Raw genomic sequence first — 54,926 nt, forward strand, 5'->3', positions numbered from 1 at the left:
CCTGAGGGGTAGCGCGTGTGGCTGGGCGAGCCCGACGGGCTGCTGCCGCGGGCTGAGCGAACCCGAGGGGGAGAGCGGCGGCGAGCCCGAGCCAGCCCCACGGCAAGCAACGTCGGCCGTGCCACCCCACGCCGCGCCGGCGCGGCAAAGCGCGCCGGCGCGCCTACGCGAGCCGCAGCGGCAGCCCCAGGGCCTCGAACGCCCGGCCCCCGAACCCCTGCAGGAAGTGCTGGATGTGCTGGATACGGCCGTCCACGATCTCCAGCGACTGCACGGACCACGCGACGTACCCGCCCTCGGGATCGGCGCGGTACTGGGCGAAGCCCGGCGACCCGTTCACCACGATGGGGATGAGGCGCGACCCGGCGCAGCCGGAGCCGTGGCCGAGGTGCCAGGCGGCCACGTCGTCGACGCCCTGCAGCCAGAGGGTGAGCGGCGGCATGGACATCGTCGCGTCGGTGTGGAGCAGGTGGACGAGCCCCTCGATGTCGTACGACTCGAACGCCTTCACGTAGCGCCCGAGCAGCTCGCGCTCGCCGTCGCCGAGGTCGTACGCGCTGACCCCGGAGCTGGTGTCGAGCTGGCCCATGGTGGCGCGAGCGCGCTGCAGGGCGCTGTTGACCGACGCGACGGTCGTGTCCAGCAGCTCGGCGACGTCAGCCGCGGGCCAGCCGAGGACCTCGCGCAGCAGGAGCACGGCCCGCTGGCGCGGCGGCAGGTGCTGCAGGGCGGCGACGAACGCGAGCCGGATGCTGTCGTGCAGCACGGCTTGCTCGGCCGGGTCGCCGGCGAGCCCCGTCGCCTCGTCGGTGATGGGCCCGACCCACGTCGCCTCGGGCAGCGGCTCGCCGGGCACGGTCGTGGCGGGGACGGGGGACGAGAGGTCCATCGGCAGCGCGCGACGACCGCGCGACCGCATGCTGTCCAGGCACACGTTCGTGGCGATGCGGTAGAGCCAGGAGCGCACCGAGGACCGGCCCTCGAACGAGTCGTACGCCTGCCAGGCCTTGACCAGCGTCTCCTGCACCGCGTCGTCGGCGTCGAAGGGGGAGCCGAGCATCCGGTAGCAGTAGCCGGTGAGCTCGCGCCGGTACTCCTCCAGGGCCGCCGTGCCCTCGCGCTCGCGCAGTCCCGCGGTCATCTCCCGGTCCTCCTTGCAGACATCGCCCAGCCCCGTCGCCAACCGTAGCGGCGGCGGGGCCGGCCCGACAGGGGCGAGCAGCTAGTCGTAGTTGCGGATGGTCCGCACGTTGAGCGCCACCATCGCGGCGCAGATGACGGCCGCGACCGCGAAGCCGATGCCGACCTTCGCCCAGCCGTCGTCGAGGACGAGCGCGCGCATGCCCTCCATCACGTACGTGACGGGGTTCAGCGTTGCCGCGATCTCCATCGGCCGGGTGAGCAGGTCCCGCGGCACGAAGTTCGGCGTCAGGAAGAGCAGCGGGAAGAAGAGCATCGACCCCGACTGCGTCGCCGCCGCACTGCGGGTGCGCAGGGCGACGAGTTGCAGGAAGGCCGAGAACGCCACCGACCAGATCGCCGTGAGCACGATCAGGAGCAGGAACCCGCCGACGCCTGTCGCGACCCGCACGTCGAACGGCAGCGACAGCAGCACCACGAGGGCGGCGATCCCCGCGCCCTTCACGGCCTCGGCGTAGAGGCGCCCAAGGACGATCGAGGTGCGCGACACCGGAGCAGCGCGGAGCTTGTCGAAGTAGCCGCCCTCGATGTCCTCGACGAGGAACATCGCCGACCCGCCGAACGACGCGGCGAGCAGCAGCGTCGCGGGCAGCTGGAAGGCGGCGTACCCCTGGCCCTGCAGGAAGTCGGTCGAGTCGCTGGGGAAGATCTTCCCCGCCTGCCCCACGTTCACCACGAGGAAGAAGAGCGGGATGAACAGTGTGGGGAAGAGGGCTTCAGGTGTCCGCCATGCTTCGCGCAGCGCCCGCTGCCCGAGGGCTCCGGTCCCGACGAGAGTGCTCATGCCGACACCTCCTGGACGTCGCCTGCGGCCTTGGTACGCGTCCGCCCGGTCGCGTCGAGGAACACCTCGTCGAGGGTCGGGCCCGCGTCGAGGCCGAGCCGATCACGCAGCTCGTCCTTCAGCCGCTGTGGCGTCCCCTCGCGCACGATGAGCCCGCCGTCGATGATTGCCAGCCGGTCGCAGAGCTGGTCGGCTTCCTCGAGGTACTGCGTCGTGAGGAACACCGTCGTGCCGTTGCGGTTGATCCGCCGCACCTCGTCCCACACGGTCAGCCGGCTCGCCGGGTCGAGGCCGGTGGTCGGCTCGTCCAGGAAGAGCACTTCGGGCTCGTGGACGAGCGCGGACGCGAGGTCCAGCCGCCGCTTCATGCCTCCCGAGTAGCCCTTGATCCGGCGGTCGGCGGCGTCGTCGAGCCCCACGAGCGTCAGCAGCTCGGCGGCGCGGTCGGCGGCCGCCTTGGCCGCGAAGCCGAAGAGGCGGGCCTGCAGCACGAGCAGCTCCCGCCCGGTCTGGCGTACGTCGAGGCCGGCCTCCTGCAGCGCCACCCCCATGCTGCGGCGGGCGCGGTCCGGGTCGGCGGCGACGTCCACTCCGGCCACCCGGGCGGTGCCGGCGGTGATCGACAGCAGGGTCGTGAGCATCCGGACCGTGGTCGACTTGCCCGCGCCGTTCGGTCCGAGGAAGCCGAACACCTCCCCGGTCGCGACGCGCAGGTCCACCCCGCGTACGGCGTCCACCGTGCCGCTGCGGCTCTTGTACTGCTTGACGAGGCCCTCCGCCTCGACCGCGTAGGACGCTGTCGTGGATTCGCCGGGCCGGCGTTGCGCGACCAGGTGGTCGGACATGCGCGTTTCCTTCCCCTCGGGGTGTTCGCGGGGATGACGACGGCGGGCGGGCGAACTCATCGGTGGAAATCTGCTCGCGCTCAGGCTCAAGTGCGCGGAGGAGGCGCCGAGTATGTCCCCCGAACGGAGCAACGGGCGTACGCCCGTCCCCACCCGACAGGAGCCGCCGATGCCGCCCAGCACCGTCCCCGCCGTGAGCGGGCAAGCTGTGGCCGGCACGCCTGCCGCCGGTAGCCGTCGGTGCTGCCCGAGCGCCGCGGTCGCGGTCGAGAGGGGCACCCGTTGACCAGCCGTACCGTCGCCGTCGTCCCGGCCCGGGGCGGGTCGCGCGGCCTCCCTGGCAAGAACCTGCGCCACGTCGGCGGGCGCACGCTCGTGGAACGCGCGGTGGCCGCCGGCTTGGGCGCGCAGGGGGTCGACGAGGTCGTCGTCTCCAGCGACGACGAGGAGATCCTGGCCGCCGGGGAGCGCGCTGGCGCGACCGCGCTGCGCAGGCCCGCCGAGCTGGCCACCGACGAGGCCAGCACTGTCGACGTCGTGCGGGACGTCGCGGCCGAGCGGCCGGACGCGGAGGCGTTCGTCGTCCTGCAGCCGACCTCGCCGCTGCGCACGCCCGCCGACGTCGAGGCGTGCCTGCGGGCGATGGCGCGGGCCGGCTGCGCGATCACGGTCGTGGCGCAGGAGCACCCCTGGGAGTGGGGCCTGCGGTTGGACGAGGCCTCCGCGCTGACGCCCGTGACGGGGTGGGAGGACCTGCGCCGCCGGCGGCAGGAGCTCGCCCTGACGTACCGCCCGAACGGCGCCGTCTACGCGGTCACCCGCGCCTGGCTCTGCGAGCGCGGCACCCTGAGCGGCCCCGGGGCCGCGGGCGTGCCGATGCCGGCCGAGCGCTCGGTCGACATCGACACCGCGGCCGACCTCGCGCTGGCCGAAGCGCTCGCCACGGCGGACGGCCCCCCCGGCACGCGGAGCGCGGGGTGGCTGCTGCTCGGCAGCGGCGGCCACGCCGCCTCGGTCGAGGCGGTCCTCGTCGGGGCGGGCGCCCGGGTCGTGCTGCGCTCGGACCCTTCGCTGGCCTCCGACCCGGAAGCCGGCACGTTCGCCGACGACGCCGAGGCGCTCGCCGCCGCCGACGCACTGGGCCTGCCCGCCGTGGTCGCCGTGGGGGACGCGGCGGTCCGCGAGGCGCTGGCCGACCGGGCCCGCGCAATGGGCGTCCCCCTGCCGCCGGTCGTGGCCGCGAGCGCCACGGTCGCGGCCACCGCCGAGCTCGCACCGGGAGTCGTCGTGCTGGAGCATGGTCACGTTGGGCCCTTCGCCCGTGTGGGTACGGTCACCGTCGTGAACACGGGGGCCGTGGTGGAGCACGACGCGCGAGTCGGGGCGTACTCGCACGTCGCGCCGCGTGCCGCCGTCCTCGGCGCAGCGACGGTCGGGAACGGGTGCCTGATCGGCGCCGGCGCGGTGGTGCTCCCGGGTGTGGAAGTCGGCGACCGCAGCACGGTCGGGGCCGGAGCCACGGTCACCGCGGACGTCCCGGCGGGTGCCACGGTCGTCGGGACCCCGGCGCGGGTGCGGGGCGCGCGATGACCGGCCCGTATGTCATCGCCGAGGCGGGCGTCAACCACGACGGCGACCTCGGGGTCGCCCACGAGCTGATCGACGTGGCCGTCGCGGCCGGCGCCGACGCCGTGAAGTTCCAGACCTTCGACCCCGACGCGCTCGTCGCGGCGGGCGCGGACGTGACGCCGTACCAGCGCCGCTCCGGCGTGACGACCGGCCAGCGCGACATGCTGGCGGCCCTCGCCCTGCCCGCCACCGCGTGGTCCGAGCTCGCGAAGCACGCGGAGCAGGTGGGGATCTCCTTCCTGTCGAGCCCGTTCGACGCCGCCAGCGCCCGGCTCCTGGTCGACCTCGGCGTCGGCATGCTCAAGGTCGGCTCGGGAGAGCTGACGAACCTGCCCTTCCTCGCCGAGCTCGCGACGGCGGGCCTGCCGCTGCTGCTGTCGACGGGGATGGCGACGGAGGACGAGGTGGCGGACGCCCTGGCGGCGGTCGGCACGGCCGTGCCCGTCTCGCTGCTGCACTGCGTCTCGGCCTACCCCGCGCCGTTCGAGGACGCCAACCTGCGCGTGATCCCGCGGATGCAGGAGCGGTTCGGTGTCCCGGTCGGCTGGTCGGACCACACCGAGGGCACGGTCACGGCGGTCGCCGCCGTCGCGCTCGGCGCGAGCCTGCTCGAGAAGCACATCACGACCGACCGCACCCGCACCGGCCCGGACCACGCGGCAAGCATGGAGCCGGCGGTCTTCACGCAGTACGTCGCCGACGTCCGCGCCGCGGCCGGCAGCCTCGGCGACGGCCAGAAGCGGCGGATGCCCAGCGAGCAGGCCAACGCCCCGCTCGTGCGGCGCAGCTGGCACGCCGCCGTCGACCTCGCTCCCGGCGCGGTCCTCTCCGCCTCCGACGTGGTGGCGCTGCGCCCGGAGACCGGCATCCCGCCGACCATGAGCCTCGTGGGGCGGCAGGTCGCCCGTCCCGTCCCCGCCGGGCAGCCGGTGCGTCCCGAGGACCTGGCGTGACGGCACGCGTGGCGGTCTTCGTCGGGACTCGCGCCGACCTCGGGCCGCTCACCCCCGTCCTTGCCGAGCTGGCCGCGCGTCCGGGCCTCGAGGTGGAGGCGTGGACGGCCGTGGGCTTCGACGAGGCGGAGCTGCGGGACCGGCTGCGCGAGGTCGTCGACGCCGCCGTGCGCGTACGCCAGATCGGCCCGCGGTGCCTGCCGGGCAGCTGGGCGGAGGCCGCCGGGATCGGCGCCCGGCTCGCGGCTGGAGCGGGCGAGGCGGTGGCCGTGGACCGGCCGGACGCCCTGGTCGTGCTCGGGGACCGGTGGGAGCTGCTCTACGTCGTCCCGCCGGCCGTGCTGTCCGGTGTGCCACTGGTCCACCTGCACGGCGGCGAGGTCACCGAGGGCGCCATCGACAACCGCGTCCGCTACGCCGTCAGCGCGCTCGCCGACGCCCACTGCGTCGCGAACGCGGACGCCCGCGACCGGCTGACCGCCGCCGGCGTGCCCGCCGAGCGCGTGCACCTCACCGGCGCGCCCGGGCTCGACCGGCTGGTCGGTGCTGCCCCGTGGTCCGAGGCCGAGCTCGAGCAGCTGCTCGGCCGGCCCGTACGCCGCCCGCTCGCGCTGTGCACCGTGCACCCGGCCACCGCGTCCGCCCAGCCCGGGCCGGGCGAGCTCGCTCGCCTGGTCATCGGCGAGACCGCCGCGGCGGCCGGCACGACGCTCGTCACGCACCCCGGCGCCGACCCGGGGCGCGAGGAGGTGCTCGCCGTGATCGACGAGCTCGCGGCGCTGCCCGGGATCGAGGTCCGCCCGTCGCTCGGCGCGGCGTACGCCCGCACCCTCGCCGGTTGCGACGTGGTCGTCGGCAACTCCTCGAGCGGGATCCTCGAGGCCGCGTCGTTCGGCCTGCCCGCGGTCGACGTCGGCGACCGGCAGCAGGGGCGGGCCCGCGGGGAGAACGTCATCACCGTGCCCGCGGACCGGGACGAGCTGCGGGCGGCGCTTGCCCGCGCGCTGTCGCCGGAGTTCCGCGAGGTCGCCAAGCAGGCCGCGAACCCCTACGGCGACGGGACCGCGGCGCCGCGCATCGTCGACGTCGTGGCCCGGCTCGTGGCCGACACCCGACCGGGTGGCGCGACCGGCGCGACCCGCGCGACGGGCGCGGCCGGCGCCGCCGACGCCACCGACACCGACACCGACACCGACACCGACACCGACACCGCAGGGGAGGCGCTGTGACGCTGCCCCCGGGCCTGCGGGCCCTCTGCGTCGCCGAGGACGCGACCGTCCGCGCCGCCATGCTCGCCGTGGACTCCGGCGGCGCAACGATCTGCCTGGTGCTCACCGAGGACGGGCGCCTTGCCGGCGTCGTCACCGACGGCGACCTGCGCCGGGCACTGCTGCACGGGGCCGAGATGTCGTGCCCCGTGGCCCCCTTCGTGCAGCGCGCGCCGCACACGGTCGCGCCGGAGGCGTCGCGCAGCCACGTGCTCGACCTGATGCGCGCCCTGCAGGTCAACCACCTGCCCGTGGTCGAGCCGGACGGCACCGTCGTCGGCCTGCACACGCTGAACAGCCTGGTGGGCCGCGCGGAGCTGCCGAACGTCGCCGTGATCATGGCCGGCGGTCGCGGGACCCGGCTCGGCGACCTGACGCAGAACCGCCCGAAGCCGCTGATGACCGTCGCGGGCCGGCCGATCATCGAGTGGATGATGCTCGAGTTGATCGGCGCGGGCATCTCGACGATCTACGTGAGCGTCGGGCACCTCGCCGAGCAGATCGAGGGCCACCTCGGCGACGGCTCGGCGCTCGGCTGCGAGGTCCGTTACCTGCGGGAGGAGCCGCGCCGCCTGCTCGGCACCGCGGGCGCGCTGGCCATGCTCGCCGACGCTGAGCCCGGGCTCGCCCACCCCGTCCTCGTCGCGAACGCGGACCTCATGGTGCGGTTCGCGGCCGACGAGATGATCGCGCACCACGTCGCCACGGGCGCCTCGATCACCGTGGCCGCCCGGCCGTACGTCCACACCGTCCCGTTCGGGGTCCTGGACCTCGCACCGGACGGCCAGGTGCGCTCGGTCACCGAGAAGCCGGCCATGAGCGCCCAGGTGAGCGCCGGGATCTACGTCGTCAGCCCGGAGGTCGTGCGCTCCACGCCGCGCGGCGAGCCGGCGACGATGCCCCAGCTGATGCAGGCCTGCCTCGAGCGCGGCGCACGCGTGGGCACCTGGGCGCTGGAGTCGGACTGGATCGACGTCGGCACCCCCGTCGACCTCGCGCGAGCGAAAGGACAGTAGTGGGCACCCTGGCAGGGCAGCAGGTCCTGGTCACCGGCGCGGACGGCTTCATCGGCAGCCACCTCGTGCAGCGTCTCCTCGCCGACGGCGCGCGGGTGCGGGCGCTCTGCGTCTACACCTCCAGCGGGTCGCTCGGCTGGCTCGAGGAGCTCACCGAGGAGGAGCGCGACAACGTCGACGTCCGGCTGGGCGACGTCCGGGACGCCGAGCTGGTCGCCGATCTCGTACGCGGCTGCGACGTCGTCCTGCACCTGGCCGCCCTCATCGCGATCCCCTACAGCTACCAGGCCCCGCGCTCGTTCGTGGAGACCAACGTGACGGGCACGCTCAACGTCCTCGAGGCGGTCCGCCGCTCCGGGAGCGCGCGCCTCGTCCACACCTCGACCAGCGAGGTCTACGGGACGCCGGAGCAGGTGCCGATCCGCGAGACGCACCCGCTGCACGGGCAGTCGCCCTACAGCGCGAGCAAGATCGGCGCGGACATGCTGTGCGAGGCGTACGCGCGGTCCTTCGAGGTCCCCGTCACCGTGTTGCGCCCCTTCAACACGTTCGGCCCACGGCAGTCCGCTCGGGCGGTCATCCCGACCGTCCTGCAGCAGATGCTGGCCGGCGCGAAGACCATCCGGCTGGGCTCGCTGCGCCCGCGCCGTGACTTCACCTACGTCGCGGACACCTGCGACGGCTTCGTCCGCGCCGCGAGCGCCGAGCTGCCGGCCGGGTCACTCGTGCAGCTCGGCACGGGCCGCGACGTCTCGATCGGCGAGCTCGTGGAGATGTGCCGCGCCGTCACGCAGTCCGACGCGGTCGTGGAGACCGACGACGAGCGCGTACGCCCCGAGGGCAGCGAGGTCGAGCGGCTGTTGTCCGACCCCACCCGCGCCCGCGAGCTGCTCGGCTGGGAGCCGACCGTCGGGCTGGAGGAGGGGCTGGCGCGGACGGCGCAGTGGCTGGCCGCCCGCCCGCTCGACCCGCGCAGCGCCGCCAGATACCAGCGATGACGTCGACCGAGACGCCGAGCGCGAGTCCCGTCCCGCTGGCCGAGCCGCTGTTCGGCGCCCGCGAGCGCGAGCTGCTGCTCGAGGCGATGGACTCCGGCTTCGTCTCCTCGGCCGGCCCGCACATCGCCCGCTTCGAGCGCGCGTTCGCCGAGGCCGTCGGCGCCCGCCACGCGGTCGCCTGCTCGTCGGGCACGGCCGCCCTGCACGTGGCGCTCCGGCTCTGCGGGGTCGGGCCGGGCGACCTGGTCGCGGTCTCGGACTTCACCTTCATCGCCTCGGCCAACGCGGCGGCCTACCAGGGCGCCCGGCTGCTGCTGGTCGACTCCGACCGCGACACCTGGTGCATGGACCCGGCGCTGCTCGCCGTGACGCTGGACGCCCGTGCCCGTGCCGGCGAGCCGCTGCCCGCGGCCGTCGAGGCCGTTCACGTGCTGGGCCAGCCCGCCGACCTCGCCGGGATCGCGGAGGCGTGCGCGCGCCACGGGATCGCGCTGGTGGAGGACGCTGCCGAGTCGCTCGGCGCCGGCTGGTCCGGCGGCCCGCTCGCCGGGCGCGCCACCGGCACGGTCGGGCGGCTGGGGGCGTACTCCTTCAACGGCAACAAGATTATCACGACCGGTGGCGGCGGGATGATCGTCACCGACGACGAGGCGACGGCCGAGCGGGCGCGCCACCTCACGACGCAGGCGCGCGTCCCCGACCGGGGCTACCTGCACGACGAGGTCGGCTACAACTACCGGCTCACCAACCTGGCCGCCGCCCTCGGGCTGGCCCAGCTCGAGCGCCTCGACCAGGTCGTGGCGCGCAAGCGTGCGATCGCGGCCCGCTACGACGCGGCGCTCGCGAACACCGGTGCGACCCTGCCGCCGCGCCGGCCCGGGATGGACTCGACGTACTGGCTCTACTCGCTGCTCGTGCCGGAGGGCACGCCTGCAGACGAGGAGGCCGCCCGTGATGCCCTCCTCGACGCGCTCGCGGCCGCGCGGATCGGCGCCCGTGCCCTGTGGCGCCCGCTGCACCAGCAGCCCGCGCTGGCCGGCTCGGAGTACGTCGGCGGCGGGGTGGGGGAGTCGCTCTACCGCCGCGGGGTGTCGCTGCCGTGCTCGGGCGGGCTTCCGGACGAGCAGCAGGAGCGGGTGATCGAGGTCGTCCTCGAGCACGCGGCGCAGCGCTGGGGCTGACGGCGCCGACGGCCGCAGGCGGGAGCCCAGGCGGCGCCGGAGGCCTGAGCCAGCGGCTCAGGCCTCCGGAGGCCGATCGTCAGACGTCGTAGTCGACGACTGCCTCGGCCGACAGGCTGCTGTAGTTGCCTGCCGCATCCACGGCTCGGACGCGGTAGTAGTAGCGCGTCCCGTCGACGAGCCAGTCGCCGTCGACGTAGGTGGTCGACGAGGCCCAGTCGGTCACGTCCTCCCCGGAGGAGCCGGTGGAGCCGGGGCGGGTGGACCGCTGGACGACGTAGTCCACGTCCTCGCCCGGCACCGCGTTCCACGTGACGACCACGTCGCTGCCCGACTGGACCGCTCGCACGTTCGTGGGAGGCGGCGGCGGGAGGATGTCGTAGAGGACGCTCGCCGGCTCCGAGGGGGTGCTCCAGTTGCCGGCCGCGTCGATCGCGTAGACCCGGTAGAAGTAGCGGACGCCGTTGACCAGGAAGAAGTAGTCGGTGGCCCAGGGGTAGAAGCTGTTGAGCAGGCGCTTCTCGCCCGCGGAGCCCGTGCCGGTCGCCGTCGTCGTGCGCTCCACCACGTAGCGCACCGCGTCGGGAACGGCGGGCCAGCTCACCTCGACGCTGCTGCCGTACTGGTAGGCGTAGACCGGGCCGGGAGCAGCCGGCGGCGTGGTGTCCACCGGCGCCGGGACGGTGGGCGTGGGGGTCGGGGCAGGCGCTGGCGCCGGGGCAGGTGCGGGCGCCGGGGCAGGCGCGGGCGCGGGGGCGGGGGCAGGCGGCGGAGCAGGCGCGGGCGGGGGCGGCGGGGCAGGCGCCGGGACCGGCCCGACCAGGCGTGGCCCGCCGGTCACGACGTCACCGGCGCCGCGTACGGCGGTGTCCCGGCGGTCACCGACCACCCGGTCGCTGCCGGCGCCGCCGTCGAGCCGGTCCGCGCCCGCGTCGCCCGCCAGCCGGTCGTTGCCGACACCGCCGTTGAGCGTGTCGTTGCCGGCCGCGCCGCTCAATCGGTCCTTGCCCGCGCCGCCGCCGAGGGTGTCGTTGCCGGCCCCGCCGTTCAGCCCGTCGTCACCGGCGTCGCCCTCGAGGACGTCGACGCCCGCGCCCCCGGCAAGGGTGTCGTTGCCCGGGCCGCCGATGAGCCGGTCGTTGCCCCGCCCGCCGTTGACGCGGTCGTTGCCGGCCCCGCCGTCGAGGCGGTCCCTGCCGGCCGCGCCGATGAGGACGTCGTGCCCGTTGCCGCCGAGCGCGGTCCCGTTGACGCAGATGATGTCGTTGCCCGCGAGGCCGTGGACGGTCGAGCGCGCGGCCTTGGCGACGATGACGTCGCGGCGGGCCGTGCCGCGCACGACCGTGCCCGCCTTGGTCGAGACGATCGTGGCCGCGGCTCCGTTGCACCGCACGGTCGCCGCCTCCGCTGCCGTCGGCAGTGCGAGGGCTGTGGCGGTGGCGGACGTGACGGCCAGTGCCGTCAGCTGCAGCAGCATGCGTGTTCTCATGAGCGCTTTCCTTTCTGGCCGGCCGTCCGCCTGTCGGTGGAGTGCGGCCGGCCGGGGCAGGAGCTCCGGGTCCTGACCCGCGGCAGGGCGCCTCGGGTCGTCATCGAGTGGGCCTCTCGAGGAATGCCGCTGCCGCGGCAGCGGTGAGGCCGGGGCCTGTGATCAGTGTTGGCGTGCCGGTCAGCCGCACGGTCGCGCCGGGGTCGAGCGGCGTCTCCCGCCCGTCGAGCCCGGTGAGCGCGGCGGCCCCGGCCGGGGCGGGCAGGCCCACGGGGGTGGCCGTCGTCCAGACGATGAGCCTGAGCGACCCGTCGTCGCGATGCAGGACGCACGACCATTCGTCGTCACGGGTTCGGCAGCCCGCCAGCCGGCCGCCCTCCAGCCAGGCCCGCGTCGCCCGCCACGCCCGCATGGCACGGGTCGGGCCCGCGTCGTCGGTGAGGTTGATGCCGAGGCTCCGGTTGTGCCACCAGGCGTACCAGTAGACGCGGGAGACACCCGAAGCGCGGTTCACGATCAAGGTGCGCGCGAGGAAGCCGGCGGCCACGTCGTCGGGGATCGGGGGCGCGACGGCCTCGGGTTCCACGACCCCGTAGTTCACTTCGGTGTTCCAGACCGGCTTGTCGATGCCACGGGCACGCAGCGCCGTGATGACGGTGTCCAGCTGGACGGCCGCCGTCTCCGGCCCCTCCCCGGTCGGGGGATAGAGGTGCAACGCGATGACGTCGACCGCGGCCGGGTCCAGCTCGTCGAGGTAGCGGTACAGCCATCCACGCTGCCCGGGAGTTCGTGTGGCCAGGCCCGGGCTCACCACGAGCGCGTCGGGGTCGACCGCCTTGACCGCCGCGTACGCGGACTCGGTCAGTCGCGCCATGTCGGCCTCGCTGCCGTGGAAGTAGTCGCTCACGTAGTTCGGCTCGTTCCAGACCTCGTACGCCCGGATCCGGCCGTAGTAGCGGTCCGCGACCGCCGTGACGTACGCCGACCAGAGCGCCAGGCTGCGTGGCGGCTCGCCCGTGCCGGGGACGTGGACGCCGGGTGCCCGCGGGTCGCTCGAGGCCCAGGCCGGCGTCTGCCCGAGCACGAGCATCGGCCGCAGCCCCGCACGCTCGGCTGCGGCGACCGCCCGGTCGAGCGGCTCCCAGTTCCAGCGCGACGGCGCCGGCTGCAGGTCCGCCCAGGTCGTGCCGTCGTCCCACAGGCGGACGCTGCCGAAGTCCATGCCGTCCTGCGGGCCGGGCTGCCCGTGGATGCCGAAGAACGCCCGGCTCGTACGACCCGTCTGCTCGAGCTCCTGCGCCGGGAGCGGCGCCCGGGTGGGCCTGGTCGTCGGCGGAGCGGAGCAGCCGGCAGGGGCAGCGGCACTGGCAGAGGCTGAGGCACAGGCTGCCTCCCGCGGCCTACCGTCGGCGGCGGGCGGCCTCCCGTCGCCGCCAGGAACCGGCTGTGGCGTGGCCGTCGGCCGCTCCATCACGGGACGCGGTGTGCGGACCGGCCGCGGACCAGGCCTGGGCGATGGCGGGGGCGCGGGCGCGCTGACGGCGGGTGGGGGTACGGCACCTGGCGTCACCGGCGGCGGAGCCACCGGCGGCTCGTGTGCAGCCGCGTCCGGTGGCGCGCCGGCTGATGACGGGGCGGCTGATGACGCGGCCGGGGTCGGTGATGCGGCCGACGACAGCAGCGGCTGCGAGGGCGCAGCCGGCGCCGCCGATCCCGAGCGGCCCGCGGTCGTGATGGGGCCCGTGGCAGGCAGCCCCTCGACGGTGGAGAGGACGGCCGGCGGCGGCTCGGCGACCGGGGGCAGCGCCGGGCACAGGGCGGCCAGAGCGGCGAAGGTAGCGAGCGCCGGGACCTTGCCGCGTCGAAGGGCTTTCCCCCGAGGGGAAGCGTTCGGCACCGCGGTTCAACTCTTTTCGAGAGCGCTGAATCCGAGAGAAGCCGCGCAATTGCGGCAGCGACTCCCCGTGTCGCTGAGCACGTGGCCGGAGAATCGGCGTGCCCGGCTCGGGAAACCCCCGCCAGCAGCACAATCCGGCGACCGGCGACGACTGTAGCCCGGGTGCCCGCCGTTGATGGCGCTTTCGCGCGCATTCGTCGATAACGATCAACGGGCGTGCCGAATGATGGCTGGACGCTCGTCCTTCCGGCGCGCGGCGACGCCACGCGGGGCGGCACCGGTGCGGACGTCGGCGCCGACCTTCGCACGCGAATCGGCGCGCACGCTGGAGACGGGACCGCGACGGCGCAGCGCGGTCGCGCAGGGTCAGGCGCCCTTGATGACGATCGGCTCCGGCGGAAAGGGCGGGTCGGGCGGGAGGACCGGTGGCGAGCTGATCCCCACCCGCAGGGGGCCGGGCGAGAAGACGAACGACCTGCCGGGCGGGTCCTGGCTGACGACTTTGCCGCCCTCTTCCTCGATGAGGCTCGGAGGAGCAGGTGACGGCCTATCCCGCGTTCCGCAGCCGCGCCACGCCCTCGACCTGCGGCAGGCCCACGGCGTCGGGCACTTGCGGCGGCTGCCGACCCGCGGAGACCAGCACCAGCGCAGGGCCGGCGGTCTCGGTGCCCTCGGGTGGCTCCCTCGCGCGGTCAGCCCCTCGGGATGGTGTCGGCGAACGCGGAGCTGCTGCCGGCGAAGGACAGTCCCGCGTCCGCAAGGGCGGAGACCGCGTCGCCGAGGGACAGGCCGGCCACACCCGGTACGACGAGCATCGCCAGGCGCCTTCCCGCGAGGGACATGCTGGGCGCGAGCAGCTCGAACGTACTCGCGGATTGCGTCCCCGGGAAGCGGCGCGGCCGTCAAAGAACTGCGGCCGGTGCAAGGGCTAGGTGATGCCGGCCAGGGGCGAAGATCAGGAGGCGCCGGTCGGCGCGAGCCCGGCGAGCAGCAGCCGGACGAGCCGCCGGGCGTCGTAGCGCGGGTCGGTGTCGGCGCCGATGCACAGGTTGCCGATGCCGCGCATCAGCTCGTAGGCGCTCACGTCCGGGTCGACCTCGCCGGCGTTCGCCGCAGCGGCAAGCAGGTCGGCGCAGACGGGCAGCAGCCGGTCGAGGAAGTACGTGTGCAGGGCAGCCGACCCCTCGTCCGAGCGCAGCGCGGACGCCAGCCCGTGCTTCGTCACCAGGAAGCCCACGAAGAGGTCGACCCACTCGGCGAGCGCGGCCTTCGGCGACGACGCGTCGGCCAGCAGCGCCGGCCCCGCCTCGGCGCAGGACTCGACCTGGTGGCGGTAGACCGCGACGACGAGGTCGGCACGCGTGGGGAAGTGCCGGTAGACCGTGCCCATCCCGACGCCGGCCTTCGTGGCGATGTCGCGGACGGGCACGTCCACGCCCCCTGACACGAAGAGAGCGGCCGCGGCGTCGAGCACGGCCTGCTCGTTGCGGCGTGCGTCCGCCCGCTTGGGCCGGGCGGTCTCCGGTGCGTCGACCATGTGTGCTCCTCGTCTGTTGCCAACCGGAACATCGCTCCGTATGGTGAAGGCGGAGCGTTGTTCCGCTTCCATGGTGCCAGGCCAGTGGCCCGCGTGCCAGGAGCGGCCGCGCCCCTCGGCATCCGCCGACGCGCTTCCCGGAGGCAGCGTCGGCGACGACAGGCAGGAGACAGCCATGCAGTACCGCACCCTCGGCCGCACCGGCGTGCAGGTCAGCTCGCTCGCGCTCGGCGCGATGAACTTCGGCGCCATCGGCAGGACCACGCAGGAGGAGGCGAGCGCGATCGTCGAGGCCGCGCTCGACGCCGGCATCAACGTCATCGACACCGCCGACATGTACGCGCAGGGCGAGTCCGAGGAGATGGTCGGGCGCGCGATCGCGGGGCGCCGCGACGACATCGTGCTGGCGACGAAGGCGACGATGCCGATGGGGGAGGAGCGCAACTCCCGCGGGAGCTCCCGGCGGTGGTTGACGAGGGCGCTCGAGGACAGCCTGCGTCGGCTGGACGTCGACCACGTCGACCTCTACCAGGTCCACCGCTGGGACCCGACGACGAGCGACGAGGAGACTTTGTCCGCCCTCACGGACCTGCAGCGCGCGGGGAAGATCCGCTACTTCGGGTCCTCGACGTTCCCGGCCTACCGCATCGTGCAGGCACAGTGGGCCGCCCGCGAGCACCACCTCGGCCGCTACACCACCGAGCAGCCGAGCTACTCCGTCCTGCAGCGCGGCATCGAGGGCCACGTGCTACCTGTGACCGCAGAGTACGGAATGGGTGTTCTGGTGTGGAGCCCGCTCGCATCGGGCTGGCTGTCGGGCGCCGTGCGCGCCGGCCGCGAGGTCAGCACGAACCGCTCGGCCTTCATGCCGCAGCGGTTCGACCTCTCGATCCCGTCCAACCAGGCCCGGCTCGACGCGGTGGAGCGGCTGGCGAAGGTCGCGGACGAGGCCGGGTTGACGATGATCCAGCTGGCGCTGGGGTTCGCGACCGCGCACCCGGCGGTCACGAGCGCCATCATCGGCCCGCGCACGCTAGAGCACCTGCACTCGCAGACAGCTGCAGCCGACATCGTGCTTTCCGCTGACGTCCTCGACGCCATCGACGAGATCGTCCCGCCCGGCGTCGACCTCGCCCCGCAGGAGAAGTTCGACACCCCGCCGGCGCTGCTCGACCCGGCGCTGCGCCGCCGCTGAACGGGCCCCTCACCCCTCCTGCGGGCCGGCCATCTCCGGCGCGCGGTAGGGCACGCCGGCCGGGCCGGCGAGGCCGTCACCGTCCTCGTCGTCCTCGGGCGCGGTCATCGGCTCGCTCTCGTCCAGCTCCGTGCCCAGCTCGTCGTCGGGCTCGTCGGCGAGCCCGGTGGCGCCGAGGTCGAGCGCAGCGGGCACGGCGTCGGGGACCGGCTCGGCGCCAAGGGAGGCGGCGGCGTCCAGCGCCTGGGCGTACGCCGCGTCCGCGGCATCGGCCGGGTCGTAGCCGCGGCTGGGCGGAAGGTCGAACAGCGCGGACTCGCTGCCCCCTGGGTCCGTCATCGGCTCAGGCCAGTGCGCCGGCCGCGACCCGGAGGTCGGCGACCAGCCCGGCGTACGCCTCCTCCCGCGCCTGCTCGGGGTCAGAGGACCCCGTGCCCGCGCGCAGGACGGCCGACGGGTGGATGGTCGCCATGAGGAAGCCGTTCTGCACCGCGCCGGAGTCGGTCTCGTCCGCGACCAGCCGGGGGAACAGCTGCCCGCGGCTCTTGGTCACGCGGAACGACGGGCCGAGCAGCGCCTTCGCTGCGGTGGCACCGAGGCAGACGACGACCTCAGGGTCGATGACGGCCAGCTCGGCGGCGAGCCAGGGGCGGCAGGCCTCGATGTGCACCCGGTCGGGGGTCTGGTGGATGCGGCGCTTGCCCGGGGCCGACTGGGTGAAGCGGAAGTGCTTGACCGAGTTGGTGACGTACGCGTCCTCGCGGTCGATGCCCGCCTCGGCCAGCGCGCGGTCGAGCAGCTGACCGGCCGGCCCGACGAACGGCTTGCCCTGCCGGTCCTCCTGGTCGCCGGGCTGCTCGCCCACGAACGCGATGCGCGCCGTCGGCTCGCCCACCGAGAACACGACCTGCGTCGCCGGCTCCCACAGCTCGCAGCCGCGGCAGGAGGGCGCGGCCTGGCGCAGCTCGTCCAGGCCCACGCCCGCGGGCACCCACTGCTGCGCGTCCGGCCGTTCGACCTGCTCTCCTGTGCCTTGCGCCCGAGTCGTCACTGCTGCAGCCAGCTCCTCACCAGGTGGTACGCCGCGTCCTCGGCGGTGTACCCGGCCGCCTCCGCGCGTATCCGCAGCGCCTTGCGCACCTCGCGCGGCATCTTCACCCGCAGCTCGACGACCTCCTCGCCCTTGCGGGTGGGACGGTGCGCAGTGCCGGCGTCGGCCTCCGCCGACGGCCGGTCGCCCAGGGTGTCGCGCGCCGGGGGCAGCGCCGCGGCGAAGGAGGCCAGCCGGGCGGGGGCGGGGCGGGGGCTGCCGTCGGCCCGGCGCTCGTACGCGGGGCGAGGGCGAGGCGCGGTCATCGCCGCGCTCCGCGCGGCTTGGCCCTCACGTCGTGGCCGACGCGCTGGTGCAGCGGGCCGGGCCGCTGCGCGCGCTCCAACAGGTGCGCCAGGTGGGCGTCGAAGGCGTCGGCGGTCGCGCGCCCGCCCGGCGTCCGCACGGCCTGAACCGGGACGTACGCGCCGGCGGCCTGCTGCACCGCGGTGCGGTCCGGGACGGGCGGGTCGAGCAGCAGCTGCGGGTACGCGGCGGCGAGCTCGCCGAGCCGGTAGGCGTGCTCGGGCGAGCGGGGGCGTACCCGGTTGACGACGATGCCCGCGGGGCGCAGCCCGAGGTTCGCCGACTGCCGCACCGCCTCGATCGCGTCGAGGGCCTGAGCCGCGCCGTGCAGCGCGAAGAGCGTCGGCTCGGTGACGACGAGCGCGTCGCTGGCCGCCGCGAGCGCGGCCGACGTCAGCGGCCCGAGCGTGGGCGGGCAGTCGAGCAGCACCAGCGGCCACTCCTTCGCCACTGCGCCCTGCATCGCCGTGCGCAGCCGCAGGTCGCCACGCGGGCCCGGTGCGGGGCCGTACTCCACCGCGCGCAGCCCCGGCTCGGAGGCGACCACCCCGACATCGGCGCCCCACGCGCTGGGCGCCACCGCGTCGGCGAGCGCGCCGGCGCGCGGCTGGGCCAGCACGTCGGTGATGCCGCGGGCGGCGGCGGGCGGGTCGAGGACGGTGGTGGCGTTGCCCTGCGGGTCGAGGTCGACCACGAGCACGCGCAGCCCACGGGCCGCGGCGGCACCCGCGAGGCCGAGCGTCACGGTGGTCTTGCCGACGCCGCCCTTGAGGCTGACGACAGCGACGACCGGCACCTCCCGGACTCTAGGTGCGCCGGCCCCCGCAGTCCGGAAGCCTCGCCGCAGGAAGCCCGGTCAGTCCCATCAGCAGCGCCTCGAGCCGACCTGCTGCCGCCGCGTGTGCGCGGCCGATCGCGCGCGCAGGCGTGCCGTCAGCGGTCGTCGCCCCAGCCCGTCGTGCACAGAAGTGCTGTCACCGGCCGTCGGCGAGCCCATCGCGCACAGGTGTGCCGTCAGCGGTCGTCGCCCCAGCCGCCGCCCCCGACGTCGCCTCCGCCGTCCCAGCCGCCACCGCCGACGTCGCCTCCGCCGCCCCAGCCGCCGCCACCCACGTCGCCGCCCCAGCCGTCACCGCCCCCGCCACCCCAGGAGCCACCGCCGACGTCGCCACCGCCCCAGCCGCCACCGCCGTCGCGGTCGTCGTAGCGGTCAGCCGCGTCGTCGTATCCCTCGACGTAGCCGCTCTCGTAGCCCCCGCCGTACGGCAGCCCGAACCCCATGCCCGGGCCGGTCAGGACGCTGCCGAGCACCAGCCCGCTGAGGAAGCCTCCGCCGCCCCAGCCGCCGTAGAACCCGCCCGCGTAGGGCGAGTACGCCGCCGGCGCCATCCAGTACGGCGTGGGCGCGCCGCCGACCAGGACGGTCCGCGAGTCCGGCTCCTCGCCACGGGCCAGCCGTTCCGCGTCCAGCGCGCAGACCGGGACGGGGCGCGGCGCGCCACCGTCGGGCGACCACTCGACCTCGGTCACCGACGGGCCGTGCCGCGGGTTGAAGAAGCAGGGCGGGCGCCGCTCGGGGACCGGGCGGCCGGCGAGCCGGGCGCGTACGCACTCCATCCGCCAGCGCCCCTCCTCCAGGTGCTCGGTGACGGCGGACAGGTCGTCCGGGCTGCGGGCGGCCTCGAGCGCGGCCTTGGACCGGTCGTACGCGTCGAGGGCGCCGCGGTAGTCCTGCGTCGTCGCCTCGTCCGCCGCCCGCCCGATGTCCAGCCCGGCGATGTCCTCGCCGAGCGCGGTGACGTCCTCCTCGGCGACGGAGCGGACCTCGGCGAGCTCTGCGGCCTCCCGCTTCGCCCGCTTGCGGCGCGACCAGAGCAGCGCGCCGCCTCCGGCGACGACGAGCAGGCCCAGCACGGCGAGCAGCCCGCCGCCACCGCCGCCACCCCCGGTGCTGGTGGAGCGCGGCCGCGTGCCGACGTTCGACCGGCGCGAGTCCGCGTCGGACACCGCGGCCACCCACGACGAGACGGCGGCGCCGGGGTCGCCCGGATGCTCCTGCAGCGCCCGCGTCGCGAGCACGTCGGCCGGGACGTCCGGGTCCGTGGAGCGGGCGAAGAACCCGACCGGCGTCGCGACCGCGTAGACCCCCGCGCGGCGTACGCCGTTGCCGAGCTGGGTGACCGCGGCCCGGGCGTTGACCTCGGCGGTCTCGGGGAGCACCGCGAGGAAGATCGGCGTGTCCGAGCCCTCCACCTGGGACTCGATGCGCCGCAGGTCCGCAGCGCTGATGGGGTTGCCCACGGCGGCGTCGTCGACGTAGACGCCCGGCCCCGCGCTCAGCGCCCGCACCGCGTCATCGATGTCGGCGAGCGCGGGCGAGGCGGTGCCGGTCAGGGCGAGGGCCAGCACGCCGGCCAGCAGCACCAGCCGGCGGAGCGCCGCAGGCGTACGCCCCCGCCCGCTGGCTCGCTGCCAGCTCGTCCTGCTCACCCTGCTCGTCCTGCTCACGCCGTGCACGCCACCTCCCGCTCGCGGCGGGGGAAGGAGCCCGCGCCGTCGCCGGGCCTGCCTATCCCCGGTGGTTGGAGGTAGTACCCCTGTCCGCGCCCATCTCCGTCCGCCCGGACTCGGGCCCCGCCTGCCTGGCCGCACCTCGAACGACCACGGGGGTGGCAGGGCGACGTACGCCCCACCACCCCCGCACGAACTGCGGTTCAGCAGTCGACTACTGCGCGGCCGTCCCGTCGAACGCGATCGCGAAGATGCGCAGGTTCGGGGTGCTCGGCAGCGTGATCGTCTTGACCTGCTTGCCCGCCGTCAGCGTGGCCGGCGCGGTGGCGAAGAGCCACGGCGTACCCCCGAGGTTGGTGTCCGTTCCCCGGTTGCGGTACGCCGTCTTGACGATGCCGATGTTGCCGAAGCGCGGCTGGGCGGTCGACGAGCCGCCGAGCGTCCAGTCGCCGACCTGCACCGGCACCGACTGGGTCGTGCCGTCGGTGAAGGTGACGGTCGCGGTGGTCTGCGTGTCACCGAGCACTGAGGTGGCGATGAACGACAGCTTCGTGGTCGAGGCCGGCAGCGAGCTGGCGTCGATCACCTGCCCGCTGGCCGAGATGTTGTCCGGCAGCGCCGGGTCGACCTTCGGAAGGGTGAAGCTGAGGTCGGTGCCGGGGACCGTCGTGGCCGTGCCCTGGACCACGCCGCCCGCGGCCAGCGCCTGGCGGGAGATGTAGTAGCCCTCCGAGAGGTCGGCGTTGCCCAGGCCGTCGTCGCCGATGCCGGTGTTGTTGAAGTGGTCCCGCAGGTTGCCGAGCGGGGCGCCCACCGACAGCAGGTCGTCGAGGACGGGGAGCATCGCGTCCTTGGCGGCCTGGCTGACCTTGCTCGTCTTCGCGCCGGCGACCGTGTCGCGCAGGTCGCGCAGGGCCGCGAGCATCGCGGTGCGGTCCCCGGCGTCGCGGGCCGCGATGGCCGTGGCCACCGCCTGCTGCAGGTCGCGCCCGGTGCTCGTCGCGATGTCGCCGCTGGCGCTGAACGCGCCGACCTGCTCGCGCAGCAGGTCCAGGCCGGCGGCGGGGGAGACCCACTGCGAGGCCTGCAGGAGCAGCGCCGACTTCGCGGCGGCCGAGACCTTGCTCGGCTGCAGCGTCGCCAGCTGCGCGACGAGGAGCTTCATCTGGGCCGCGACGCCCGCCTCGTCGTGCCCGGCCTGGGCGTTCGCCGCGGCCGTGAGGATCGGCTGCAGGTCACGGGCCGTGCTCGCCGCGACCGCCCCGCTGGAGACGAGCGCGTCGAATGCGTTCTGCGCCTCGGCGACCTTCGGCCGGTGGGCGAGGAACTCGACCTCGGCCAGCGACGCGCTGGTGCCGCCGGTGATGCCGGTGACCTGCAGGCGGTACCACCCGTAGATGCCGGGCGTGGCCATCTTGAACGCGCGGGTCTGCTGCCGCCACATGAACGTCTCGCCCTCGCGGGTGTCGATCGTCGTCCACGTCTTGCCGTCGTTGGAGCCCTGCAGCGTCCAGCTCGACGGGTCGCCGGCGGCCGTGCCGGAGGTGAGCGTGTAGTAGCTGGTCTTCGGCTTAGGGCCGTTGACCTGCCACGTGACCGACGGGGACCCGCTGCCCAGCGACACGACGGAGGCCGAGCTGTTGTCGAACAGCGACATGGCCGCCGCGCCCGTGCCGAGCGTCGCCCTGCCCGTGGTGAGCGAGGTGATGTCGGTCATCGGGTCGGGCAGCTCGCTGCCCTCCGTCAACGACGGCGGGACGTCGGCGTCGCCCGAGCCCCACGCCGATGGGGTCGCGCCCATGTCGAACTCGAGCGTTCCGCCGTTGGTGAGGTCCGCGTGCGAGACCCAGTTCTTGGAGTACGCCTGGCCGTTGAGCTTCACACCCTGGACGTAGACGTTCTGCGCGCTGTTGTTCGGCGCGCTGATGACCAGGTCCTTGCCGTTCTCCAGGTGGATCGTCGCCTTGGTGAACAGCGGCGAGCCGAGCACGTAGTTCGGGCTGCCGACCTGCAGCGGGTAGAAGCCGAGCGAGGCGAAGACGCCCCAGGCCGACTGCTCGCCGTTGTCCTCGTCACCGGCGTAGCCCTGGCCGATCTGGCTGCCGGCGTAGAGGCGGCGCGTGGTCTCGCGGACGAGGGCCTGCGTCTTCTCCGGCGCTCCGGCGTAGTTGTACATCCACGGGATGTGGTGCGCCACCTGGTTGCTGAAGCCCCACATGCCGAGCCGCACGTCGCGCTGCTCGATCATCTCGTGGATCGTGCCGCCGTACGAGCCGGGCTTGGTGCCGGTCTCCGGAGTGCTGAAGAACGTGTCGAGCTTCTGCTCGAGCCCCGCCTTGCCTCCGTAGAGGTTGGCCAGCCCCTGGCCGTCGAACGGCACGTGGAACGCGAAGTTCCAGCCGTTGGTCTCGGTGTAGTCGTGCTCGTGGCCCCACTCCTCCGGGTCGTAGTCCTCCGGGGAGGACTTCCACTGCCCGTTGGCCGCGCGGCCCTGGAAGAACCCGATGCTCGGGTCGAACATCTTGGTGTAGTTCTCGGCCCGGTTGATGAAGTACTCGTACTCCTCGGAGTAGCGCTTCTTCTCCGCCGCCGTGACGTCGGTGCGCTCCGACAGCGCCTTCGCCATGTTCGCGATGCCGAAGTCGTTGATGTAGCCCTCGAGCGCCCAGGAGACGCCCTCGGACACGCTCGACGGCGTGTAGCCGAGGAAGATCGAGTTCTGCAGGCCCTTCCGGCCGGTGTTCGAGTCGGTCGCGGTGCCCGGCGGGCGGACGGTCGCGTTCTTCACGGCCGCGTCGTACGCCGCCTTCACGTCGAAGCTGCCGATGCCCTTGAGGTACGCGTCCGCGAACGAGACGTCGGAGCTCGTGCCGGTCATGAGGTTGGCGTAGCCGGGGGAGGACCAGCGCGAGATCCAGCCGCCGTCCTTGTACTGCTGCACGAACCCGTCGACGAGCTCGCCGGCCATGCCGGGGGAGAACAGCGAGTAGCCCGACCACGTGGTGCGGTACGTGTCCCAGAAGCCGTTGTTGACGTAGACCTTGCCGTCGGCGATCGGGGCGCCGGTCTGCGTCGCCGTCGTGCCCGGGGGGTTGGTGGTCGCCGTCGAGGACTGGACGGCGTGCTTCCAGACCGGGGCCTCGTTGGTGCCGACGTTCTCGGCCGCCGAGTTCGGCCAGGAGAAGAGGCGGTGCAGGTTGGAGTAGAGCGTCGTGCGCTGGTCGTCGGTGGCGCCCTCGATGTCGACGACGTCGAGCTTGTCGTCCCACATCGCCTGCGCCCGGTCGCGCACCGTCTCGAGCGTGTCGGTCGGGGAGACCTCGAGCTCGAGGTTCTTCTTCGCCTGGTCCACGCTGATCAGCGACGTGGCGATGCGCATCGTCACGGCCTTGTCATCCGGGCTCGACCCACTGGTGTCGAACTTGACGTAGCCCGTGACGTTGTTGCGGCCCTCGGTGGTGAGCTTGGCGCCCGAGGCGACCGGCTTGTCGAACGTGGCGTACATGAACATCCGCGTCGCGCCGTTGGACAGGCCGCTGCGCACGTCCGAGTAGCCCGTGACGACGCCGTTGGCGACGTCGATGTTCGTCAGGCCGTTGTTGTTGACGTTGTCGAACACCAGGTTGCCGGAGCTGCCGGTGAAGGTGAACCGCATGACCGCCGCGTGGTCGGTCGGCGCGATCTCGGTCTTCATGCCGTTCTCGAACGTCACGCCGTAGTAGTGCGCCTTCGCCACCTCGTTCTCGTGGCGGAAGGCGAGCTGGCGCGTGGTGCGGTTCGCACTCGGCACGCCGCTGGCGGCCGAGGGCATCACCTGGAACGTCTGGCGGTCACCCATCCAGATGCTCGGCTCGTGGCTGGCCGCGAAGGCCTGGATCACCGGCAGGTTGTCGGCGTTGTTGGCGCTCGCGTAGGAGTAGAACGTGCCGGTGGAGCCTGCGTTCGTCTGCGGGGTCCAGAAGTTGAACCCGTGCGGCACGAGGGCGGCGGGGAAGTTGTTGCCGCGCGAGAAGCTGCCCGAGGAGTTCGTGCCGCGCGTCGTCAGCACCCAGTCCGAGGGACGCGTCGAGGTGTTGCGCGCCGGCTCGGCCTCGACGGTGATGTCGTCGATCCACCCGCCGAACTTCGCCGGGCCGTTCGGGTTGTCGTAGGCGACGAGGATCTCGTCGATCGTCTTGCCCGCAGCGACGGCGCCGATCGTGGAGTACTTGTAGTTCCACTGGTTCGCGTAGAGCGTCTTCGACGTCCCCTGCGACACCGGGTCGAGCTTGGCGAACTGCTGGTCGACGGCGCCGAGCTGGCTGAGGTAGGTGCCGTCGGTGAACTTCAGGTCGACCGAGGCGTACTGGCTCGGGTAGCGCAGGTCCTGGTCGGTCAGCTCGGGGAAGATCTTGTAGGACAGCTGCGTCGTCGCGACGACCGGGACGTCGACGTCCTGGACCTTGTTCCAGGAGTAGCCGCGGCCCTTCTCCAGGACGGTGCCCGTGTATTGCAGGGCCTTGAGGCCGGTGAAGCCGACGCGCGGCTTGATGTTGTAGCCGGCGGTGGGGCCGGAGCCGATCTGCGTGCGCATGTCGCCCGCGGGCGGCGGCGTGGTGCTGCCGTCCGAGAGCAGGAAGTCGGCGAGCTGGAAGATCGTCGCGCCGTTGTTGTTCGTGATGTTGAGCTTGTAATAGGTGAACGCCTGGGTGTTGGCGATCGTGAACTCACGGCGCTGGCCGCGGGGAGTGGCCGGCCAGGTCTGCCCCGTCTGGGTGTCGAGGACCGTCCAGTTGGTGCCGTCGTTCGAGCCCTGCACGGTCCAGTCGCGCGGGTCGCGGCCGGGCTCGTCGTTGCCGGACGTCATCGCGTACTTCACGACGACCGCGGGCTTGGACAGGCGGTACTGCAGCCACACCGGGGCGGCCACGCTGGGCTTGGAGAAGGCGAGCCACTTCGAGGCCGGGTCGCCGTCGACGGCGCCTTCCTTGCCCTCGTTGGGCGCGTTCTCGCCGCTGGCGGTGATCTGGTTGACCGTCTCGTTGACGCTGCCCGCGTAGCCCGAGCCGGAGGGGCCGACCACGTTGGCCGTGCGGCGCGCGCCGGAGGCGTCGGTCTCGACGGTGTTCGACCAGGTCAGTGCGGGGCCGGCGTCCTCGAACGAGGTGGAGAAGCTGCCGCCCGGCTCGGCGGCGGAGGCGGCGGGCGCCCCGGCGACGGCAGTCGTCGCCAGCGACGTCGCGCAGAGCGCCGCGGCCGCGAGGCCCGCAGCGGTGCGGCGCCCCGCGTGCGGGAGCCGCCCGGATGGTGTGGGCAAGGTCAAGGGGGCCACCTGATCCCTTCGGCAACAGGAACATGGCACCCCGGCACGCAGCCGGGGAGCGGGCGCTGACGACGCCGGGCTCGCGCCTGACACCGTTGTCAGCAGCGGGGAGCTAAGCAGGCGTACCGAGTCCCGTCAACGCTTGTTGCCGGTTCGTTAAGTGCGGGCGCCGGTGCGGGTCTCCTCATAACGGCGCAGCGCCTCCGCCCGTGCCTCGCCGTGGTCGACGACACGCTCGGGGTAGCCCGCAGGCAGTCCCCCGGGCAGCAGCCACGGCTCGTGGACGGCGCCTCCCGCCACCCCGCGCAGCTCCGGGACGTACCTGCGGACGTACTCGCCGTCGGGGTCGAAGCTCTTGCCCTGCGTCACCGGGTTGAAGACGCGGAAGTACGGCGCCGCGTCCGTCCCGGTTCCGGCGACCCACTGCCAGCCGCCGTTGTTGGAGGCGAGGTCGCCGTCGCGCAGCCAGTGCATGAAGTGGCGGGCCCCGCGCAGCCAGTCCACGTGCAGGTCCTTGACGAGGAATGACGCGACGATCATGCGGACGCGGTTGTGCACCCAGCCGACGGCGCGCAGCTGGCGCATCCCGGCGTCGACGATCGGATAGCCCGTACGCCCCTGCGCCCAGGCCGCGAAGGCCGCGTCGGCGGCCGGGCCGGTGTCGTAACGGATCGCGCCGACCTGCTGGTTGAGCGGCGCGCGGGCCGTGTGCGGCGCGTGCCACAGGACGTCGGCGTAGAAGTCGCGCCAGCAGAGCTCGGTGCGGAAGCGGTCCGCGCTCTCGCCCGGGTGCTTCGCGAGGTCGGCCAGCAGGGTGCGGGGGTGGACCTCGCCGTACTTCAGGTGGGCCGACAGCGAGGACGTGCCGTCGAGGTCGGGCCGGTTACGGCTGTCCGCGTACGCCCCGAGCCCGCGCTCGCGCCAGCGCCGCCAGCGCGCCAGCGCCGCCTCCTCGCCCGCCTCGGGCAGCTGCATCCCGTCCAGCTCCGGCTCTGCAGGCACGCCGTCGCTCGGCAGCTCCACCCAGCGCGGCGCCCGCGGGGCGTGCACGGGCGGCGGCCAGCCCTCGCGGGCCCAGGCGCGGGAGAACGGGGTGAAGACGCGGAACGGCTCGCCCTGTTTGGTCAGCACGGTCCCCGGCGCAACGGCGTAGGGCGACCCGGTGCGCACGAGCGGGACGTCGAGGCCGCGCAGCGCCTCCTCGACGCCGGCGTCACGGCGCCGTCCGAGCACCCCGAAGTCGGCGGCGACGTGGACCGAGCCGGCCGCGGCCTCGCGGGCCACGGCGGGCACGACCTCGGCGGGGTCGCCGTGGCGTACGACCAGCCGGCCGTCCAGCGCGGCGTCGAGCGCCCGGAGCGAGCGTGAGAGCCAGGCCCGGCGGGGGGCCCCGGCGGGCCCCCACAGGGCGGGGTCCACGACGAAGAGCGCGATGGCCGGGCCGGCGGACAGGGCCGCGCGCAGGGCCGGGTTGTCGCGGAGCCGCAGGTCGCGGCGGAACCACATCACTGCCGTCGCCGGTGTCGCCATCGGGCCCGACCCTAGGCGTGCACGGTGATCGCGGCATCCCGAGCCGGGCAGCGGCACAATTGAGGGCGTGAGCGACCTCATCGACACGACCGAGATGTACCTCCGGACCATCTACGAGCTGGAGGAGGAGGGCGTGCCCCCGATGCGGGCGCGGATCGCCGAGCGTCTCGGCCAGAGCGGTCCCACGGTGAGCCAGACGGTGGCCCGCATGCACCGCGCCGGCCTGGTGGACCTCGGGGAGGGCAACCGGCTCGTGCTCACCGACGTCGGGCAGGCCACGGCCGTGCGGGTCATGCGCAAGCACCGGCTGGCCGAATGCCTGTTGATCCAGGTCATCGGCCTGGACTGGGAGCACGTGCACGCCGAGGCCTGCCGCTGGGAGCACGTGATGAGCGAGGCGGTCGAGCGGCGGCTGCTCGACGTGCTCGACCACCCGACGCACTCGCCGTACGGCAACCCCATCCCGGGGCTCGAGGAGCTCGGGGACGAGGACCCGCACGAGGGGTTCCTCGACGGGCTGGTCCCGCTGCCGTCGGCGGCCCGGCCGGGCGAGGCCCGCTCGGTGGTGGTCCGCCGGATCGGCGAGCCCGTGCAGACCGACGCGGAGGCGCTGGCGACGCTGCGCCGGACCGGGGTGCGCCCCGGCGCTGTCGTCACGGTCCGCCGGCTCGAGTCCGCCGTGCTCGTGGGCTCCGGGGGCGAGGCGACCGAGCTGGCCGACTCCGTCGCCGCCCACGTCTTCGTCGCGCCCGGCTCCGCCGGCGAGCCGACGCCCGACGGCCAGGGCCAGGGGCTCGAGGCGCACGGCCTGGCCGAGGTCGCTGCGATGCCGGAGTCCGGCGCCGAGGCCTGAAGACGCGGGCCCTTCCGGCCCGCCACCCGCAGCGTGACCGCGCGCCCCTGCCCCTCGGGTGGGGGCGTGCGACGTTCCGGGGGCTGGACTTTGCCGTCGTATGACGGGCCGTTGGCCCCATCGTCATCTAGTCGTCGCGCACTATCCACATCCCGCTGTGACGGGGGCCACGTTTCCCCATGTGCCGCGGGAGCTGGACGCGCCACGTGACCGTCCCGTAACTTTCTCCTGCCCCGGCAGACCGGCTGGGGCGCTCTCACGCGGACGCCGAGTCCTGCCCCGCGTGCGAGTCGGTGGATCGACACACCGTTTGGCAGGAGCGGGGGACCCACGTGATGCGGGCGCTCCACCCAGGAGTGCCCTTGGGGTGAAGCCGTGAATCTTCACGGCCGGGTGATCTTCCCAACCCGAACCCGACAGCTCACCTCGCAGGCGTCGGAGAAGGACCCTTCCTTGTCGCATGCCGCCGTGCTGTCCGACGCTGCTCGCCGTCCCGGCCTGCACCGCCGCCCGAGCCAGGCCGGTTCGCGCGCCGCCACCGCTGCTCGCTTCGCGGTCGTCCCCGCCGTGGCCGTCGCTACTCTCGCGGCCCCGATGGCGACCGCCGCCTCGGCCGCGACCGCCCCGAAGGCCGGCCTGCCGGTCAAGGAGGCCAAGGCCGCCACGGGCCGCAGCGTCGCCGCGAAGCTCCTCGTCAACTCGCCCACGAAGACCCCGGTCGTCATGGCGCACCCGACCGTCGGCAAGAGCACGCGCGGCGGGTCCGTCCTCTGGGTGCAGCGTCGCCTCGGCGTCAAGCCGAGCGGCGTCTACGGCACCGCCACGGTCCGCGCCGTCAAGCGCCTGCAGGCCGCCGCCGGCATCAAGCAGACCGGCGTCGTCGACGCCAAGACGTGGGCCGCGCTGGGCGTGCCCTACCGCAAGCCCAAGGCCAGCCGCACGAGCGCGCTCAAGCCCGGCTCGGCCGGCTTCGGCAACCTGGTGCTGACCGAGGCGCGCAAGTACGCCGGCGCCCCCTACCGCTACGGCGGCATGTCCCCGCGCGGCTTCGACTGCTCGGGCTTCGTGAGCTACGTCTACGGCAAGCTCGGCGTCTCGCTGCCGCACTCGTCCGGTGCGATCAAGCAGCGCGTGACCCGCATCAGCCGCTCGGCCGTGCGCCCCGGCGACCTCGTGTTCGTCAGCAAGGGCGGGCGCACCAGCCATGTCGCGATCTACGCGGGCAGCGGCTACTGGTACGAGGCCAGCAACCCGAGCCGTCCGGTCGGCAAGAACAAGGCCTGGAGCTCCAACGTGAGCTACGGCCGGGTGGCCTGACCGCACCCCTCGCGCACGGGCAGCGCCCGGGCACCGCAGGTTCTCCTGCGCGTGCCCGGGCGCTGTCGTTTCGCTGCGGGATCGTGGGCGCCCCGCCGTGTCTGCCGCACGCTTGCGTCGGCGCGGGGGTCGTGCCGTCGCCGCGGCCGCTGAGCCGGAGCTCCTACTGCAGAGCCTCGGGCTCCGTCGACGGCACGTTCCACGCCTGCAGCACCGGGCGGCCGTGCTCGAGCCCGAGCTGCGACAGCGTCGCGGTGTCGAGCCGGAAGTACTTCCCGTCCTGCGCCGGCAGCCCGAGCCAACGTGCCGCGACGACCCGCAGCGAGTGACCGTGCGCGACGAGGCAGACGTCCCTGCCCTCCTCGAGCACGAGCCGCGCCCGGTCCAGCACGGCGTCGAGCCGGGCGGCGACCTGCTCGGCCGTCTCGCCGCCGGGCACGCCGTCCTCCCACAGGCTCCAGCTGCCGCGCTCGGCCACGATGTCGACCGTCCGGCGTCCCTCGTAGTCGCCGTAGTCCCACTCGGCGAGCCCTGGCTCCACCTCGGCTTGCAGGCCCGCGAGGTCGGCTGTGTGCCGGGCCCGCTGGCGGGGGCTGCTGAGCACCAGGCCGAAGTCGAAGCGCACCAGGCCGGGTGCCGCGGCGCGGGCCTGGTCCTCGCCGCGCGGTGTGAGCGGCAGGTCCGTCGTGCTCGTGTGCTTGCCGGCGCGCGACCACTCGGTCTCGCCGTGGCGGAGCAGGACGATCACTGGCATGAGGCGGTCCTTCCGCGGTCTCTGGTGGTAGCGGCTGCAACGGCGCAGGTGGCGCCGGTGTCGTGGGTCGAGGGTCGCAGGGCGACCGGGCGCGGCTCGTGAGGGGGGCGCCGCCTCGCCCGTACGCTGGCTTCGTGAGTGAGCAGCCGGTGTTGCCCGACACGACCCAGGACGAGGCGGACGAGGGGTGGGGCGACCTCCCGGCCGGCCGGGACGACGACGAGCGGATCCTGCGCGAGCGCCCTCCGCACCACGGCGGCTGAGGCCGCGCTCGCGGTCGGCTCGGACGCTGAGAGCTTCGCCAGCTACGAAGGCAGTCGTCCCCCCGACGGCTCCGCCTGGCTGACCCGGCCTGGCCGAGCTCGATGGGCTCGGCCATGCTCACTGGTCCGAATGTGCCGGGCAGGGCTGTGTGTGCCGGGCAGAACCGTGCACGTCGGGCAGGCCGTGTGTGCCGGGCAGGGCCGCCTGTGCCGGGCGTGGCCGCAGCCATGGCGCTCCGCCTCGTTCACAGCGCCTTTCCCGTGCCCGCCGCGCCCTCCTGCTGGGTGCGGAGCAGGTCGCGGATCTCGCGCAGCACGACGAGGTCCTCGGGCACCGCGGCCGGGGGAGGGGTCTCACCGCGCTGCAGCCGCTCGAGCAGCTTCTTGGTGGGAAGCACGACGAGGAAGTAGACGACCGCGGCGGTGACGAGGAACGCGATGGCGGCGTTGATGACAGCCGCCCAGTCGAAGGTTTGGCCGTTCCACGTCGTCTGGCCGCCGACATCGGTCGTGCTACCGCCGAGAAAGACGCCGATCAGGGGCTTGAGCACGGCGTTGGCCACCGAGGTGACGAGCGCCGTGAAGGCTGAGCCGATGACGACGGCGACGGCCAGGTCGATGACGTTGCCCCGCAGGATGAAGTCGCGGAAGCCCTTGAGCATGCGCCCTCCTCGATCATGGGATCTTGGTGCCCTCCTGCCCCACGAGCACGACGGATAGTCGGCCGCTGACCGCGGCCCGGGCGAGGGCCAGCGACTCGGGCGGCGAGGCGGCAAGCACGACGAGCCCGGCCCTGCCACCGTCGGTGGGAAGCAGCCCGGCGCCGGCGGACGGGGCGTCCGGCAGGGCGAGCACGCGTGCGGAGTACGCGACCGTCCGCGCCTGCGCAGCCTCCCCGCTCGGGCCGGTGCCCGCGGCGACGACGTCGACGCGGTCGCCGACCTGCAGGAGGGCGGTCGTCGCGTCGTCGGCGAGGCGTACCGGCACGGCCACCCGACCCGGCCCCGCCGCACGGCCCAGGCCCGCCGCTCCGACGACGCGGACGTCGGTGAGCGGCTCGCCCCGGCGTACCGGAGACGCCAGCTCGCGACCAGTGGCCGCGGCGGCTTCGAGGGCGCCGGCCGGGACCGTCGTCGGCGGCACCTGGACCGTGCGGGTGTCGCTCGAGCCGAGCACCGAGCCGGCCGGGAGGTCGCGTGCGGCCACGAGCAGCGTCGCTGACGGAGGTGCCGGGGGCGCCAGGGCGAGCAGAGCGCACGCGGTCGCTGCCGCGGCGCACAAGGCGGCGAGGGGCCGGCGGTGCCAGGAGAGCCGGCGGCGGGCCCGACGCAGCAGAGACTTCACGGCGTCGACGCGCCGACGCGCAGCCCGCTCGCGCGCGGAGTGCTGGCGGGAAGCCGCACGGCGCGGCCCCTTTCCGCGCGGCCCCCGCCGGCGCGGCCGCTGTCGGCGCTGACCCCGCCGAAGCGGCTCCGGCTCGCGCGGGGCGCGCCGAAGCGGAGCCGGCTCGCGCGGGGCGCGCCGAAGCGGAGCCGGCTCACGCGGGGCGCGGCGGAGCGGAGCCTGCTCGCGCGGGGCACGTCCACGCGAGGGCTGCCGACACGGCATAGTCCGTCGACTCCGCCGCGAGACCTGTGGGCGGAAGGTGGACCGGCGGGACGATCGGGAACCTGCACCCGCCGGACGTTAGCGGCGCGGCGAGCCGCCAGGGCCCGTTGCGCGGGCGCCTGTGGACGCAGCCTGCTGCGTCCACAGGCCGGTGCTCAGGCGGCGGACGTTCCCGAGGACGAGCTGCCCGAGGACGAGCTGCTGGAGGTGGAGCTCGCGCTCGAGCTGGACGAGCTCGAGTCCTTCGTGGCGCTGCTCGTGGAGTCCGACGACGAGCTCTTGGACTCCGACGACGAGCTCGAGGAGTTGTCCTTGCTCGAGCCGCTGCCCGAGCTCGAGCCGGAGGAACGGCTGTCCGTGCGATAGAAGCCGGAGCCCTTGAACACCACGCCGACGGCGGAGTAGACCTTGCGCAGCCGCCCCTGGCACGCCGGGCACTCGGTGAGCGCCTCGTCGGAGAACGACTGGACCGCCTCGAACCGGTGGTCGCACTCCGTGCACGCGTACTGGTAGGTCGGCACGCTTTCCTCCTCCACCCCGTGCCCGCCGCGACGGGCCTGGCACTCGACAGTTCCGAGTGCCAATGATGCGTGACGCAGCCCCTTCGCGTCCAACGTTCGCCAGCGCCGCCACCTTCGGCGCAGTCGTGGCACGCGTGGTTTCTGAGAGGCGAGGCCCCATGCAGCGGACGGCGTCGCGACGGCCGCCGCTCGCTCAGGGCGGGATGCGTCCGGTTTTCAACACGGTCAGTGGACAGTGGCGTGCTCGCGGCCGCACTCGGAAGGTCGCCTGTGGACAGCGTGGACACCCGATGTCCCGGCACGGGCATGGTCAGGCCTCATGACGACAGTGACCCTCACCGCCGGTGACCACATCCACGACGACGAGGCCCTGCTGGCTCTCGCCACCCAGTTCGGCCGCGATGTCGACACCGGCGGGCGGACCCTCGCGCTCACCTGGCTCGATGCCCACGACCGGTTGATGCCCCTCGTCGTTCCGATCGACGACATACCGGAGCTTCCCGACGAGGGCTTCGCGCCGGCTCTCGCCACCGTGATGGCGGCGCCGACGCAGGGCGCGCCGGACTGCGGCGTCGTCGCGATCCTCGTCCGTGGCGGCTCCCCGAGAGTGACAGCCGGCGACCGCGCGTGGAACCGCGTGCTGCGCGGCCAGGACAGCATCCGCGTCCGCGGCGTCTTCGTCGCCGCCGGCGGGACGGTCCGGCCGCTGGCGCTGGACGACGCGGCCTGGCCCGCCCCTTCCCCCACATGCCTGCGACCGCTTTGATGAATCGGGTGGTCGATCGTCGCCGTGACCGTGCGGGCCTCTCGTCGCACCAGGCACGCCTCGAGCGATCGACGGGACGGATCGTCACCGTTGCGTGCCGGGCACTGTGGCCCGCCGGCCCTAGAGGTCAGCGGGCGTGCCTCGGAGTCAGCCGCGCGCGGCGCGCGCCGGCAACAGCTCCGCGAGCAGTTCCTCGACCAGGGTGCGGATCTTGTCGCGGATGGGGCGTACAGCCTCCACGCCCCTGCCGGCGGGGTCCGCGAGCTCCCAATCGAGGTAGCGCTTGCCCGGGAAGACGGGGCAGGTGTCGCCGCAGCCCATGGTGATGACGACGTCGGAGGCCTGCACGGCGTCGGCGGTGAGGATCTTCGGAGTCTGGCCCGAGATGTCGATGCCGACCTCGGCCATGGCCTCGACCGCCGCCGGGTTGACTGTGTCCTTGGGTGCGGAGCCGGCAGAGCGGACCTCGACGTCGTCCCCGGCGAGAGCCGTCAAGAAGCCGGCGGCCATCTGGGAGCGGCCGGCATTGTGGACGCAGACGAACAGGACGCTGGGCTTGTGGGACATGGTGAGCCTTCCGGAACGCGTGTTGGTGGAGCCGGGGATTCGGCGGGACGGGGGCCTGGCGGGAGGGATGCTCTGCGGGAGCCGGAGTCTCGGCGAACCGGTTGTGAGCGGCTGGGGTGTCTCGTCACAGGTGCCTGAGGGGGGCGGGCCCCATGGGGTGGTGTGCCGGGCGCGCGAGGTGCCCCGAGCCGTGGGGGGTCTCGAGAACGGTGGCAAGTCCTACCGCGAGGGGCCGCCCTCACGGGTTTATGTGCCTTGCCGTGCCTGAACGCCCTCTGAGCCCGCGCTCGGACCGATCGTTGCTCCTGCGCGGCTAGCCCCTCCGGTGGCCACTGCCGTGTCGGTCAGCTCGTGCTCCTGGTCTCGGCGACGGCGGCGCCACGGGCGCCCGAGTCGGGAAAGAACCTGCGAGCCCAGAGCGAGACGTAGACCAGGGCGACAAGAACGGGAACCTCGATCAGCGGGCCGACGACCCCGGCGAGCGCTTGCCCGGAGGTGACGCCGAAGACGCCGATGGCGACGGCGATGGCCAGCTCGAAGTTGTTGCCGGCGGCCGTGAATGCGAGAGTCGCCGAGCGGGCGTAGCCGAGCCCGATCCAGCGCCCGAGCGCTAGCGACCCGGCCCACATGACCCCGAAGTAGACGAGCAGCGGAACGGCGATGAGGGCGACGTCCCCGGGCTCGTTGGTGATGGTGTCGCCCTGCAGCGCGAAAAGCACGACGATGGTGACGAGCAGCCCGTAGAGCGCGAACGGGCCGATGCGGGGCAGCACGCGGGTCTCGTAGCCGGCGCGGCCGAGCCGCTTCTCGCCGAGGGTGCGGGTGAGGAAGCCGGCAAGGAGCGGGATGCCGAGGAAGATCAACACCGACTTGGCTATCTCCCACATCGACACGTCGAGCTCGGACTGCTCGAGCCCGAGCCAGCCGGGCAGCGTGTGCAAGTAGAAGTAGCCGAGGGCGGCGAAGGCGACGATCTGGAAGACGCTGTTGATGGCGACGAGGACGGCGGCCGCCTCCCGGTCGCCGCAGGACAGGTCGTTCCAGATCAGGACCATGGCGATGCAGCGGGCAAGCCCCACGATGATGAGCCCCGTGCGGTAGGCGTGGTGGTCGGGCAGGAACACCCACGCCAGCGCGAACATCAGCGCGGGGCCGACCAGCCAGTTGAGCACCAGGGACGAGACGAGCAGTCTGCGGTCGCCGGTGACGGTGTGCAGTTCGCCGTAGCGGACCTTGGCCAGCACCGGGTACATCATCAGCAGCAGTCCGAGGGCGATCGGCAACGAGACCGAGCCGAGCTTGACCGTGTCGAGGGCGTCGTCCAGGCCGTCGATCGTGCGGCCGAGCAGCAGCCCGGCGGCCATCGCGGCCAGGATCCAGACGGGCAGGAAGCGGTCGAGCGTCGACAGCCGCGCGAGCACGGGCGTGTCCTCGTCCCGAACGGAAGCCTCGGCGACGAGGTCGCTCATGCGTGGTCCTTCCGTGCACGCACGAAGGCGTGCGGCGATGAGCCGTCGGCGCGGGCGCGCCGACGGCCTTGGCGCGGTGGTAGCGGTGGCGTGGGGTGGGCTAGCAGGCCCGGCGCGAGGGTTGAGCGCGGCTGGCCGCGGCGAGCTCGCCGGTCGCGGCGGCGAGCCCGTCCAGCGCGCCAGGGCGCAGCCGGTAGTAGGTGAACCGGCCACAGGGCTCGGTGTCGAGCAGCCCGGCCTCGCGCAGCGTCTTGAGGTGGTGCGACACCAGGGCCTGCTTGGCGCCGAGCAGGTCCTGCAGGTGCGTCGTGCAGAGCTGCTCACCGGCCAGCAGGGTCAGGATCTGCCAGCGCATCGGGTCCGCGATCACCGGGAGCAGTGCTGCGGCCTCGACCGGCAGCTCCCCCGACGAGCCGACCGTCACATCGACCGCGACTGGTGTCATGCCGGTATGTCACATCAACAGCGGCTGGTACGTCAAGGCGCCGCGTTGTTTCGTGCGCCGAGCTCCGGGCACGCACGACCGATGACCTGGGCCAGTGGGACCGCTCTCGTGACCGGAGCCTCGGGCGGCATCGGTGAGGTGTACGCCCGCCGGCTGCACGCCGCCGGCCAGGACGTCGTGCTCGTCGCCCGTCGCGCGAGCCGTCTCGACGCGCTCGCCGGGGACCTGCGGACGTCGGGGACGGGCCGGGTGGAGACGCTCGTCGCCGATCTTGCGGGGCCGGAGGGCAGGGCGGCCGTGGCCGAGCGAGCTGCCGGGCGGGACGTGTCGCTGCTGGTGAACAACGCCGGCCTGTCCGGCTACGGCCCGTTCGCCGAGGCCGAGCCCGAGGTGCTCGAGCAGGTCGTCTCGCTGAACGTTCTCGCGCTGACCCTGCTCAGCCGGGCTGCGGTGCCCGCGATGCTCGCGCGGGGAAGCGGGGCGGTGGTCAACGTGGCCTCCCTGCTCGCCTTCTCGGGCGCGCTGCCGCCCGGCCCGCTGCCGCACCGGGCGACCTATGCGGGGACGAAGGCCTTCGTCGTGGCCTTCAGCCGGACGCTCGCGGAGGAGCTGCGCGGCACGGGCGTGACCGTGCAGGCGTGCTGCCCGGGCTACACCTCGACCGAGTTCCACCTCACGAGCGGGACCGAGCCCGTGCCCGACGAGGCGCTGCTCGCGCGCGGCGACGAGCCCGGGGCCATGAGCGCCGAGGACGTCGTGACCGCGTCGCTGGCCGCGCTGCGAACCGGCGAGGTCGTCTGTGCCCCCGGGCTCAACGACCCCACGGCGGTGGACCGGCTGACCGCCGCCGAGGCCGAGCTGCGGCGGGCGAGCCGGCCCCAGCTGGCTGCGCGCTACCGCGAGCCGGCTGACGATCGCGCCCGCTGGGCAGCCGGCCGCGATCGACCGGCTCGACCGGTCGTGTGACGTCGGCCGCACGAGCAGGTGCGGGCGGAATTCCGCCTGCGATGCGCGGCGTTCCCGCCCGCCGTGGATCTCTTCTCTCCTGTCACGCTCGGCGACATCGACCTGGCCAACCGCGTCGTCATGGCGCCGCTCACCCGCATGCGCGCCGGCGCGTCCGGGGTGCCCAACGACCTGCTCGTCGAGCACTACGCCCAGCGCGCGAGCATCGGGCTCATCATCACCGAGGGGACCTACCCCCGCTTCGAGTCCCAGGCCTTCGTCGGGCAGCCCGGCATCGTCACCGACGAGCAGCAGGCTGGTTGGGCACGCGTGGCCGAGGCCGTGCACGCCCGTGGCGGCAAGATCGTCATGCAGGTCATGCACGGCGGCCGGGTCACGCACCCGGACGTCAACGGCGGCCGCCGGGTCGAGGCGCCCAGCGCGATCGCCATCGAGGGTGAGGGCCACACCGAGAAGGGCAAGCAGCCGTACCCGGTGCCGCACGCCCTCACGGCGGAGGAGGCGCGCGGGGTGCGCGACGACTTCGTCGCGGCCGCGCGACGTGCGGTCGCGGCCGGGCTCGACGGCGTGGAGATCCACGGCGCGAACGGCTACCTGCTGCACGAGTTCCTCTCTCCGGCGTCGAACCAGCGCACGGACGAGTACGGAGGCTCGCCGGAGAACCGGGCGCGCTTCGTGGTCGAGGTCGTGACGGCCGTCGCCGAGGCGATCGGCGCCGGCAAGGTCGGGCTGCGGATCTCGCCCGAGCACAACATCCAGGGCGCGCTCGAGACCGACCGCGACGACGTGCTGGCGACGTACGGCGGCCTCGTCGACCAGCTGCGCCCGCTCGGGCTCGCTTATCTCTCCGTGCTGCACCGCGAGCCCGGCGGTGACCTCGTGCAGGAGCTGCGCCGTCGGTTCAACGGCCCGCTGATCGCGAACAGCGGCTTCGGCAGTGTCACCACGCGGGCCGAGGCCGTGCAGCTGATCGAGGCCGCGCACGCCGACGCGGTCGCGGTCGGGCGGGCGGCCATCGCCAACCCGGACCTCGTCGAGCGCTGGCGCGGCGAGCACGACGAGAACGAGCCGGACGCGACCACGTTCTACGCGAACGGCGCGCAGGGCTACACCGACTACCCGTTCCTCGCCGCGGGCTGACCGGCCCACTGGATAGCTCAAGGCCGGGCCCGGCCGGTGCCCGCCGCCACGGTTGGTCCCGGCGGCGCTCACCGCCCACGGCCGGCGCCCGCCGGGGCGCCGACATCGAGGGCTTGGCCCCGCGGGCGCCCACGGTCGAGGGCTGGCCCCGCGGGCGCCCACGGTCGAGGGCTGGCCCTGCGGGCGCCCACAGTCGAGGCTGGCCCCCGGTTGGCGCCCACCGCCGGGGCTGCCACGGTCGGCGCCCACCGTGGAAGGGCTGACCACCGCCTGTCTACCTGCGCCCGCCGCCGGCCAGGCCGAAGAGCGTCCGCTCGGGAGCCGGCAGGCAGCGCGCCAGCCCGCCGACGACCACATCTCTCGGGTCGGGCGGGACGTGCATGTCGAGCCGGCACGCGGCGGCCACGCCGTCGACCAGCCCCGGCAGGAGCGTCCCGCCGCCGACCAGCCGGGCGGGCCGCGCCACCAGATCGCCGGCGACCGTGGGCGGGACCCCGTCGAGCACGCTCTGCACCGCGCGACACAGCGGGCGCAGCAGAGTTTCCGGCTGGTCCAGGTAGTCCCCGGCCCCCACCGGCGCACCGACGCTCGCGGTGACGTAGCCCGCGCCGACCGCGCCCACCTCGACGAGCCCGGCCCCGACGTCGAGCAGCAGCTCGGGCTTGTCGTCGACCGCGATGGCCTCGGTGCCCGCCGCTGCCGCTAGCAGCGAGTCCACCACCGTGACGTCGGCGCCGGTCGCGGAGGCCACGACGGCTCGCAGCACGCCGGCGTCGTACGCCCGGCCCGGCGCGGGCACGCCGACCGCCACCGCCGACGGTGCGGGAACCCGGGCCTGGGCGAGCAGGAGCCGCAGGAGCTGCACGGCGCGCGCGGGCTCCTCGACGCGGCCGCGGCGTACCGGACGGCAGAGCCGCGCCGGCCCCGCGCTCGCCGCCCGCCACGCCGCCCACCCTGCGGCGACGGCGTTCCCGCGCCGGTCGAACGCAACCAGGGTCGGCTCGTCGAGCAGAGTCGTGCCGTCGGGGGCCGCCAGCCGGGTGCGGGACGTGCCGAGGTCGAGCGCGAGCGCCGTCGCCCGCCGATGGCGCGGGAACGACGCCACGGCTACCCGCCCACCCGCTCGGCCCTGGGGCAGCCGGCGCAGCCGCGGGCCTGCGGCCGCGCTTCGAGCCGGGGCAGCGGGATGGCCGCAGAGCAGCACGTGCACCGGCCGTACGTGCCGGCGTCCATGCGGGCGAGCGCAGCCTCGATCTCGGCGAGGTCGCGGGCCTCGGCGGCGAGCGCGGCGACGCCGACGGGGTCGTCCTGGGGCGAGGGGCCCGCGACGGCGAGGGAGTGGCGACGGTCGGCGCGCGCGGCCTCCAGCAGCGCGCGCAGGGCCGCGAGGTCGTCGGTCGTGGGCTGCGGGCAGGCAGGCACAGCCGGGGAGACGCGCGGGGACAGGGCGTACACAGGCATGAGGGCTCCAGGTCAAGGCGTTGCGGGGTCGCGTGCGCCGGGGGCGCTCCGCGGGGACGGCGCGGGACCGCGGTGAGCGGTCAGCTCGCGCGCGGCGGCGCCCGACGCCGGTGCGGCCCGTGCCGCCGCCGAGCGGTGCCTCCCGAGCCGCCCGGCGTCGAGCGGCGACGGCCGCGCCCGACCGCAAGGGCCGGGGCCGCGGGCAGCGCCGCGGCCAGGTGCAGCTGCTGTTCACGGAGGACGGGGTACGTCGTCGCGGCCCGCCGCTCGGCCACGGCCACCGGCCGGTCCCGGAGGTCCCACTCGCCGACGGCCGAGCCCGGCTGCCCCGCCGACGTGACGCCCGCGGGCGTGCCGGCCGGCGCGGAGCCAGCCGTCGCGAGGCCAGCCGGCGCGGAGCCAGCCGGCACGGCGGTGGGGGCCACCGAGGCCCCGGACGCAGGCAGCACGGAGAGCAGCACCGCGAGGGCCAGCAGCAGGGCGGACGGCAGGGCGGACGGCAGGGCGGAGGCCGCTGCACGGCCCGCTCGCTGCACGATCCGTCCGGTCATGCCCCGGCACGCTAGCCCGGCCCGTCGGGGAAGGCGAACGCGTTAAGCGGCGGCAGCGATCGGAGCTCGCTCGATGCCGGAACCGTGCTTCACACAAGCGTGATTCTGATCTTCGGAAGCTCGGGGACGGGCTACCTTTGTCGTCATCGTGAGCGTCCCGGCCCGGACGCCCCCGGCTCCGGCCGGTGGCCGTCCCCACGTTCGCGCGGCCCGCTGGACGCTGGCCGCGCTCGTCGGGCTGCTCGCCGGCGTGCTGGGGCTGCCCGGCCCGGCGGCGGCGTCGGCCGCTGCCCCGTCACGGGTCGGGACGGCCACGACGCACACCGCCGCGCCGGTGCGTCATTCCGCAGGTGCCGTCCGGCACGTGCGCGACGTCCTGGTGGGGGCACGGCCGGCCGCAGTCGTCGTGGCGGGCCTGCGGGCCGCCGGCGCTTCCCCCGCCGCCCTCGGCACGGTCGCGGCGAGGGCGGTGCTCGTCCTGCCGGCGGCCCGCCGCGGCGCAGCCGGCCCGCAGGACCAGGAGCACCGCGCGCAGCGGGTGGGGGCCGCCGACCGCCCGCGCGGGCCGCCGGCCGTACGGAGCACCAGAACCCACTGACCTGGGCGGGACGTGTGCCCTCCCGGGCACCCATCCGCACCCCTAGGAGCTCCTTGTGTCGCGCGCTCGTGCCGTGCGCGCGGTCCTCGCCCTGCTCGTGCTCGCCGCGGCGGCCTTCCTGGCCTTCACGCGCGAGCCACGGCTCGGCCTCGACCTGCGCGGTGGCACCCAGATCGTCCTCGAGACCAAGTCCACGGACACGGTCGAAGCCGGCCGGGACACCACCGACCGCGCCCTCGAAGTCCTCCGCCGGCGCGTCGACGCGCTCGGCGTCGCCGAGCCCAGCCTGACCCGCTCCGGCGACACGCGCATCCTCGTCGAGCTGCCCGGCCTGACCGACGCGACCGATGCCGCCGATGTTCTCGGCCGCACGGCGCAGCTCACGGTCCACCCCGTGCTCGGCCTCGCGGAGCAGCCCGCGGCCACGCCGAACGCCGAGGCCACGCCGTCAGGCACGGCCACGCCGACGGCGGAGCCCTCGCCGTCGGGCACGGCCACGTCCGCCGCACCGACTAGCGCTCCGTCGGCGGCCACCGACGCAGCCGCGCCCACGGCCGGGGCGACCGGGACGGCGGCCACTCCGACGCCGACTCCAAGCTCCACCGGCAAGCAGGCCGAGGGCGAGCTCACGCTGCCCGACGAGTCCGGCGCGCAGCTGCGGCTCGGCCCCGCGGCGCTGACGGGGGAGGGCATCTCCGACTCCGCGGCCCAGCTCGACGGGCTCTCCGGCACCTCGTGGGTCGTGACCATCGACTTCAACGGTGCCGGTGACGACGCCTGGAAGCAGGTGACGGCCGACGCGGCCTGCCAGCCGGACGGCAGCCCGCAGCGGCGCATCGCGATCGTGCTCGACGACGCCGTCATCTCCTCCCCGCAGGTCGAGACGTCCGTCGCGTGCGGCGCGGGCATCGCCGGCGGGAGCACCCAGATCACCGGGTCGTTCACGGCGAACGAGGCCAAGGACCTGGCCGCGCTGGTGAAGGGCGGCGCGCTGCCGGTGCCGGTGGAGGTCATCGAGCAGCGCACGGTCGGCCCGACCCTCGGCGACGAGGCCATCGAGGCGTCGTGGAAGGCGGCCCTGCTCGGCCTGGCCGGCACGGCGCTCTTCGTCATCGTGGTCTACCGGCTGCTCGGCCTGCTCGCGACGCTCGCCCTGCTCGGCTACGCGCTGATCGCGTACGCCGCCCTCGTCGCGCTCGGGGCGACGCTCACCCTGCCCGGCCTCGCCGGCTTCGTGCTCGCCATCGGCATGGCGGTCGACGCCAACGTGCTCACGTTCGAGAGAGCGAGGGAGGAGTACGCCCAAGCCCCCCGGCGCGGGCTGCGGGCCGCGCTCGTCGGCGGCTTCCGCGGGTCCTGGAGCGCGATCCTCGACTCGAACGTGACGACGGTGCTCGCGGCCGGGCTGCTCTTCGCCCTGGCCAGCGGCCCGGTCCGCGGCTTCGGCGTCACCCTCGTCATCGGCGTGGTCGCCTCGATGTTCTCGGCGCTGATCGTCACCCGAGTGCTCGCCGAGTGGGCGGTCGTCCGGCGCGGGGTGCGCGACTCTCCGATGCGCAGCGGCATCGGCTCGCTCGGCCGTGCCCGGACGTACCTCCTGCGCCGCGACCCGGACGTCCTGCGGTCGGCAGTCCGGCGCCGCGGCGCGCTTGTCGTCAGCGCGGTGCTCGTCGTGCTGGCTGCGGCGGGCATCGGGCTGCGCGGGCTCGACCTCGGCGTGGAGTTCACCGGCGGCCGGCTGGTGGAGTACTCCACCGCCCAGCCGCTCGACGTCGACGAGGCGCGGTCCATCGTGGCGGACGCCGGCTTCCCGCGGGCGGTGGTGCAGGAGTCCGACGCCGGTATCACCGTCCGCACCGGCGAGCTCTCCAACGTCCAGGAGCAGGAGCTGGCGCGCAGCCTGGAGGCGGCGGGCGGGACCGTGACGAAGGAGCGCGACGAGCTGATCGGCCCCAGCTTGGGCGAGGAGCTGCAGCGCAAGGCGCTCATCGCGCTGGTGCTGGCGCTCGCCGCCCAGCTGGTCTACCTGGCCGTCCGGTTCCGGTGGACGTTCGCCGCGTCGGCGGTCACCGCGATGTTCCACGACGTGCTGCTCGTCGTCGGGCTCTTCGCCTGGCTCGGCAAGCCGATCGACGCGGTGTTCCTCGCCGCGCTGCTGACCGTCATCGGCTACTCGGTCAACGACAAGGTCGTGGTGTTCGACCGGGTGCGCGAGGCCTGGCGCGCCTTCGCGGGGCGCCGGGAGATGGGCGAGGTGATGAACACGGCGGTGCTGCAGACCGTGCCGCGCACGATCAACACTGGTGCGGGCGTGCTGTTCGTCCTGGCTGCGCTGGCGGTCCTGGGCGGCGACTCGCTCACCGACTTCGCCGTGGCGCTGCTGGCCGGTGTCGTCGTGGGCACGTGGTCGAGCGTCTTCACCGCCTCGCCGTTGGCGGCGGCCCTGGAGCGGCAGTGGCCCGCGCCCCTGCCGGCCCGCAAGCCGGTCGAGCGCAGGTCGCCGCAGGACTCCGGCGCAGTGGTGTAGGCCGGTTCGCCTATCGCGCTTCAGCTGAAGCACGGGTCGTGCATTGCGACGACGTCGCAGTGCACGACCCGGGCCTCAGCCGCGCGCCGCCTCCAGGACCCGGCTCAGCGCGGTCGCCACGGCCGTCGCCTCGTCGCCCAGGTGGCGGCCGAACAGCTCCTCGATGCCGGCGAGGTACGTCGGGGCCGCCGCGCGGAGCAGGCCGCGGCCCTGCGCGGTCAGCACGGCGTACGCGGACCGGCCGTCGCTGGGGTTGGCCGCCCGCTCGACGTGCCCGGCCTTGACCAGCTCGTCGACGACACGGCTGACCCGGGTCCGGCTGACGACGGCTCGCTGGCCCAGCTCGCTCATCGTCAGCCGGCGGTCGGGGGCCGCGTTCAGCTCGAGCAGCACGTCGTACCACGTCAGCGGCAGCCCGTGCGCCTGCTGGAGCCGTCGGTCGAGCTCGGGCACGACGGCGGCGTGCACCTTGAGCACGCTGGCCCAGGCGTCGACGCCCTCCTCCCGCTCCGCGCGGCTGCGGCGGGACGATGCTGAGCGGGGGCGCTCGGGGGCGTCGGTCACGTCGGCAACCTAGCTCGTCGTTGCACGGTCGCTCCTCGGCTATCGCTGCAGCACGGTCTCGACCGAGATCTCGATGGAGATCTCCTTGCTGACCAGCAGGCCGCCGGCCTCGAGCGCCATGTTCCAGGTCAGGCCGAAGTCCTCCCGGTTGACGCTGGTGGAGGCCGAGAAGACCGCACGCTCGCCGCCCCACGGGTCCTTGGCGTAGCCCTCGTAGGTCACCGCGAGCGGGACGCGCCGGGTGACGCCGTGGATCGTGAGGTCGCCGTCGACGGTGCCGCTGGTCCCGTGCCAGTCGACCGAGCGGCTGCGGAAGGTGGCGGTGGGGTAGTTCTCGACGTCGAACAGCTCCGCCGAGCGCAGGTGCTCGTCGCGCGCGTTCAGGCCGGACTCGACGCTGGCCATGCCGATGACGACCTCGAGCGCGGAGTCGCGCGGGTCCTCGGCGATGGTCACGGTGCCCGAGACGTCGACGAAGCGGCCGCGGACCTTCGTGAACACCATGTGCCGCCCGACGAACGCGACGTCGGCGTGCCCGGGGTCGATCGCCCACGCGCCCGGGGCCGGGAGCGTCACTCCGGCGAGGGATCGGACGGGCGAGGTGAGGGTGGTGGGGACGGACATCTCACTGCCTCCTGACTGGTGCCACATCTCCGTGATGTGTGCGTACGCACAGAGTGGCACATACGTGCGGGCGCACACAACCCCTATCGAGAGGCGGGTTTGCGTCGAGCCGTCTGGCACTCGTCAGCCTTGCACCACTTACCCCCGGGGGGTATGTTCCGATCAGTACGAGCGGAGCCTCCGCTCCCGACAGGCGAAGGAGTTGTGCTCATGGACCACGCAGCCAGTTCGCACGGACACACCCCCGCAGGGACTGCCCTGACCCGCATGGCCGTGTCGGCGACGTTGCACTGCCTGACCGGGTGCGCGATCGGCGAAGTGCTCGGCATGGTCCTCGCCACCTGGTGGGGGTGGGGGGACGCCGCCTCGATCGCGCTGGCGGTGGCGCTGGCGTTCGTCTTCGGCTACGCGCTGACCGTCGGTCCCGTCCTGCGCTCCGGGCTGCCGCTGCGTCAGGCGGTACGCGTCGCGCTCGCCGCGGACACGCTGTCGATCGTGACCATGGAGCTCGTGGACAACGCGGTGCTGCTCGCGGTGCCCGACGCGATGGAGGCCGGCCTCGCCGACCCGCTCTTCTGGGGCTCGCTCGCGTTCGCGCTGGCCGTCGCGTTCGTCGTGACCGTGCCGGTCAACCGCGCGCTGATCGGCCGGGGCAAGGGGCACGCCGTGGTGCACGGGCTGCACTGACCCGCGCGGCCGTCTGCACCGAGGCATTCAGGTGGTGGGCGGCGGCTGCCGACACCGGGGGCATGGAGACCTCCGCCGTGGGCGCGTCGACGGGCATGAGCAACGTGATGGCGCGCATCTCGGGCATCCAGTCGCAGCTCGCGATGCTCTCCCGGCCGACCGTCGCGGCGACCGTGGTCAGTGCGTCACCGGCGGCTCCGAGCGCGGCTGCGGGCACCGCGTCGTTCGCGGGCAGGAGCAGCTCGGGTGCGCAGTTCGCGGCGGCGCTGCAGAGCGCCGTCTCGGCCGCCGCGCCGACGGGGGGCGTGGCAGGGCCCGGGGCGACGGGATCCGCGGCGACGGCGCCTGTGACGACGGGACCCGTGGCGCCGGGACCCGTGGCGCCGGCACCTGCCGCGACCGCACCCGGGGCGACGACGGCCGCCGACGCCTGGACGCGCCCCGTCGACGGCCGGGTGACGAGCAAGTTCGGCATGCGCACCCACCCCGTGACCGGGGTCTACAAGCTGCACACCGGCACCGACTTCTCCGCGCCGATGGGCAGCTCCATCGGTGCGGCGAGCAGCGGCGTGGTGAAGTCGGCGGGCTGGCAGGGCGGCTACGGCAACACTGTCGTGATCGACCACGGCGACGGCATCACGACGATGTACGCGCATGCCTCCGAGCTGCTCGTGAAGCCCGGGCAGCGCGTAGAGCCGGGCGACACGGTCGCCAAGGCAGGGAGCACCGGCCTGTCGACCGGGCCGCACCTGCACTTCGAGGTGCGCGAGGACAACAAGCCGGTCGACCCGCAGCCGTGGCTGCGCAAGCACGGGGTCACCGTCTGACGGCACTCGGCCTGGGGCACACTCCCCGCACCGCGGCCTGACGAGCGCCGCCCGCCGGCCGCGGTGGAGGGAGCGCTCAGGGCGTCGGCGTGAGCTTGACCGCCGAGATGTCGAACTCCAGCACGATCTTGTCGCTGACGAGGAAGCCGCCGGTCTCGAGCGCGGCGTTCCAGTTGACGCCCCAGTCCTTGCGGTTGATCGTCGTGCGCCCCTCGAAGCCGGCCCGCAGGTTGCCGAACGGGTCCTTTGCGCTGCCGGTGAACTCGAACTCGACGCTGACCGGCTTGGTCGTCTCCTTGACGGTGAGGTCGCCGGTCATGCGGAACGTCGTGTCGTCGAGCTTCTCCACCGACGTGCTCTTGAACGTCAGGTCGGGGAAGGACGGCGCGTCGAAGAAGTCGTTGGTCCGCAGGTGCGCGTCGCGCTGCTCCTGGCCGGTGTCGATGCTGGCGACCTTGATCGTGAGCTCGGCGGTGGACTTCGTCGGGTCCGTCGCGTCGAGGTGCGCGCGGCCCTCGAACTCCTTGAACGAGCCGCGCACCTTGGTCACCATCGCGTGCCGGGCGACGAACCCGATCCGGGTGTGCGCGACGTCCAGCTGGTAGTCGCCCGTCAGGTCCTCGATGGCGGCAGTGGGGGCGTCGAAGTCGGAGGCACTCACGGAAGGATCCTTTCCAGAGACTGCGCGGCCGCTGGCCGCGGTTCATGAACAGGCCGTGCTCTCTCGCGCCGGTTCATCTGCTTTGCCGCGCAAGAGGTGCAGGGCCAGCATGGCACGCGTCCGATCGCGCGTGCCGGGGTGTCACGCAGTGAGGGGCGGAGGGCCCTTCGTCAGCTCCCGACCACGGTGCTGCGACGCTCGAGCAGCACCACGTCGCGCCACTGCCCGTGGTGGCAGCCGATCCGCTCGCGGCGGCCCACGGTCCGGAAGCCCGCCTGCTCGTGGAGGCGGAGGCTCCCGGTGTTCTCGGGGAAGACCCCGGACTGGATCGTCCACACCCCGGCCGCCTCGGTCGACCGGATGAGCTGGTGCAGGAGCGCGCGGCCGACGCCCATGCCGCGTGCCTGCGGCGCGACGTACACCGAGTGCTCGACGACCCCGGCGTAGACCGCCCGGCTCGAGACGGCCGAGCACGCGATCCAGCCCGCCACCTCGCCGCCCGGCCCCAGGGCCACGAAGCGGTGCTCCGGCAGCCGGGCCGCGTCGAACGCCGCCCAGTCCGGCGCCTCGGTCTCGAACGTCGCGTCGCCGTCGTCGATCCCGGCCTGGTAGATCGCGAGGACCTGCGCGGCGTGCTCGGCGGTCATGGGAGCGATGTGCATGCCCCGATGGTCGCAGTAGCCCTTCCCATATGCCGATGGTCTGACTATGGTCGACGCATGGGCGCGACGGAGATGCGTGAGCCCTCGTTCCTGATCCTGACTGCACTGGCGGGCGGCCCGCTGCACGGCTACGCCGTCATCGCCGAGGTGGCGCAGATGTCGCAGGGACGGGTGCGGCTGCGAGCCGGGACGTTGTACGCCGCGCTCGAGCGGCTGGCCGCGGAGGGGCTGGTGGCCTCCAGCGGCGAGCAGGTGGTCGACGGCCGGCTCCGCCGCTACTTCCGGCTGACCGACGAGGGGGAGCAGGCGTTGACGCTGGAGGCCCGGCGGTTGCGCGAGAACGCCGACCGAGCCGTCGCCCGGCTGCGGACGGCGCGGTCGCGCGTGGCCCCGGCATGACGGCGGGGCCCGAGGCGGCGTACCGCAGGCTCCTGCGCGCCTATCCCGCCTCGTGGCGCCGCCGGCACGCGGACGCGGTCCTGGGGACGCTGCTGGACCAGGCCGACGCCGAGGGGAGGTCGGCCGTGAGCGTCGCGGACGTGCGCGACATCCTGGGCCACGGGCTGCTCGCCCGCCTCCATCTGCTGCTCGACGTCGTCCCGGGGCGGGTGCGGGCGGTGGCCGGTACGGCCGCGCTGGGCTCGGGCGCCGGGCTCTGCCTCGCGCTCCTGCTGCTCGGCGAGTGGCTGCCGCCCTGGGCGCCTCCGTCGACTCGCGAAGCAGGCTTCGGACCTTTCCTGACGGTCGGGCCGCTGCTGTACGCCGCCTGGCTGCTCGCCGTCGCGGCGTCGCTGCTGCGCCACCCGCGGCTCGCCCGGTCGCTCCTGGGCGCGGCGACGCTGGCGGCAGTCGTGCTGCCCCATGTGGTCGCGAACGCCTATCCCTATGCCGGCGTGGAGCGGCCCTCGTCGACCGCGCTCGCCCCGCTGGCCGTCCTGGGCCTGCTCGTGCTGGCCGCGCCACCGTCCCGGCCGTCGCCTGCGGTCGTCGCGGCGACGGCCATCGGCACGGTGGCGGCGGTCGGCGGGCCGATGCTCCCGCTGTGGCTGTCAGGCGGATCTCCGTTTCCGGTACGTGACTTCTTCTATTACGCGTACGCGCACCATCTCGCCGTCTCCGCGGCCGTCCTGCTGGCAGCGGGCCTGCTCGCCGCCGTGGCTGCCCTGGTCGCCCGACGCCCCGCGTACGCCGGTGGCGCGCTCCTCGCCCTGCTGCCGTGGGCGGTCCTGCTGCTCGCGGTGTGGCGCCGCATCAGCACCCAGGGGATGTCCGCGCTGGAGCCGCTCGTCGTCGTCGCGGGGGTGGGTGCAGCGCTCGCGGTGCTCGGGGGCCTCCGTGCGCTGGGGGTGCGGGTACGCCTATAAGGCCGGCGTTCCGGCGGTTGAGCTGCTCGCACCAGCTCGTCGCACGGGGCTCCGCCCTCCCGGCCCGGAGCCGTACCTGCACCGCGCACCTCGTCGCGACGTCGCGTGGCCGGGTCGAGAGGCTCGCGCCGAGCGACCGGCGAGAATGCCTCGTTGACCAGAGTGTCGTCCTCGTGGGCGACGGGACAAGGAGGCAAGCCGGCATGAGCCGCCTGAGATGGCGCAAGTCCTCCAGCGCCGACGGCGTCGTCACCCTGGCCGACCCGTCGGGGCGCATCACGATCGAGAAGCACACCCACCACTACGGCCCCTGGCTCATCAAGGACACCTGGCTCGACGAACGGGCCGGCGAGACGGAGGTGTCCGAGGCCGAGGCGAAGCGGCTCGCGGAGGAGTACCTCGACACGGCCGCGTCCGGGCCTTCCGCGGTGTGGACGACGGGAGGGGAGGCAGGCGCTCCCGTCACGGGCCCTTCGCGCGTGCCGGTCCCCGTGCCGCCTCAGGGCGGCCCCGAGCTGAAGGCCGCGTTGGAGCTGCTGCGGCTCCCCGACACGCCGCGCAACCGCGCCGCGATCTCCGCGCTGGCGGACGCGTTGCGCGAGTACCCCTGACCGGTCAGGGTGCCCGACGCGCAGGCGTCCTCGCCGTCCCTGTCGCAGTTCGAGCGCGTACGGTCGTGCGCACTCCGGTGCGACGAGGAGGATGCATGCAGGGCGAGCGGCTGCAGGAGCGCGCACGAGAGCGTGCCGACGAGCTGCCCGGCTCGAGCCTGGGACACCCCTTCGGCCCCGACTGGGACGTCTACAAGGTGCGGGACAAGGTCTTCATGCTGATGACCGACGTCGCCGGCGACCCGGTCGTGATCCTCAAGGCCGACCCTGAGGACGCGAGGGCGCTGAGGAGCACGCACGACGACATCACGCCCGGCTACCACATGAACAAGAAGCACTGGATCACGCTGCGCCCGGGCGGGTCATTGCCGCAGGGACTGATCGACGACCTGGTGACGGAGTCGTACCTCCTCGTCGTGGGGAAGCTCCCGCGAGCCCGCCGGCCGGTCGACCCCAGCACCTTCGGCCGGAGCCCGACGTGACGTACGGGGAGCCACTGATCGACCCGTCTGCTGACAAGACGAAGCTCGACCCGCGACTCGCGAGCACCGCGTGCCCGTGGACGACGGCGTCGCCTGGGATGACCGTCAGTCGTGCGCGTGACGCTGGACCACGTCGAGCACTGTGAGCTCGCGGACCCGTCGGCAACCTGCATCCAGTGCGGCAGACACAGCATCGGATGCACGTCGTCGGGCGGAAGGCGCGCCGACCTAGCGCCGCCGCGCCGGCAGCGCGAAGCGGTCCAGGTCCCGCGCGGCCACGGCTCCCGGGAACACCTGCGCCGCCTCGGCTGCGAACACGCCCACGTCCTCGCCGTAGCGCTGGGAGAAGTGGGTCAGCACCAGCCGGCGCGCCCCTGCCGCCGCCGCCAGCTCCGCCGCCTGCCTTCCCGTGCAGTGCCGGTAGTCGCGGGCCAGCTCGGCGTCCGGCGTGAGGAACGTCGACTCGCACACCAGCACGTCCACGCCCTCCGCGAGCCGGAGCGCGCCGGCGCACGGACGGGTGTCCATGACGAAGGCGAACGCCTGTCCCCGCCGCGGGACCGTCACCTCCTCAGCTGTCACGACCCGCTCGCCCACGCGTACGGACCCCTCCTCGAGCAGCCGCCGCACGTCCGGCCCGGAGACGCCGACGGCCGCGAGCCGCTCGGGCAGCACGCGCCGCGAGTCGGCCTCCTGCACCCGCCACCCGAGGGCAGGTACGCGGTGGTCGAGCCGGTCCGCGACCAGCCGCCACGTCCCCGCGTCGACGGCCACGCCCGGGCCGCAGGGGAGCCGGCGCAGCGCCAGCCCCGCGGGCGGGCCGGCGAGCCGCACGAGCAGGTCGACGTACGCCTCGGCCTCGGCCGGGTAGGCGAGGGTCACCTCGTGCCGAGCACCGTCGAGCACCATGCGCTGCAGGACGCCGGGCAGGCCGAAGGTGTGATCGCCGTGGCTGTGCGTGAGGCAGATGTGGGTGATGGCGGACGCCGGGACCCGGGCGTGCGTCAGCTGGCGCTGCGTCCCCTCGCCCGGGTCGAAGAGGAAGCCCGCGCGGTCCCAGCGCAGGAAGTAGCCGTTGTGCGCGCGGGTTCGCGTCGGGACCTGGGACGCGGTGCCGAGCACGACCAGCTCGCGCGCCGCGCCACCTCGGCTGTCTCCCACCGGCTCCCTCTACCGCCCCAAGGCGTCGCGCAAGCACGGGAGGACGTGTACGCACACGGGAGTGGACGTCACGCAGCCCGCGGACCGCGCCCCGACAACAGAAGTGGCGAGCCCCCCGCGGGGAGCTCGCCACCTGTGCGCGGGTCGGTCAGCGGGCGCGCACGACCTCGCTGACGCCCCGGGCGTGGGTGCGGTCGGCGGCGCGGACGACGCGCAGCTCCGCGCCCTTGCCGACGCGCAGGCTCACCTCGTAGCGGCCGGAGCGGACCCCGGCGGTGGCGATCGGGCGCCAGGCGCTGTCGCGGTAGTACTGCACGGTCACCCGGCCGCCCACGGCGCCGACCACGGAGCCGCGCAGCACGACGGCCGACCCGGAGCGGCGCTGGGAAACGGTCACGTTCGAGGCCACGCGCAGCGTGACCGGGTCCGAGACCACGCCGTTGGCGACGCCGCGCAGCTGGACGTGGGCCGACGCGGACACCGGGAAGGTGACGAAGTTCTGGCTGCGCGGCGCCCGCTGCCGGCCGACGTTGCGCCACGTTCCGCCGACCCGGCGCTGCAGCGTGATCGTCAGCGGCCCGGGGCCGGCCGCGAAGGCCCCGACCCCGACCGTTCCGCCCTCGCCGGCGAGCACCGGCCCGTCGGGCAGCACGACCTCGACGCCGCTCACCTGGGTGGACAGCGTCAGTGCGCGGGGGAGCGTGCCCTTGCCGACGGCGAAGGACGGCGCCGACAGGCTCAGCTCGCTCGCGACGCGGCCCGGGGCGCCGCCGCCGGAGGGCGCGAACGAGACGTGCAGCGGCTCGTCCTCGTCGTTGGTCGTGGAGATCGCGTAGACGCCGTCGGGCGTCCCCACCGCGCTGAACGTCAGCTCGTCGGCGGGGAAGAGCTTGGCCCCGTCGAGCGTGGTCACCGCCGACCCGACCTCCTGGACCTCCTGGCCGGTGAGGACCGAGATGACCGGGGTGCCGCCCGGGCCGAAGGCCACGTCGATCACGTCGTCGCCGGGTCGGCTGATGCGGGTGTCGGCACGGGTGGCGACGTCGACCGCGTGGGCCTCGCCGATCCGCCCGAGCGAGGAGCGCACCAGGTCGCTGGTGGAGTAGAGCAGCCGCGTGCCGTCCGACGAGAGCGCCACGTCGACCACGGGCCCGACGGGGTCCACGACGACGCGGGTCGCCTTGGTCGTGACGTCGAGCGCGCGCAGCGCCCCGTCCTTGCCGACCCCGTTGTTGTCCGAGTAGTAGAGCGTCTTGGCGTCCGGGGAGAAGGCCGCCCCGTCGACCCGGTGGTTGAGCACCTGGCGGGCCGGGCCGCCCGCGGTGGAGGCGATCAGCACCCCCGCCGGCGCGAGCACCGCGAGGGTCGAGCCGTCCGGGCTGATCTCGACGCGGGCGCCCGGGCCGGCGCCGTCGAGCAGCCGGCGCGAGGTGCCGCCGGCCAGCGAGCGCGCCCACACGGTGCCGTCCTCGTCGACGTACGCGATGTAGGCCCCGGCCGGTGCCGTGACCGCCGGGGCCGCGTCCCCTTCCGCCGCCTGCGCCGGCACCCCCGTCAGGAGCACCCCTGCCGCCACGACGGGCGCCATCGCCCGGATCGTCCCCCGTGTGGGTCGCAGGAGAGAGCCCTGCATGTGCCGCTGAAGCACCGTTCCTCCGTCCGTGCGGAGGCGGCGGCCGATCCGCGCATTCCTCCACGAAGCATCTTGGGGCATGCGGGGGGCCAGAGACGGCATTCCGTGCTCTAAAGCACAACGTCTACCGCGGCACGGGCTGCTGCACAGCGCCGGCCGGCAGCCCGCGGCGCAGCCCCTCGACGTACGCCGCGGTCCGGTCGGCCGTCGACCCGACACTGCGCGTGGCGTCCAGGAACACCTGCGTGACCTCCGGCCAGCGCTCGACGAGCTCGCGCTCGATCTGCGTGCTGAGCTCCTCGACCGTCCCGGCGAGCAGGTCGTTGCGCAGGTCGACGCGGACCGCGAGCAGCACGTCGTCCGGGCCGAGCGCCATCGTCAGCAGCTCGACCACGCGGTCGACGCCCGGCTTCGCCGCGATCGTGTCGTACGCCCCGACGACCAGCTCGGGCCGGGCGGCCTCGCCGATGAGCAGGTCGCCGTTGGCCTTGCCCAGGGTGAACGCGACGACGGTCAGCAGCACGCCGATGAGCACGGCGGCCACCCCGTCCCAGTAGTGCTCGCCGGTCGCCTGGTGCAGGGCGATGCCCGCGGCGGCCAGCACGAGCCCCGTGACCGCCGCCGTGTCCTCGGCGAACACCGTCTTCACCGTCGGGTCGGTGGACAGCGACAGGTGCTGGCGGAACGTGCGCCCCCGCTCGCGTGCCTCCCCGCGCAGCTGCTTCACGGCGCGCAGCCACGAGGTGCCCTCGGCGAGGAAGGACACGAACAGCACCGCGTACGCGATCAGCAGCCCGCCCTCCTCGCCGCCCTCGCCGAGGATCGTGCGGAAGCCCTCGTAGAACGAGAAGACCGCCCCGCCCACGAAGATCGCGACCGCGGCGAGCAGGGACCAGAAGAAGCGGACCTTGCCGTAGCCGAACGGGTGGGCCGCGTCGGCCGACCGCGCGGACGCCTTCAGCCCGCGCAGCAGGAAGATCTGGTTCATCGTGTCCGCGACGGAGTGCGCGGCCTCGGCGAGCATCGCGCTCGAGCCGCTGATCAGACCGCCGACCAGCTTGGCCACGGCGATGGCGAGGTTCGCGCCGAGCGCGACGAGGACGGTGCCCTTGCTCTCCGATGCCACGAGGCGAGGCAATACCCCCCGCGGTCGCGCTCCACGCGTGCTTGGCGTGCGGTGGTGCTGGTGCCGGTCGGGTGGCGGTGTCAGGCGGTGGTGACGCGGGCGAGCTGGTCCAGCCCGCTGACCGTGAGCAGGCGGCGTACGACGGGGGAGGGGGCGACGAGCACGACCTCTCCGCCGCGCTCGAGGGCCGCCCGCACGAGCCGAGCGACGAAGGCCAGCCCGGCCGAGTCCATGAAGGACACCTCGCGCAGGTCCACCCGTACGTCGAGGGTGGTGCCGTTCTCGTAGCCGGACGCGAGCGCGTCGAGCCGGGCGCCCATGGCGAGGTCGACCTCACCGGAGAGAGCCACGGAGTACGTCGCCGGAGCCCGCACCGCACGCTCCCTTCGACGTGACCGGCACTCCAGCCGATCTCAGTGAGCAGCATGCCACGGCGAGTGAGGCCACGCCGGGTTTTCCCCAGGTTCCTAGATCGGTCGCACTAGCCCGGGTGGGCGTCGGGCGGTCGATGCCTGGCGGGGCAGGACGGCCCCGCCACACGCGCTGTCGCGCGCACGACCGACCCCGTATGGGCGCCACCGACCCCGCAGGCGGGATACATCGCGCCTATACGACCCCCATCGTCGAGCACCGACTTCGTGCAACGCCACCGGCCTGCTGCTTTACCGGCAGCGCTCCCTCGGACCGCGTGCAGCCGGTCCGAGGTGCGGCCGGCGGGTCCGACGTGCAGTCGGGACGGGAGGTGCTTGCGGGGACGCCGGACGGGCCCGGCCTCAGCCGTCGTTCACCGCCGACACGCTCTGGTCGCCGCGCACCGGACGCAGCCCGTCGAGCTCGACGCAGAGCGCCCGGTGGTCCGAGAGCGGCAGCTCCACGGCGTCCTCGGAGACGACCGCGGGAAGCGGGCCGCGGCCGAGCACGTGGTCGAGCTGAGCGCGCGGGACGTGGGCGGGCCAGGTCTTGGCGTGCGCGAGCTGCTTCCACTCCCGGCACAGCCCGCCCGGCAGCTTGCCCGGCATGTTCAGGTCCCCCACCAGCAGCTGCGGCCGCGGGTCGCCGCCCAGCGCCGAGACCAGGCGCCAGAGCTGTGCGGCGTTCCAGCCCGGGATGAACGACAGGTGCGTGTTGGCGATCGTCACGGGGCCGTCGGCGGTCTCGACGACGGCGACGACCGCGGCGCGCGGCTCGTCGCGTACCCACACCCACCGCCGCTTGCCGTTGTCGTCGCGCAGCAGGACCGGCGCGATGGTCGGTACCGGGCGCAGCCGGACGACGCGCCACTCGAGCACGGGCAGCCGGGACACGATGGCGATGCCGTACGCCGCCGGCTCGTGGGACCCGCGGCCGTCGACCTCCTCGTCCTGCGGCCCGGCCGCCCGCCACTTCTGCCCGGGCGTCCCGACCAGCGCCGGGACGAAGCGCCAGCACTCGGCGCCCATCTCCTCGGCGACGATCGCCGTCTGGTCGACGCCGCCTGACCGCGCCTGGTGCCGGTCGACCTCCTGCATCGCGAGGACGTCGACGTCGAGCAGCCGCACCGCCTTGCGCAGGTTCTCCGGGTCCCCCGACTCCTCGTTCATCACGCGGCCGGACAACAGGTTGAAGGTTGCGAGTCGCACGGGGAGCCCCTTACCCAGGGCACCCGCGCTCCGGAACGTTCCATGCCGCTTCGGGTGGGGCGGCTGCCTGCCGAGCCCAGCGTCCCGGCTCCTGGCGTTCGGTTCCTGCGGGCCGTCCGTGCCGAGCCCCGCGTTCCGGCGTCTCGGGTCGAACTCGGGCGGAGCCGATGATCACGGGCTTTGGCTCCGACACTCCGGCGTGTCGCGCCCGAAATCCCGTGATCACCGCGGTAGAGGCGTTCCCGGGGCCGCAGCGACGCATAACTCGTCGCCAGCGGGTTAGGCTGGCCTTGCCTTACTTCGCGAGGAACCCGGAGACCGCGTGAGCCAGCAGCACACTGCCGCCCAGGGCATCCGGCTCGCCGCGG

52 protein-coding genes, 2 pseudogenes and 1 riboswitch are annotated in these 54,926 nt (G+C 74.1%); of the genes and pseudogenes, 21 read left to right on the top strand and 33 right to left on the bottom strand.

Translation table 11 applies throughout. From position 1 onward, the window contains the following. Positions 1-163 precede the first annotated feature (163 nt). The 3 genes from G9H71_RS12495 to G9H71_RS12505 form a co-directional block, all read right to left on the bottom strand. A complete protein-coding gene (locus tag G9H71_RS12495) occupies positions 164-1,141 on the bottom strand; it encodes a sigma-70 family RNA polymerase sigma factor (RefSeq protein ID WP_166282287.1) in 978 nt (325 codons plus the stop codon). Positions 1,142-1,222: 81 nt separating this feature from the next. After that, positions 1,223-1,984: an ABC transporter permease gene (locus G9H71_RS12500; protein WP_166282289.1), complete on the bottom strand. Its 762-nt coding sequence runs from the start codon at positions 1,982-1,984 to the stop codon at positions 1,223-1,225. Continuing rightward, a complete protein-coding gene (locus tag G9H71_RS12505; protein WP_166282291.1) occupies positions 1,981-2,829 on the bottom strand; it encodes an ABC transporter ATP-binding protein in 849 nt (282 codons plus the stop codon). The genes G9H71_RS12500 and G9H71_RS12505 overlap by 4 nt, the downstream gene beginning before the upstream one ends. 282 nt (positions 2,830-3,111) lie before the next feature. Here G9H71_RS12505 and G9H71_RS12510 point away from each other — a divergent pair, with 282 nt between their 5' ends. Genes G9H71_RS12510 through G9H71_RS12535 form a run of 6 tightly spaced genes read left to right on the top strand, consistent with a single transcriptional unit; the run spans position 3,112 to position 9,874 of the window. Next, positions 3,112-4,419, top strand: a complete 1,308-nt coding sequence (locus G9H71_RS12510) for a cytidylyltransferase domain-containing protein (protein ID WP_166282293.1) — start codon at positions 3,112-3,114, stop codon at positions 4,417-4,419. Beyond that, positions 4,416-5,411: an N-acetylneuraminate synthase family protein gene (locus tag G9H71_RS12515; protein ID WP_166282295.1), complete on the top strand. Its 996-nt coding sequence runs from the start codon at positions 4,416-4,418 to the stop codon at positions 5,409-5,411. Before G9H71_RS12510 ends, G9H71_RS12515 begins: the two co-directional genes overlap by 4 nt. Next, positions 5,408-6,640 carry a UDP-N-acetylglucosamine 2-epimerase gene (neuC, locus tag G9H71_RS12520; protein WP_166282297.1) on the top strand — a complete coding sequence of 411 codons (1,233 nt, stop codon included), beginning with the start codon at positions 5,408-5,410 and terminating at the stop codon, positions 6,638-6,640. Before G9H71_RS12515 ends, neuC begins: the two co-directional genes overlap by 4 nt. Beyond that, positions 6,637-7,695: a sugar phosphate nucleotidyltransferase gene (locus G9H71_RS12525; RefSeq protein ID WP_331272950.1), complete on the top strand. Its 1,059-nt coding sequence runs from the start codon at positions 6,637-6,639 to the stop codon at positions 7,693-7,695. Before neuC ends, G9H71_RS12525 begins: the two co-directional genes overlap by 4 nt. Then, positions 7,695-8,693, top strand: coding sequence for an SDR family NAD(P)-dependent oxidoreductase (locus G9H71_RS12530; RefSeq protein ID WP_331272951.1), 999 nt, complete (start codon positions 7,695-7,697; stop codon positions 8,691-8,693). The genes G9H71_RS12525 and G9H71_RS12530 overlap by 1 nt, the downstream gene beginning before the upstream one ends. Then, the gene (locus tag G9H71_RS12535; protein ID WP_166282299.1) at positions 8,690-9,874 is read left to right on the top strand and encodes a DegT/DnrJ/EryC1/StrS family aminotransferase; all 1,185 of its coding nucleotides are present in this window, start codon (positions 8,690-8,692) and stop codon (positions 9,872-9,874) included. Before G9H71_RS12530 ends, G9H71_RS12535 begins: the two co-directional genes overlap by 4 nt. Positions 9,875-9,953: 79 nt before the next feature. Here the strand turns inward: G9H71_RS12535 and G9H71_RS23790 are convergent, their stop codons facing one another. The 4 genes from G9H71_RS23790 to G9H71_RS12555 form a co-directional block, all read right to left on the bottom strand. Further along, entirely contained in the window at positions 9,954-11,363 is a 1,410-nt protein-coding gene (locus tag G9H71_RS23790; protein ID WP_166282301.1) for a hypothetical protein, read from the bottom strand. A gap of 100 nt (positions 11,364-11,463) precedes the next feature. Then, positions 11,464-12,585 (bottom strand): GH39 family glycosyl hydrolase, encoded by a 1,122-nt coding sequence (locus G9H71_RS12545; protein WP_166282303.1) that lies wholly within the window; start codon positions 12,583-12,585, stop codon positions 11,464-11,466. Between the two features lie 1,367 nt (positions 12,586-13,952). Further along, positions 13,953-14,075 carry a PASTA domain-containing protein gene (locus G9H71_RS12550; RefSeq protein ID WP_166282305.1) on the bottom strand — a complete coding sequence of 41 codons (123 nt, stop codon included), beginning with the start codon at positions 14,073-14,075 and terminating at the stop codon, positions 13,953-13,955. A 140-nt stretch (positions 14,076-14,215) separates the two neighbouring features. Then, positions 14,216-14,797: a TetR/AcrR family transcriptional regulator gene (locus G9H71_RS12555; protein WP_166282307.1), complete on the bottom strand. Its 582-nt coding sequence runs from the start codon at positions 14,795-14,797 to the stop codon at positions 14,216-14,218. Between the two features lie 175 nt (positions 14,798-14,972). On the opposite strand from G9H71_RS12555, the gene G9H71_RS12560 reads away from it, so the two are divergent. Then, complete coding sequence (locus tag G9H71_RS12560) at positions 14,973-15,992, top strand: aldo/keto reductase (RefSeq protein WP_166282309.1); 1,020 nt, start codon at positions 14,973-14,975, stop codon at positions 15,990-15,992. Positions 15,993-16,001: 9 nt separating this feature from the next. Here G9H71_RS12560 and G9H71_RS12565 read toward each other — a convergent pair whose 3' ends face one another. From G9H71_RS12565 to G9H71_RS12595, 7 genes and pseudogenes are all read right to left on the bottom strand, one after another. Next, positions 16,002-16,331, bottom strand: coding sequence for a hypothetical protein (locus G9H71_RS12565; RefSeq protein WP_166282311.1), 330 nt, complete (start codon positions 16,329-16,331; stop codon positions 16,002-16,004). Between the two features lie 4 nt (positions 16,332-16,335). Continuing rightward, complete coding sequence (locus tag G9H71_RS12570) at positions 16,336-17,043, bottom strand: UdgX family uracil-DNA binding protein (protein ID WP_166282313.1); 708 nt, start codon at positions 17,041-17,043, stop codon at positions 16,336-16,338. Continuing rightward, positions 17,040-17,348, bottom strand: a complete 309-nt coding sequence (locus tag G9H71_RS12575) for a hypothetical protein (protein ID WP_166282314.1) — start codon at positions 17,346-17,348, stop codon at positions 17,040-17,042. Before G9H71_RS12575 ends, G9H71_RS12570 begins: the two co-directional genes overlap by 4 nt. Beyond that, positions 17,345-18,184 (bottom strand): ParA family protein, encoded by an 840-nt coding sequence (locus G9H71_RS12580; protein ID WP_166282316.1) that lies wholly within the window; start codon positions 18,182-18,184, stop codon positions 17,345-17,347. The genes G9H71_RS12575 and G9H71_RS12580 overlap by 4 nt, the downstream gene beginning before the upstream one ends. 218 nt (positions 18,185-18,402) lie before the next feature. After that, positions 18,403-19,878 (bottom strand): hypothetical protein, encoded by a 1,476-nt coding sequence (locus G9H71_RS12585; protein ID WP_166282318.1) that lies wholly within the window; start codon positions 19,876-19,878, stop codon positions 18,403-18,405. A 1,339-nt stretch (positions 19,879-21,217) separates the two neighbouring features. Beyond that, positions 21,218-25,111 (bottom strand): annotated as a pseudogene (locus tag G9H71_RS12590) (GH92 family glycosyl hydrolase); the annotation flags it as partial. 246 nt (positions 25,112-25,357) lie between these two features. Continuing rightward, on the bottom strand, positions 25,358-26,731 hold the full coding sequence (locus G9H71_RS12595) for a cryptochrome/photolyase family protein (protein ID WP_166282320.1): 1,374 nt from the start codon (positions 26,729-26,731) through the stop codon (positions 25,358-25,360). A gap of 67 nt (positions 26,732-26,798) precedes the next feature. Here G9H71_RS12595 and G9H71_RS12600 point away from each other — a divergent pair. Both G9H71_RS12600 and G9H71_RS12605 read left to right on the top strand, forming a co-directional pair. Beyond that, a pseudogene (locus tag G9H71_RS12600) lies at positions 26,799-27,479 on the top strand (iron dependent repressor, metal binding and dimerization domain protein); the annotation flags it as partial. A gap of 399 nt (positions 27,480-27,878) precedes the next feature. Beyond that, a riboswitch (cyclic di-AMP (ydaO/yuaA leader) is annotated at positions 27,879-28,034 on the top strand. 3 nt (positions 28,035-28,037) lie between these two features. After that, positions 28,038-28,901, top strand: coding sequence for a C40 family peptidase (locus G9H71_RS12605; RefSeq protein ID WP_166282324.1), 864 nt, complete (start codon positions 28,038-28,040; stop codon positions 28,899-28,901). Positions 28,902-29,064: 163 nt separating this feature from the next. Here the strand turns inward: G9H71_RS12605 and G9H71_RS12610 are convergent, their stop codons facing one another. Continuing rightward, entirely contained in the window at positions 29,065-29,655 is a 591-nt protein-coding gene (locus G9H71_RS12610) for a histidine phosphatase family protein (RefSeq protein ID WP_166282326.1), read from the bottom strand. 134 nt (positions 29,656-29,789) lie between these two features. Between G9H71_RS12610 and G9H71_RS24540 the strand changes: the two genes are divergently transcribed. Next, entirely contained in the window at positions 29,790-29,918 is a 129-nt protein-coding gene (locus G9H71_RS24540) for a hypothetical protein (protein ID WP_269204644.1), read from the top strand. Between the two features lie 245 nt (positions 29,919-30,163). Here G9H71_RS24540 and mscL read toward each other — a convergent pair whose 3' ends face one another. From mscL to G9H71_RS12625, 3 genes are all read right to left on the bottom strand, one after another. After that, positions 30,164-30,580, bottom strand: coding sequence for a large conductance mechanosensitive channel protein MscL (mscL, locus tag G9H71_RS12615; protein WP_166282328.1), 417 nt, complete (start codon positions 30,578-30,580; stop codon positions 30,164-30,166). A 13-nt stretch (positions 30,581-30,593) separates the two neighbouring features. Then, a complete protein-coding gene (gene cpaB, locus G9H71_RS12620; RefSeq protein WP_196792035.1) occupies positions 30,594-31,526 on the bottom strand; it encodes a Flp pilus assembly protein CpaB in 933 nt (310 codons plus the stop codon). Positions 31,527-31,681: 155 nt separating this feature from the next. Then, positions 31,682-32,047 (bottom strand): FmdB family zinc ribbon protein, encoded by a 366-nt coding sequence (locus G9H71_RS12625; protein ID WP_166282332.1) that lies wholly within the window; start codon positions 32,045-32,047, stop codon positions 31,682-31,684. 319 nt (positions 32,048-32,366) lie between these two features. Here G9H71_RS12625 and G9H71_RS12630 point away from each other — a divergent pair, with 319 nt between their 5' ends. Next, complete coding sequence (locus G9H71_RS12630) at positions 32,367-32,813, top strand: hypothetical protein (protein ID WP_166282334.1); 447 nt, start codon at positions 32,367-32,369, stop codon at positions 32,811-32,813. 147 nt (positions 32,814-32,960) lie between these two features. On the opposite strand, the gene G9H71_RS12635 is transcribed toward G9H71_RS12630, so the two are convergent. From G9H71_RS12635 to G9H71_RS12645, 3 genes are all read right to left on the bottom strand, one after another. Further along, on the bottom strand, positions 32,961-33,380 hold the full coding sequence (locus G9H71_RS12635) for an arsenate reductase ArsC (RefSeq protein ID WP_166282336.1): 420 nt from the start codon (positions 33,378-33,380) through the stop codon (positions 32,961-32,963). Between the two features lie 344 nt (positions 33,381-33,724). Next, positions 33,725-34,849 (bottom strand): ACR3 family arsenite efflux transporter, encoded by a 1,125-nt coding sequence (gene arsB / locus G9H71_RS12640; RefSeq protein ID WP_166282338.1) that lies wholly within the window; start codon positions 34,847-34,849, stop codon positions 33,725-33,727. 100 nt (positions 34,850-34,949) lie between these two features. Next, positions 34,950-35,228 carry an ArsR/SmtB family transcription factor gene (locus tag G9H71_RS12645; protein ID WP_407939735.1) on the bottom strand — a complete coding sequence of 93 codons (279 nt, stop codon included), beginning with the start codon at positions 35,226-35,228 and terminating at the stop codon, positions 34,950-34,952. A 147-nt stretch (positions 35,229-35,375) separates the two neighbouring features. On the opposite strand from G9H71_RS12645, the gene G9H71_RS12650 reads away from it, so the two are divergent. Both G9H71_RS12650 and G9H71_RS12655 read left to right on the top strand, forming a co-directional pair. Continuing rightward, positions 35,376-36,260 (top strand): SDR family NAD(P)-dependent oxidoreductase, encoded by an 885-nt coding sequence (locus G9H71_RS12650; protein ID WP_166282342.1) that lies wholly within the window; start codon positions 35,376-35,378, stop codon positions 36,258-36,260. 63 nt (positions 36,261-36,323) lie between these two features. Next, positions 36,324-37,400: an alkene reductase gene (locus tag G9H71_RS12655; RefSeq protein WP_166282344.1), complete on the top strand. Its 1,077-nt coding sequence runs from the start codon at positions 36,324-36,326 to the stop codon at positions 37,398-37,400. A 274-nt stretch (positions 37,401-37,674) separates the two neighbouring features. Here G9H71_RS12655 and G9H71_RS12660 read toward each other — a convergent pair whose 3' ends face one another. The 3 genes from G9H71_RS12660 to G9H71_RS12670 all read right to left on the bottom strand — a co-directional run bounded on the left by G9H71_RS12660 (position 37,675) and on the right by G9H71_RS12670 (position 39,412). Further along, positions 37,675-38,505, bottom strand: a complete 831-nt coding sequence (locus G9H71_RS12660; protein ID WP_166282346.1) for a rod shape-determining protein — start codon at positions 38,503-38,505, stop codon at positions 37,675-37,677. Between the two features lie 2 nt (positions 38,506-38,507). Beyond that, a complete protein-coding gene (locus tag G9H71_RS12665; RefSeq protein ID WP_231134719.1) occupies positions 38,508-38,861 on the bottom strand; it encodes a TraR/DksA family transcriptional regulator in 354 nt (117 codons plus the stop codon). A gap of 80 nt (positions 38,862-38,941) precedes the next feature. After that, positions 38,942-39,412, bottom strand: a complete 471-nt coding sequence (locus tag G9H71_RS12670) for a hypothetical protein (RefSeq protein ID WP_166282348.1) — start codon at positions 39,410-39,412, stop codon at positions 38,942-38,944. A 148-nt stretch (positions 39,413-39,560) separates the two neighbouring features. Here G9H71_RS12670 and G9H71_RS12675 point away from each other — a divergent pair, with 148 nt between their 5' ends. Beyond that, entirely contained in the window at positions 39,561-40,010 is a 450-nt protein-coding gene (locus tag G9H71_RS12675) for a hypothetical protein (protein WP_166282350.1), read from the top strand. A 55-nt stretch (positions 40,011-40,065) separates the two neighbouring features. After that, positions 40,066-42,537 carry a protein translocase subunit SecD gene (gene secD, locus G9H71_RS12680; RefSeq protein ID WP_166282352.1) on the top strand — a complete coding sequence of 824 codons (2,472 nt, stop codon included), beginning with the start codon at positions 40,066-40,068 and terminating at the stop codon, positions 42,535-42,537. A 75-nt stretch (positions 42,538-42,612) separates the two neighbouring features. Here secD and G9H71_RS12685 read toward each other — a convergent pair whose 3' ends face one another. Both G9H71_RS12685 and G9H71_RS12690 read right to left on the bottom strand, forming a co-directional pair. After that, a complete protein-coding gene (locus tag G9H71_RS12685; RefSeq protein ID WP_166282354.1) occupies positions 42,613-43,101 on the bottom strand; it encodes a MarR family winged helix-turn-helix transcriptional regulator in 489 nt (162 codons plus the stop codon). Between the two features lie 39 nt (positions 43,102-43,140). Then, the gene (locus tag G9H71_RS12690; RefSeq protein ID WP_166282355.1) at positions 43,141-43,725 is read right to left on the bottom strand and encodes a YceI family protein; all 585 of its coding nucleotides are present in this window, start codon (positions 43,723-43,725) and stop codon (positions 43,141-43,143) included. 210 nt (positions 43,726-43,935) lie between these two features. Between G9H71_RS12690 and G9H71_RS12695 the strand changes: the two genes are divergently transcribed. After that, positions 43,936-44,412: a DUF4396 domain-containing protein gene (locus G9H71_RS12695; RefSeq protein WP_166282357.1), complete on the top strand. Its 477-nt coding sequence runs from the start codon at positions 43,936-43,938 to the stop codon at positions 44,410-44,412. Between the two features lie 62 nt (positions 44,413-44,474). Next, on the top strand, positions 44,475-45,239 hold the full coding sequence (locus tag G9H71_RS12700; protein ID WP_166282359.1) for a M23 family metallopeptidase: 765 nt from the start codon (positions 44,475-44,477) through the stop codon (positions 45,237-45,239). Between the two features lie 76 nt (positions 45,240-45,315). Here G9H71_RS12700 and G9H71_RS12705 read toward each other — a convergent pair whose 3' ends face one another. Both G9H71_RS12705 and G9H71_RS12710 read right to left on the bottom strand, forming a co-directional pair. Beyond that, positions 45,316-45,900 (bottom strand): YceI family protein, encoded by a 585-nt coding sequence (locus tag G9H71_RS12705; RefSeq protein ID WP_166282361.1) that lies wholly within the window; start codon positions 45,898-45,900, stop codon positions 45,316-45,318. Between the two features lie 170 nt (positions 45,901-46,070). After that, positions 46,071-46,562, bottom strand: coding sequence for a GNAT family N-acetyltransferase (locus G9H71_RS12710; protein ID WP_166282363.1), 492 nt, complete (start codon positions 46,560-46,562; stop codon positions 46,071-46,073). Positions 46,563-46,619: 57 nt separating this feature from the next. On the opposite strand from G9H71_RS12710, the gene G9H71_RS12715 reads away from it, so the two are divergent. The 4 genes from G9H71_RS12715 to G9H71_RS12730 all read left to right on the top strand — a co-directional run bounded on the left by G9H71_RS12715 (position 46,620) and on the right by G9H71_RS12730 (position 49,019). Beyond that, positions 46,620-46,961 (top strand): PadR family transcriptional regulator, encoded by a 342-nt coding sequence (locus G9H71_RS12715; RefSeq protein WP_166282365.1) that lies wholly within the window; start codon positions 46,620-46,622, stop codon positions 46,959-46,961. Beyond that, on the top strand, positions 46,958-47,926 hold the full coding sequence (locus tag G9H71_RS12720) for a hypothetical protein (RefSeq protein WP_166282366.1): 969 nt from the start codon (positions 46,958-46,960) through the stop codon (positions 47,924-47,926). The genes G9H71_RS12715 and G9H71_RS12720 overlap by 4 nt, the downstream gene beginning before the upstream one ends. Before the next feature lie 203 nt (positions 47,927-48,129). After that, the gene (locus G9H71_RS12725; protein ID WP_166282368.1) at positions 48,130-48,537 is read left to right on the top strand and encodes a hypothetical protein; all 408 of its coding nucleotides are present in this window, start codon (positions 48,130-48,132) and stop codon (positions 48,535-48,537) included. A gap of 95 nt (positions 48,538-48,632) precedes the next feature. Continuing rightward, complete coding sequence (locus tag G9H71_RS12730) at positions 48,633-49,019, top strand: MmcQ/YjbR family DNA-binding protein (protein WP_166282370.1); 387 nt, start codon at positions 48,633-48,635, stop codon at positions 49,017-49,019. Positions 49,020-49,247: 228 nt separating this feature from the next. On the opposite strand, the gene G9H71_RS12735 is transcribed toward G9H71_RS12730, so the two are convergent. The 5 genes from G9H71_RS12735 to G9H71_RS12755 form a co-directional block, all read right to left on the bottom strand. Beyond that, positions 49,248-50,180, bottom strand: a complete 933-nt coding sequence (locus tag G9H71_RS12735) for a ribonuclease Z (RefSeq protein ID WP_166282372.1) — start codon at positions 50,178-50,180, stop codon at positions 49,248-49,250. A gap of 148 nt (positions 50,181-50,328) precedes the next feature. Next, positions 50,329-51,768 carry a TolB family protein gene (locus tag G9H71_RS12740; RefSeq protein ID WP_166282374.1) on the bottom strand — a complete coding sequence of 480 codons (1,440 nt, stop codon included), beginning with the start codon at positions 51,766-51,768 and terminating at the stop codon, positions 50,329-50,331. Between the two features lie 169 nt (positions 51,769-51,937). Continuing rightward, positions 51,938-52,939, bottom strand: a complete 1,002-nt coding sequence (locus G9H71_RS12745) for a cation diffusion facilitator family transporter (RefSeq protein WP_166282376.1) — start codon at positions 52,937-52,939, stop codon at positions 51,938-51,940. An 80-nt stretch (positions 52,940-53,019) separates the two neighbouring features. Further along, a complete protein-coding gene (locus G9H71_RS12750) occupies positions 53,020-53,313 on the bottom strand; it encodes an STAS domain-containing protein (protein WP_166282378.1) in 294 nt (97 codons plus the stop codon). A 399-nt stretch (positions 53,314-53,712) separates the two neighbouring features. Then, positions 53,713-54,558, bottom strand: coding sequence for an endonuclease/exonuclease/phosphatase family protein (locus G9H71_RS12755; protein WP_166282380.1), 846 nt, complete (start codon positions 54,556-54,558; stop codon positions 53,713-53,715). Positions 54,559-54,926 lie beyond the last annotated feature (368 nt).

Source organism: Motilibacter deserti, from assembly GCF_011250635.1.
Lineage (GTDB): Bacteria > Actinomycetota > Actinomycetes > Motilibacterales > Motilibacteraceae > Motilibacter_A > Motilibacter_A deserti.

What these genes read in the sequence shown, in the direction of transcription:
- mscL (WP_166282328.1), bottom strand. Translation starts at nt 30,580, where the DNA reads ATGCTCAAGGGCTTCCGCGACTTCATCCTGCGGGGCAACGTCATCGAC.
- G9H71_RS12715 (WP_166282365.1), top strand. Translation starts at nt 46,620, where the DNA reads ATGGGCGCGACGGAGATGCGTGAGCCCTCGTTCCTGATCCTGACTGCA.
- G9H71_RS12545 (WP_166282303.1), bottom strand. Translation starts at nt 12,585, where the DNA reads ATGGACTTCGGCAGCGTCCGCCTGTGGGACGACGGCACGACCTGGGCG.
- G9H71_RS12720 (WP_166282366.1), top strand. Translation starts at nt 46,958, where the DNA reads ATGACGGCGGGGCCCGAGGCGGCGTACCGCAGGCTCCTGCGCGCCTAT.
- G9H71_RS12505 (WP_166282291.1), bottom strand. Translation starts at nt 2,829, where the DNA reads ATGTCCGACCACCTGGTCGCGCAACGCCGGCCCGGCGAATCCACGACA.
- G9H71_RS12690 (WP_166282355.1), bottom strand. Translation starts at nt 43,725, where the DNA reads ATGTCCGTCCCCACCACCCTCACCTCGCCCGTCCGATCCCTCGCCGGA.
- G9H71_RS12700 (WP_166282359.1), top strand. Translation starts at nt 44,475, where the DNA reads ATGGAGACCTCCGCCGTGGGCGCGTCGACGGGCATGAGCAACGTGATG.
- G9H71_RS12550 (WP_166282305.1), bottom strand. Translation starts at nt 14,075, where the DNA reads ATGCTCGTCGTACCGGGTGTGGCCGGCCTGTCCCTCGGCGACGCGGTC.
- G9H71_RS12560 (WP_166282309.1), top strand. Translation starts at nt 14,973, where the DNA reads ATGCAGTACCGCACCCTCGGCCGCACCGGCGTGCAGGTCAGCTCGCTC.
- G9H71_RS23790 (WP_166282301.1), bottom strand. Translation starts at nt 11,363, where the DNA reads ATGAGAACACGCATGCTGCTGCAGCTGACGGCACTGGCCGTCACGTCC.
- G9H71_RS12665 (WP_231134719.1), bottom strand. Translation starts at nt 38,861, where the DNA reads ATGCCTGTGTACGCCCTGTCCCCGCGCGTCTCCCCGGCTGTGCCTGCC.
- G9H71_RS12555 (WP_166282307.1), bottom strand. Translation starts at nt 14,797, where the DNA reads ATGGTCGACGCACCGGAGACCGCCCGGCCCAAGCGGGCGGACGCACGC.
- G9H71_RS12670 (WP_166282348.1), bottom strand. Translation starts at nt 39,412, where the DNA reads ATGACCGGACGGATCGTGCAGCGAGCGGGCCGTGCAGCGGCCTCCGCC.
- G9H71_RS12725 (WP_166282368.1), top strand. Translation starts at nt 48,130, where the DNA reads ATGAGCCGCCTGAGATGGCGCAAGTCCTCCAGCGCCGACGGCGTCGTC.
- G9H71_RS12610 (WP_166282326.1), bottom strand. Translation starts at nt 29,655, where the DNA reads ATGCCAGTGATCGTCCTGCTCCGCCACGGCGAGACCGAGTGGTCGCGC.
- G9H71_RS12730 (WP_166282370.1), top strand. Translation starts at nt 48,633, where the DNA reads ATGCAGGGCGAGCGGCTGCAGGAGCGCGCACGAGAGCGTGCCGACGAG.
- G9H71_RS12635 (WP_166282336.1), bottom strand. Translation starts at nt 33,380, where the DNA reads ATGTCCCACAAGCCCAGCGTCCTGTTCGTCTGCGTCCACAATGCCGGC.
- G9H71_RS12500 (WP_166282289.1), bottom strand. Translation starts at nt 1,984, where the DNA reads ATGAGCACTCTCGTCGGGACCGGAGCCCTCGGGCAGCGGGCGCTGCGC.
- G9H71_RS12710 (WP_166282363.1), bottom strand. Translation starts at nt 46,562, where the DNA reads ATGCACATCGCTCCCATGACCGCCGAGCACGCCGCGCAGGTCCTCGCG.
- G9H71_RS12575 (WP_166282314.1), bottom strand. Translation starts at nt 17,348, where the DNA reads ATGACCGCGCCTCGCCCTCGCCCCGCGTACGAGCGCCGGGCCGACGGC.
- G9H71_RS12535 (WP_166282299.1), top strand. Translation starts at nt 8,690, where the DNA reads ATGACGTCGACCGAGACGCCGAGCGCGAGTCCCGTCCCGCTGGCCGAG.
- G9H71_RS12740 (WP_166282374.1), bottom strand. Translation starts at nt 51,768, where the DNA reads ATGGCGCCCGTCGTGGCGGCAGGGGTGCTCCTGACGGGGGTGCCGGCG.
- G9H71_RS12630 (WP_166282334.1), top strand. Translation starts at nt 32,367, where the DNA reads ATGACGACAGTGACCCTCACCGCCGGTGACCACATCCACGACGACGAG.
- G9H71_RS12495 (WP_166282287.1), bottom strand. Translation starts at nt 1,141, where the DNA reads ATGACCGCGGGACTGCGCGAGCGCGAGGGCACGGCGGCCCTGGAGGAG.
- G9H71_RS12565 (WP_166282311.1), bottom strand. Translation starts at nt 16,331, where the DNA reads ATGACGGACCCAGGGGGCAGCGAGTCCGCGCTGTTCGACCTTCCGCCC.
- arsB (WP_166282338.1), bottom strand. Translation starts at nt 34,849, where the DNA reads ATGAGCGACCTCGTCGCCGAGGCTTCCGTTCGGGACGAGGACACGCCC.
- G9H71_RS12515 (WP_166282295.1), top strand. Translation starts at nt 4,416, where the DNA reads ATGACCGGCCCGTATGTCATCGCCGAGGCGGGCGTCAACCACGACGGC.
- G9H71_RS12595 (WP_166282320.1), bottom strand. Translation starts at nt 26,731, where the DNA reads ATGGCGACACCGGCGACGGCAGTGATGTGGTTCCGCCGCGACCTGCGG.
- cpaB (WP_196792035.1), bottom strand. Translation starts at nt 31,526, where the DNA reads ATGCCGTGTCGGCAGCCCTCGCGTGGACGTGCCCCGCGCGAGCAGGCT.
- G9H71_RS12650 (WP_166282342.1), top strand. Translation starts at nt 35,376, where the DNA reads ATGACCTGGGCCAGTGGGACCGCTCTCGTGACCGGAGCCTCGGGCGGC.
- G9H71_RS12695 (WP_166282357.1), top strand. Translation starts at nt 43,936, where the DNA reads ATGGACCACGCAGCCAGTTCGCACGGACACACCCCCGCAGGGACTGCC.